We start from the raw sequence: 57,671 nt of genomic DNA, 5'->3' as shown, positions 1-57,671 counted from the left end.
CCAAGTGACGCCTTCATTTTCATCAGCAATGAGGGGCACACTGAGTTGAATGGCTTCTTCCATGGTTTGTTTAACAAGTTTTTTAATAGCAGCTAATTCTGACTTAGGCACTTCAAGAACAATTTCATCGTGTACTTGTAGAAGCATCTTAGTCTGATAACCACCGGCAACCAAGGCTTTATCCAGCTGAATCATAGCGATTTTGAGAATATCTGCAGCCGATCCTTGGATAGGTGAGTTGATGGCTGTACGTTCCGCAAAACCACGAATGTTAAAGTTGCGCGAATTGATATCTGGCAACTCACGACGACGTTTGAAGAGAGTCTCTACATAACCCTTATCACGCGCTTCACGCACCACTTCATCCATGTAGTTTTTAATACCTGGGAAGCGTTCAAAGTAAGTGTCGATGTATGCCTTAGCCTCTTTACGGCTGATACCTAGATTATTCGATAAACCAAAATCTGAAATTCCATAAACCACTCCAAAGTTGACAGCCTTGGCATTGCGACGGTCGTTTGGCGTCACATCCTCAGGACGTTCAATTCCAAAGACCCGCATGGCTGTCGAGGTATGGATATCTGCCCCTTCTTGGAAGGCCTTAATCAAGTGCTCATCCTTAGAGATATGCGCCAAAACGCGCAATTCAATCTGTGAGTAATCCGAGCTGAGAAGGACACTATCCTCCCACTCTGGTACAAAAGCCTTACGAATGAGGCGCCCTTGTTCCAATCGAACAGGGATATTTTGCAAGTTTGGATCTACACTAGACAGACGCCCTGTCTGAGTCAAATCTTGCACATAGCGCGTGTGAATCTTACCATCCGCTAAAATCCAGTCCTGTAAGCCAATCACATAAGTGGATTGAATCTTAGCAATCTGACGGTAATCGAGGATTTTTTTGACAATCGGCGCAATCGGAGCTAGACGCTCCAAGACATCTACTGCTGTCGAGTAACCGGTCTTAGTTTTCTTGGTGTATTCGAGAGGAAGCCCCAATTTTTCAAAGAGTAGTTCTCCTAATTGCTTAGGTGAGTTGATATTAAACTCCTCACCAGCCAACTCATAAATCTCTTGCGTCAGCTTTTCAATCACCAGCTCATTTTCAGCCTGCATCTCAAGAAGTGTTTCTTTTTTGACCTTGATCCCAGCTATTTCCATCTTAGCAAGGACAAAGGCTAGAGGTTGCTCCATGTCATAAAGAAGGTCAAGTTGTCCGTTTTCGCTTAATTTTTCAAGTAAGACAGGCTCTGTCTCAACCAATACAGCAACCTTACGAGCCAAGTATTCCAAGAGTTTCTCTCGCTCTGGGATAGCTTTTTTGACACCTTTACCGTAGAAGGTTTCATCATCGGCTAGGTAAGTTTGGCCATAGAGACTAGCAATGGTTGAAATTTCATTATTCTCGACTGTTGATAGGAGATATTTTGCTAAGCGGCTGTCAAAAGCAGGAGCCTGCAAGTCCAAACCAAAGCGATTTAAGAGGACTTTTGCTTTCTTAAAATCATACACTTTCAGAGCTGTTTTTTCTAGAAAATCCTTAAGAATAGGATCCTGCAGAAGTTCCAGCTTATCTGTAGCATAGAGCTTGTCTCCGCATGACCAGGCAAAACCAATCAAGTCATCTGTATGGTAATTTTCACCAAAAAGTTCTAAGTGGAAGATGGAGTCTTCACTCAGCATATCTTGACTGACTTGGTCAACCATAGTAAAGTCCAATCTCTCAGCCACATCAGCAGATGATACATTTAAAGCCTGCTTAAGCTGTTTGAAACCCATCTCATCGTAGAATTTCCCAAGGCTTTCCACATCTGGACCGCTATAAACCAAATCATCCAGTCCAATCTCAATCGGCGCTTTCGTGTCAATCGTCGCCAGTGTTTTAGATAGGAAGGCTTGCTCCTTATCATTGATGAGATTTTCCTTCATCTTCGATGCCTTCATCTCATCAATATTTTCATAAATACCTTCAAGCGAGCCATGTTCTAACAATAGCTTGATACCCGTCTTTTCACCAATCTTAGTTACACCAGGGATATTATCCGACTTATCTCCCATGAGGGCTTTAAGATCAATGAACTGAGCTGGTGTGATGCCCATCTTTTCCATGAGATATTCTGGTGTAAATGCTTCGAACTCAGCTACACCTTTCTTGGAAATCTCAACCACTGTATGTTCATCTGTCAACTGGATCAAGTCCTTGTCTCCACTGACGATAGTTACATCAAAAGCATCCTTCTCAGCCAAGCGACCTAGAGTACCGATTATGTCATCTGCCTCATACTGAGCTAACTCATAATGGCGAATTCCAAGATGGTCTAGCAACTCACGAATAAAAGGAAATTGCTCACGAAACTCATCCGGAGTCTTGGCACGACCACCCTTATAATCAGCATACATCTCTGTACGGAAAGTCGTTTTACCCGCATCAAAAGCAACCAAGATATGACTCGGTTGAACACGCTCCAACAGGTGATTTAGCATCAAATGAAAACCGTAGATTGCATTGGTATGTAGTCCATTGTCATTTTTAAAACGATCCAGTTGCTGGTAAAGTGCAAAGAATGCCCGAAAAGCAACTGAAGATCCGTCAATTAGTAATAATTTTTTCTTGTCCATACACCCATTATAAAGGAAAGCAGGGAAAAATACCATTAGGAAGAGCCCAAATACTGAATAACACTTATGATGCTGGATTTTCTACTCGTGCACCACTGCTATCAACTTGGAAACCATCGATAGTCGTATTGACTGCTAAAGCTCCCGATGCATTCACATAGTAATATTTCCCTGAAACCTGAAACCACTGGCTAGCCTTCATAGCACCTGAGCTTTCAAGATAGTACCATGTTCCATTATCCTTTAACCAGCCTGTCTGCATTGCACCAGACGAGTTCAAATAATACCAAGTAGATCCATCTTTTAACCAACCTGTCTGCATTTCGCCAGACGACTTCAAGTAATACCAAGTAGATCCATCTTTTAACCAGCCTGTCGTCATTGTACCATCAGCTTGCAAATGATACCAGTTCCCATTAATCTTCTTCCAACCAACTGCTTTCTGACCATTTTCATAATAATACCAAACAGTTCCTTCTTTTTCCCAACCATTTTTAGAGCTACTTGTTTTAGTCAAGGGAATATAGCGTCTGTTTCCACTTCGTGAAATATAACTAATCCATTTGTAGCCTTCTTTTTCAAGAGTCTGGTCATAATGAACACTCTCTCCAGGTTCATAGTAATCAATAATAGTAGCCGTGAGTGATGGCTGATCCATAATGGCTGCTTTTTCTGTAAAAATATGTGTCCCACTAGATACGAGTGATAACTGATAATTTCCTGAGCTAGCGTTCCCCACATCTTTAAAATGAATGAATCCAGTCATAGAACTCGCCTTTACCGTTCGTCGATTGTACCTTTCTCTGACTCCATAATTGTATTCTTCAATTTCAATCATATCACCAAAAACATTGGATACCCAAGCGACATGACCATACTGTCCACTCGTATCCCAAGCGATAGAACCAATTGCTGGGCGCTGATCTACGCGATAACCTTCTCGTTTAGCACGATATCCCCATTCATTAGCATTTCCATAAGCCGCCGGAATTTCAAAACCATTGACATTACTCAAACGAAAGGCTGCAAAAGAAGTACACTGACGAGAATACATGCGCCATTTATCAATCTCCTGACTCCCATTTTTATAATAATAGGGATAATCATCTCCACGCGCCTGTGATCCATTGTTTGCCTGGTTGGCATGAACAGTTCCTCCACTAAATAAAAAAATACCTGCTAAAACTAGTGAAGCTGAGCCTACAGCTGTCTTTCTGAGAAAAGTTCCCTTTTTATGTCCTGCTTTAGTAAATATCATGCATTCTCCTTCAAATAGTTAGATTTTTGAGGTTAACCTCATCTATATCATTCGAAAGAAAATGAAAAAAGTGAGAAATCTTCTCACTTTCACGATTATCCTTAATCCAAATAGTGAATTAAATTCTTTTCCGTTAAAATATCTGAATATGTGAAAGATTCAACATAGACATTAGCTTGCTTGTCTCCTTCAACATTTCCAAACTCAACGATGAAGAGCGAAGGATAAACCTCAATTAGTTTTCCTAAACGATTTTTTTGGCGTTTACGACCATTTTCTAATGTCATTTCCACCACTTGTCCCTCATGCGCCTTAATTTCTTCTTTGATCTTTTTCATTTTAGCCACATCTGTAAATGCGTCTGTCATCTTGGTTCCTCCATCTTCGAAATACTTGAAAATTTATTATATTCTTTTTGGAAAATCAATTCTACCGTTCCACGTGCACCGCTACGGTTTTTCTCGATAATCACTTCGACCTTATTATTTGGGATTCCTTCCTCTTCTTCACCACCGCGCTCATAATAGTCATCACGATAGAGAAAAGCTACGATATCAGCATCCTGCTCAATAGATCCAGATTCACGAATATCAGACAAAACTGGTCTCTTATCTTGGCGTTGCTCTACACCACGAGAAAGCTGACTAAGAGCTATAACTGGAACTTTGAGTTCTTTCGCTAAGATTTTCAACTGACGGGAAATCTCAGATACTTCTTGTTGACGATTTTCTCGACCAGTCCCTGTGATAAGTTGAAGATAGTCAATCAAAATCAAGCCTAGATTACCTGTTTCCTGAGCCAGTTTACGGGAACGAGAGCGAATTTCTGTGATCCGAATCCCTGGTGTATCATCAATGTAGATACTTGCATTAGCCAGATTACCCTGAGCAATCGTATACTTGCGCCATTCTTCCTCAGTCAATTGCCCTGTACGGATAGAATGCGACTCTACCAATCCTTCCGCAGCCAACATACGATCGACCAAACTTTCAGCACCCATTTCCAGAGAGAAAATAGCAACTGTCTTGTCTAGTTTGGTTCCGATATTTTGCGCAATATTCAAAGCAAAGGCTGTCTTACCAACCGCAGGACGAGCTGCCAAAATAATCAATTCTTCCTCATGCAGACCTGTCGTCATGTGATCTAAATCTCGATAACCTGTCGCAATACCCGTGATATCCGAAGTCTGTTGAGAACGAGCTTCTAAATTCCCAAAGTTGATATTCAATACATCGCGAATATTTTTAAAGCCATTTCGATTAGCATTCTCACTAACATCAATCAAACCTTTTTCTGCACGAGCAATAATTTCGTCAGCAGGCTGAGAAGCTTCATAGGCTAGGTTTACAGACTCTGTCAACTTAGCGATTAGGCGTCGAAGCATAGCCTTTTCTGCTACAATTTTAGCATAGTATTCCGCATTGGCAGAGGTCGGCACTGAATTGACAATCTCAACCAGATAAGACAAGCCTCCGATAGTTTGTAAATCACCCTGGCTATCTAGTATCGTCCGAACTGTGGTTGCGTCAATAGCATCTCCACGATCAGATAAGTCAACCATAGCTTGAAAAATCAAACGGTGAGCATACTTAAAGAAGTCCTGTGAATCGATATATTCTCGGACAAAAACGAGTTTAGTCTCATCAATAAAAATAGCTCCTAAAACAGATTGTTCTGCTAGAATATCTTGAGGCTGAACACGCAGTTCTTCAACTTCTGCCATCAGACTTTCCTTCCTTTTACAATATTGTCAACCAATCGTAAATTAAGCTTCCTTGACACGGAGATTGATTACACTTGTTACATCTTGATAAATCTTAACTGGAACATCAATCAAACCAACTGCTCGGATTGGTGATTGAACTTGAATGTGGCGTTTATCAATTTTAATACCAAATTGTTTTTGCAATTCTTCTGCAATTTTCTTGTTGGTAATAGATCCAAATGTACGTCCATCTGGACCAACTTTTTCAACAAACTCAACGATGGTTTCCTCTGCTTCCAGTTTCGCTTTAATTTCCTTAGCTTCTGCAAGCATCTCTGCATGTGCTTTTTCTTCTGATTTTTGCTTACCACGCAACTCACCAATAGCTTGAGCTGTCGCTTCCTTAGCAAGGTTTTTCTTAATTAAAAAGTTTTGTGCATATCCAGTTGGCACTTCTTTAATTTCACCTTTTTTTCCTTTACCTTTAACATCTGCTAAAAAGATTACTTTCATTCTTCTGACTCCTTTTCTTTTGTTTCATTAAAAATAACTGTTTTCAGTTTGTCTCCTGCTTCTTGCAGGCTCATATCTGTCAACCGCGCTGCAGCTAAGTTAAAGTGACCACCGCCACCTAACATTTCCATAATTCGCTGGACATTAATCTTACTTCTACTTCGGGCAGAAATAGAGATTGCTCCTTGACTATTCTTAGCAAGTACAAAGCTGGCTTCTATACCAGACATGGCAAGCATAGCATCAGCAGCTTTACTGATAACTACGGTATCGTACTCTTTATCCTCTAAAGCTTGAGCAACCAAAATTGATGGCTGTACCATTTGCCCTTGTAAAATTAACTCATTTACCAAACGATATTCTTCAAAATCCGTTGCCGCAACCTCCTGAATCACAATACTATCACTGCCTCTTGTTCTGAGATAGCTTGCTACATCAAAGGTACGACTTGTTACGCGAGAGGTGAAATTCTTTGTATCCAACATCATTCCACCCATAAGAATACTAGCCTGAATACGACTCAAACGTGTTTTCTTAGAATTTTGAAATTGAATCAACTCCGTCACCAGCTCACTGGCACTGCTAGCTCCACTTTCTATATAAGTAATGACTGCATTATCTGGAAAATCTTGGTCCCGACGGTGATGGTCAATGACGATTGTCTGTGTAAACAAGTCATAAAACTCTTTAGATAAGGTCAAAGCCGTCTTGGAATGGTCAACCATCACAAGCAAGGAACGTTTGGTAACCATTGTCATAGCCTGGCCTAAAGGAAGAAGTTTTGAAACACCCTCCTCTTCCAAATAGTTGATAGCTCGAGCGATGTCTGGAGACATCTGCGTAGGATCATAAACCACATAACTATCTTCCAGTACATTACTCGAAAACAACTGCATCCCAACCGCTGAGCCAAGAGCATCCATATCCAGATTCTTATGACCAACCACAAAAACTCGATCGACACTTTTAAGTTTGTCTGAGATAGCCGTCATCATGGCACGAGTTCGTGTCCGAGTACGTTTAACTGATGCTGCTGAACCGCCTCCAAAGTAGATTGGATTTTTGGTTTCATCATTCTCTTTTACAACTACTTGGTCACCACCACGAACTTCTGCTAAGTTGAGATTGAGAAGAGCAACCTTCCCAATCTGGTCATGATTCCCATCACCATAAGAGAAGCCCATACTCATTGTCAGAGGTAAATTCCGTTGCTTAGCTTCCTCACGAAAGGTATCAATCACAGAAAATTTATCCTGCATCAAGTGATCAAGTACGGTATAGTCCGTAAATAAATAGAAACGATCCATACTCACTCTACGCGAAAACATAGCATATTTCGTACTAAATTCTGAAACAAAATTTGCAACAAAACTATTGATATGACTAATATCTGATTCAGACGTTTCATTTTCCAAATCATCATAGTTATCAACTGAGATAATTCCAATTACAGGACGACTTGTTACCAATTCAGCAGTCGCCTCATACTCACCAGAAACATCAAAAAAGTATAAGACACCCGAATTTCTATCCAAATGCACTGCATAACGTTTCTCCCCAACAATGGCATAAGCCCCTGGAGTAGAAATCGAACTCTTTAAAATCTTTTGAAATTGAGGAAAATCAATTTCTCCATCCTCGGTTGTCAAAATTAACTCCGCATAGGGATTGAACCATTCAATCTCACTGCTGTTCATATTTAATTTAACAACCCCGACAGGCATTTGCTCTAGGAGGGCACTCAAACTATCCGTAGCCTGATGATTGACATACTGGATTTGCTCGATATCTGTTTTTTTGTAATATTTTTTCTGGAAATTAAATAGCAAAACATAGAATACAATAAATAAAAATAGACTTGCTATAGTGATAAGATTATCCTTTACTAACACAATCAAAATGGTCATAATCGTAAAGGTTACCATAGCAATCAGATACATAAAAAAGGGATTTATTTCATTTTTTTTCATTACAAACCTCTTGCGCATTATTATACCACAAATGTAGCCAAAAAGCGACTTTTAAAGAGGGAACCCTATATTCAGATAATCGTAAAATATCTAAATCATAACCACCCGTCTAACGGGTGGTTTGCACCAGGGCTATAAGCCCAAATTACCAGCCAGCGCCTAAAGACGCTGGCTTTCACGTTGTTCAAGCCTCATTGCTCTTGACTCGTCACTTGCCTCTTAAAGAGGCGTGAGTATTACTTACCACTATCCCTAAAGGGATTCTCATATTCTTTCACACTTAATTTATCAAGTGCTATATCATGCTTTTCCTGATCTTGTATGTATTTCCTTATCGTGGCTTCATTAAGCCCTACTGTACTCACATAATAACCTTCTGCCCAGAAATGCCGATTCCCAAACTTGTACTTGAGGTTGGCGTGTTTGTCAAACATCATGAGTGCACTTTTACCTTTTAAATAACCCATAAAACTCGAAACACTTATCCTTGGTGGAATACTTACTAACATATGTACATGGTCTGGCATTAAGTGACCCTCGATAATTTCAACACCGTTATAACTACACAAACGATGAAATATTTCACCTAAACTACTCCGATATTGATTATAGATGACTTTTCGTCTATACTTAGGGGTGAACACAATGTGATACTTACAGTGCCACTTTGTGTGTGATAAACTATGAGACTTTTGTGCCATGGTTTTCTCCTTTCGCTTTACAATTGGCTTGAACACCTTTATTGTATCGCGTTTGGAGTTTTTTTGGTATAACTTTTGATGCGCACCTAACGGAGCGAGACGGACTAATAGTCACATAACTAAAAAGTGGTTTACACTAGTGTAAACCACTTTTACAAACTAATTATTAAGATTATTTAACTTCTAGAAGACCGATATCTCCATCTTCACGACGATAGATAACATTTGTTGTTTCATCTTCAACATCTACATAGATAAAGAAGTCATGTCCCAATAAATCCATCTGTAAGATAGCTTCTTCCAAATCCATTGGTTTCAAATCAATTTGTTTTGAACGAACAACTTTTGGTTGTGCTACATCTAAGTCCTCAACTAAAGCATCTGTAAAGAGTTGACTTGTTGATACTTTATTTCTGTTCTTACGTTCAATTTTAGTTTTGTTTTTACGAATCTGACGTTCAATCTTATCTGTCACCAAATCAATAGAACCGTACATATCTTGAGAAATATCTTCTGCACGAAGAGTAATAGATCCAAGCGGAATGGTTACTTCTACTTTAGCAGTCTTTTCACGGTAAACTTTCAAGTTAACACGCGCATCCAATTCTTGGTCTGCTTGGAAGTATTTTTCGATCTTTTCGAGTTTAGAAACTACATAATCACGAATTGCTTCTGTTACTTCTAGGTTTTCACCACGGATACTATATTTAATCATATAAGTACCTTCTTTCTAAACATATTTGTTTTTCTAATTATATTATAACGCTTTCATATTTTTTTTGCAAACTTTTTCCTCATCTTGCGAGGGAAAAAGTTTTAATATTCTGACAACCAGCTGCTAAAAGCATACTTTTAAGACGATTCAAGGTAGTTCCAGTTGTATAAATATCATCAAAGAGTAAGATATTTTCTGGGGGCTTCACTCCACCTTTCAATAAAAATGGAAACTCTGCAAGTAAGCGATCCGATCGATTTTTTGAAGAACTAGCCTCAACTTCTTTTTTAACCAAAATATCCAGATATGCTAACCCAGTATCCTTTATCAAACCCTCAACTTGATTAAATCCTCTACTTGTAAAACGCTCGTCACTCAGAGGAACAATCACAATCTGATAGTCCTTATACTTCTTTAACTCTTTTTGCAATATCTCAGAAAATACCTTTCTAAGAAGATAATCACCATCAAATTTATAGTGACTAAAATATTCTTTCATGGCCTGATTATAGGAATAAAGAGCCACATGATCAACCTTTACACCTTTTTTACACCAAAATTGACAATCTTGACAGATGATTGACATTCCTTTTTTAAAACAACTAGGACAATGATTACCACCAATGCTCTCGAAAGACGAAATACAGGATTCACAAACTAGTTCCTCCTCCTTTTTAAAACAGAGGAGGTTAGTAAAAGTTATCTCTGTTTGCAAGCTTTTACCACACAATAAACACTTCATACTCCTGCCTCCTGATTCATTTGCTTAATCTCCTTTATGGCTTTCTTAATGGACAGATTGAGTCCGTCATGGAAAAATATCAGTTCTCCGGTAGGACGATCCATGCTTCTTCCAACTCGCCCACCAATTTGTACTAAACTTGACTTGGTAAAGAGTTGATGATTGGCTTCCACCACAAAAACATCTACACGAGGGAAGGTAACTCCACGCTCTAATATAGTTGTGCTTATTAATATCGTCAACTCTCCATCTCGAAAGGCCTGTACCTGCTCTAATCGGTCTTCCGTAATTGAGGATACAAAGCCTATTTTCTCATTCGGAAACTTCTCCTGCAAAATTTCTTTTAGTTTTTCTCCCTTTTTAATCTCAGAGGCAAAGATTAGTAAGGGATAGGCCGTCTTTCTCTGTTTCTCAATGTAAAGTTTTAATTTTGGAGGTAAGCCATTTTTTTCTAAATATCTATTAAAATGCGATAACCAGATTGGCTTGGGAACAATGAGAGGATTTCCATGAAAACGACGAGGTAAACTGAGACGCTTTAACTCCCCTTGTTTAACTTTTCTATCTAACTCATCAGTTGACGTTGCTGTTAAAAATATTCTCAATCCGGTCTCCTTTACACAATTATTGACAGCATGGTAAAGTACAGGATTATCAACATAAGGGAAGGCGTCTACTTCATCCACAATCAATAAATCAAAAGCTTGATAAAATTTTAATAGCTGGTGAGTGGTTGCTATAACCAAAGGAGTACGAAAATAGGGATCCGACTCCCCATGTAATAGCGCAATATCACATGCAAAATCATTTTGTAGTCGTTTATGGAGCTCTAGGCAAACATCAATTCGTGGACTGGCCAAACAAACAGCTCCACCTTGATCAATCACCTTGGCAACAACTTGGTAAATCATCTCTGTCTTACCAGCTCCTGTCACTGCATGTACCAAGGTAGCCTCCTTCTTATCTACCGCCTGAAGGAGTCCTTGTGATACCCGCTCTTGAAATGGAGTCAGTTGACCTGACCATTTTAGTACATCTTGCTGTGGAAACCTTTCTTGCGGAAAATAATAGAGATTTTGATCACTTCTTATTCGCTTCATAATCAAGCATTCTCGGCAATAAAAAGCACCAATAGGCAAATGCCATTCTTCTTCTATCTGACTACCACAACGCTGACAATATTGTTGACCCTTTTCTTTTTTCATGGATGGAATTTGTTTTGCTTGTTGTCTCTCCTCATGACTTAATTCTTGCTCGGTAAAAAGGCGACCGAGATAATTTGGATTTACTTTCATATTTCTTTATTCGTAAAATGTAGAACTTTACGCTATTTTTTAGTACAATAAAAATATGGAATACAGAACTATAAAAGAGGACGGACAAGTCCAAGAAGAAATCAAAAAATCACGCTTTATCTGTCATGCCAAACGTGTCTATAGTGAGGAAGAAGCTCGTGACTTTATCACAGCTATCAAAAAAGAACACTATAAAGCTACCCACAACTGCTCTGCTTTTATTGTCGGTGAGCGTAGTGAAATCAAGCGAACTAGTGATGATGGAGAACCTAGTGGGACTGCTGGCGTTCCTATGCTAGGAGTTCTGGAGAATCACAACCTTACTAATGTCTGTGTGGTAGTTACTCGTTATTTTGGTGGTATCAAACTAGGAGCTGGTGGTTTGATTCGCGCTTATGCTGGTAGCGTTGCTCTAGCAGTTAAGGAAATTGGCATTATTGAAATCAAAGAGCAAGCTGGCATCTCCATTCAAATGTCTTATGCCCAATATCAAGAATACGGTAATTTTCTTAAAGAGAATAATCTTATAGAATTAGAGACAAACTTTACAGACCAAGTTGACACAATGATTTTCGTTGACAAAGAAAGGAAAGACGATATCAAGGCTGATCTCATTGAATTTTTCAATGGAAAAGTTACTCTAACTGACAAAGGTTTACGTGAAGTTGAAGTACCTGTAAACCTATCGTAAAGAAAGGAAATATCATATGGCTTTTGGAAGATTAATTCAGGGACTCGCTGGAAACTTCAGTGAGCAAAGTAAAGAAACTCTTACCAAGGAGTTTGGACAATATTTATTAGAAAATGAAGAAATTCAAAGCGGATATAAACTCATTCGTGACTCAATTATCTTTACAAATATCCGAATCATCTTTACAGATAAACAAGGGGCAACCGGACGGAAGATGTCTATCAAATCAATTTTCCTCATGAACATTGTCAATGTTGAAATGGAAACTGCTGGACTTGGGATTGATGATAGTGAGATTACGATTACTTATTTAGAAAATGCCTTTTTAAAATCTCACAATGAGCATTTTAATTCTCACAAATTTGAATTTCCAAAGAAAACTGATATTGTACCTCTTTACACCTATCTATTTGACTTAGCTTATCATAATCGTTTGAATATGAATGGTTTGAATCATTGATATAAAAAAATCCTATCACTCCGATAGGATTTCTATATTTTACAAAAGTTAAAGTTAGCGTTATACTAGTAGCATCTTATATAAAGAGGTGCTAATATGGCAATTTATAACAATATCACAGAACTCATCGGTAGAACACCGATTGTTAAATTGAATAACATTGTACCAGAAGGTGCAGCAGATGTTTATGTAAAACTTGAAGCTTTTAACCCAGGATCGTCAGTTAAGGACCGTATCGCCCTAAGCATGATTGAAAAAGCAGAACAAGAAGGTAAATTGAAACCTGGTTCTACCATTGTAGAAGCAACTAGTGGGAACACTGGTATTGGTCTCTCATGGGTTGGTGCCGCTAAAGGTTACAAAGTTGTTATCGTTATGCCTGAAACAATGAGCGTGGAACGTCGTAAAATTATCCAAGCTTATGGAGCTGAACTAGTCCTCACTCCTGGTAGCGAAGGAATGAAAGGTGCGATTGCAAAAGCGCAGGAAATTGCTGCTGAGCGTGATGGTTTCCTACCATTACAGTTTAATAACCAAGCTAACCCAGAGGTTCACGAAAGAACAACAGGAGCTGAAATTCTAGCTGATTTCGGAGCTGATGGTTTAGACGCCTTTGTTGCCGGTGTTGGTACTGGAGGAACTATTTCTGGTGTTTCTCATGCTCTTAAAACTGCTAACTCAAACATTCAAGTTTTTGCTGTTGAGGCAGACGAGTCAGCTATCTTGTCTGGTGAAAAGCCAGGTCCTCACAAAATTCAAGGTATTTCTGCTGGATTCATTCCAGATACACTTGATACAAAAGCTTACGATGGTATCGTTCGTGTAACATCAGATAACGCTCTTGCACTTGGCCGTGAAATCGGTGGAAAAGAAGGATTCTTAGTCGGTATTTCTTCTGCAGCAGCTATCTATGCAGCAATTGAAGTCGCTAAAAAACTTGGAGCAGGTAAAAAAGTCCTTGCGCTTGCACCAGATAACGGAGAACGTTACCTATCTACAGCACTCTATGAATTCGAAGTATAGTCTCCTAAATACACTAAGCCCTTGTATAGGGCTTTTTGTTTACCGTTTAAAATAAAAAAAGGATTCCTATGAATCCCCTCTAACAAAAGAAAAGGAAGCAAATTAGCTTCCTTACTTTTTTATTAGTTATTCAAGGCTGCTGCCATTGTAGCTGCAACTTCTGCTTCAAAGTCGTTTGCAGCTTTTTCGATACCTTCACCAACTTCAAAGCGAGCGAACTCAACTACTGAAGCGTTAACTGATTCAAGGTAAGCTTCAACTGTCTTGCTGTCATCCATGATGTAAACTTGTGCAAGAAGTGTGTATGCTTGGTCAACTTTAGTGTTGTCAAGCAAGAAACGATCCATTTTACCTGGGATGATTTTATCCCAGATTTTTTCTGGTTTGCCTTCTGCAGCCAACTCAGCTTTAATATCAGCTTCAGCTTGAGCAATCACTTCATCAGTCAATTGAGCTTTTGATCCATATTTCAAGTGTGGAAGAGCTGGTTTACCAACCATAGCACGGCTTTCGTTATCTTGGTCGATAACGTGGTTCAATTGTGCCAACTCATCTTTAACAAATTGCTCATCCAATTCTTTGTATGAAAGAACTGTTGGTTTCATAGCAGCGATGTGCATTGAAATTTGTTTAGCAAGTGCTTCGTCTCCACCTTCGATTACAGAGATAACACCGATACGTCCACCGTTGTGTTGGTATGCTCCGAAGTGTTGTGCATCTGTTTTTTCAATCAAAGCAAAGCGACGGAATGAGATTTTTTCTCCGATAGTTGCTGTTGCAGACACATAAGCCGCTTCAAGAGTTTCACCTGAAGGCATTGTCAAAGCAAGAGCTTCTTCGTTGTTAGCTGGTTTTCCTTCTGCAATCGCTTTAGCTGTTGCGTTTACCAACTCAACAAATTGAGCGTTTTTCGCAACGAAGTCAGTTTCAGCATTTACTTCAACAACTGCTGCAACGTTACCGTCAACATAAACACCAGTCAAACCTTCTGCAGCAACACGGTCAGCTTTCTTAGCTGCTTTTGCCATACCTTTTTCGCGAAGCAATTCGATCGCTTTTTCGATATCGCCTTCAACTTCAACCAATGCTTTTTTAGCGTCCATAACACCAGCACCAGATTTTTCACGCAACTCTTTAACAAGTTTAGCTGTAATTTCTGCCATTTTGATTCTCCTATATTTTTTAAAAATAGGAGAGCCGGGCTAAGCCCCGCCCTCCTAGGTAATTACTATTTATTATGAATTAAGCGTTGTCGCCTTCTACAACTTCAACGATTTCTTCGATTGAGTCTGCTTGAGCTTCTGAAGCTGCAAATTCTGCTTCAACTGCTGCAACAGCATCTTCACCTTGGCGACCTTCGATGATAGCGTCTGCCAATTTAGCTGTGATCAACTTAACTGCGCGGATAGCGTCATCGTTAGCTGGGATGATTACATCGATATCGTCTGGATCAGTGTTTGTGTCAACCATCGCTACAACTGGGATTCCCAATTTTTTAGCTTCTTTAACAGCGATTTGCTCTTTATGTGGGTCAACTACGTACATTACATCTGGAATACGAGGCATATCTTCGATACCACCCAAGAATTTTTCAAGACGTGCACGTTGTTTGTTAAGAAGTGCAACTTCTTTCTTAGGAAGAACTTCAAAAGTTCCATCTTCTTCCATACGTTTGATTTCTTTCAAACGAGCGATACGTTTTTGGATTGTTCCCCAGTTAGTAAGAGTTCCACCCAACCAACGGTGGTTGATGAAATATTGACCTGAACGTACTGCTTCTTCAGCAACTGCGTCAGCAGCTTGTTTCTTAGTACCAACAAACAATACAACTGCATCATTAGCTGCAGCATCACGCATGAAGTCGTATGCTTGGTCAGCGTATTTTACAGTTTGTTGTAAGTCGATAACGTGGATTCCGTTACGCTCAGTGAAGATGTACTTAGCCATCTTAGGGTTCCAGCGACGAGTTTGGTGACCAAAGTGTACACCAGCCTCAAGAAGTTGTTTCATTGAAATTACTGCCATGAGTATTTCTCCTTTTTGTTTTTTTCCTCTTCTTGATTTCAGCTTGCAAAACGACCTGAAGGCAACAGCTTCACAATTCATCAAGAATGAGTATTATCGTTTACACGACAAGTTACATTGTATCATAGTTGAGCCTTTTTTTCAAGTAATTTTGCTAGTTTTTCAATGAAAACTCAAACGTCTCACACTAACTTCTACCATAGTGGAACTGACTCTGACACGGAATTCCACTGTTTTTTGCAATTTTTATCAGATTAACTTCCACTCGTACTAGCGGTGGAACTTAGTTTGGGTATTTAGCGAAAACTCAAACTTGGGATTTCACCATCTTATAAATAAGAAAAGAGACCCAATCTGAGTCTCAATTTTTTCATTAGTTTGGATAGATGTAAGTAACATAACCTTCAGAAGTTGTAGTTGGGTTGAACCATCCACGTTTGTTACCAATTGTACGATCTCCACCGTAGTTAGATTCAGATACCTGAATACTTGATGATGATGAAACAGCTGTAACAACCGCTACATGTCCATATCCTCCATCATTCCAACATGCAATCGCACCAACTTGTGGTTGAGAACCAGTACGGAATCCTGCTGCAGCTGCACTTGTTGCCCACTGCGCTCCGTTACCCCAGTAATCTCCAGCCCAAGGTGCCAATGTTTTAGCTCCCCAAGTACATTCACCAGTTGGATAACTTGAAGCATTTGTACTATATGTTGGACGTGATGTTGTACGAGTAGCTACAGGTGTGTAGCTTGAATCATCATCTGATGATGAAGAACTTGAAGTTGCTTGCACTTGTGCAGCAAAGCTTGTATTTGCTGATGCTGCAACTGATTGTTGTTGACTTGCTTGTCTAGCTTTATAAGCTGCTTCTGCCTCTGCTGCCGCTTTAGCTTCTGCCTCTGCTGCTGCTTTTTGCTCCAACAAGCTAGTTTTTTCATTTTCTGCTGTAGCTTTTTCAGCTGCAAGATTTAACTCAGCTACTTTCAATTCTGCTTGTTTTGTTGTCAAAGCTTGAGCATCGTCAGCAAGTGTTTGTTGGTTAGCAATGACTGTATTGATTGCTTCGTTGTTTGCAACTTGTTTTTCAGAGATAGCTTTCTTATCTTCTTTTTGTTGCTGCAACATTTTATTGTTTGCTGATACGATTTCACTCATAGCTGCTACACGAGAAATAGCTTCTGTGATTGAGTCAGAGTTAATAATCGTATTGATGTAGCTTGTAGCAGTTCCGTTCGTTTGTGCACTACGAGCTTGGTTTTCAAGCGATGCATTACGAGCTACAATATTTTTTGAAAGCTCTGCGATTTCACCTTCAAGTTTTTTAGATTCTTCTTGAAGTTTTTCGTTTTCAGATTGTAATTTTTCTTGCTCTGATTGAATAGCTGAAACTTTAGTTTGAATTTCGTCTACTTGTTTTTGAGCTTCTTTCTGTTGAGCTGTCAAGTTACTAATTTTACTATCTTGAGCAGCAATTTTTTCATCTGTTGTATTTGCTTTAACACTTGAAAGAACAGCTCCTTGTGAGACCAATACTGTACTTAACAAAAGTGATGCTAGGATTTTTTTCTTCATAAGTGTGAATACTCCTTCTTTTAAGACAATACTAGTATATCAAAAAAAGGCCTAATAAATATTACGCCTTTATTACAGTTTTGTTTCTTTCTTATAGATATATTTTTTCAAAAATAAACTGGAAAACTAACATCCATAGACAGTTTAATATCATTGATGGAACTAGACCATAAACGATAAAGACTGTTATACTTTCAGCAGTTAGGCCAATCATTTGCGCTAGAAGAAAACTACCAAACTCAAAAGAGAAAGTCATCATTAAAATAGCTAATAGTCTAGTCCATCTATTTGATAAAATGATCGCATTATTTTTATAAATGATTGCACCAATAATCACAAAAAGAAGACTAGCAATCCCTACTAAATGGAAAAAATAAATATCGTATATAAGACCAATAAATAAGCAATAAACTAAAAATAGATACTCCGATACTTCAATAGTCTCAAACAACAAGAAGATGAAGATAAAATGACTCACAATTTGAAAATGTGGAAAAAAACTATTTACAAATTGCCCTAAATGACTGTCTATTAAGACAACTATAGGCAAGAGTAAAAACATCCCTATCTGCTTCAACAGTCTCATGATGGGTTCCCCACTAACTCTACAACTTTAGTATTCATTGAATCAGACTGAAGTTTGACTAGCACCTCTCTTGTCAGATAGTCATTGCTATGCGTCACAGATTCGACCTCACCTACTGGAATGTCAGTAGCATTAAAATTACCAAGACCACCAGTTACTACCTTGTCTCCTTGACTGATATCACTACTACTATTTAACTGGCTTATTTTAAGCAAGTCTTTTTCTTTGTCGTACCCAATGATAATGCCATATATACTAGTAGAACCGTGTTGGATTTTAACGGATATTTTCTCTGTATTTTCTGCGTTGGTTAGTAAGTTGACCACAGTAGAGTTATCTTCAATCTTTCCCACGCTTCCAATCAGTCCTCCACCAGCAATCACAAGCATATTACTGGTCACACCTTGTTGAGAACCTGCATCAATTGTCAACTCTTGTTTCCAGGTTGCAGGAGTTCTCATGATGACGTCAGAAGCAATTAACTTGGTTGCATTCAATTTTGACTTCATATCCAATAACTGACGCAGTTGCTCATTTTCTTCCTTCAGACTGTCTGCTTCATTCATTTCCTTCTTCATCTGATAGAGTTCTTTTTTGAGAGTTTCATTCTCGTTATAGGTTCTGGTCAAACGACCTAAATCAGATTTTACGGAAGAAAGCCATTGAAAAGGCTTTTGCACTATTCTATCGACTAATGAAATGCCATCTCCAGCTTTTGTTACAACTGCACTTGATTGTGTTGTCACTAAAAAAACGGATACTACTAATACAACGACAAATAGAACAATGATATATTTTGATTTTTTAAAACGGTTCATACCTCTACCTTATATTACATTCTAAGATTTTAGCAAAAATAGAATTGCACCCAATACACAAACAAATAATAGCGCTATACTGTCTCTGTTCATCCAATTTAACTGTCGATACTGACTGCGTCCATTCCCACCTTGATACCCCCTAGCTTCCATGGCTGTAGCAAGAGAATCCGCTCTTTTCAAACTGGTAGCGAACAAAGGAATCAAAATAGGAATCATAGCCTTAACCTTTTGAATTACATTTCCTTCTCCAAAATCTACACCACGCGCCTTTTGAGCATTCATAATGCGAATCGTATCATCCATCAAGGTTGGTACAAATCGCAAACTCATAGACAACATGAGCCCAATCTCATGAACTGGAACCTTAAATCTTTTTAAAGGTCCAAGCAAGGATTCAACCGCTGTTGCCAAGCTCAATGGCATGGTTGTCAAAGTAAGCAAGGTTGAGAAAAAGATAATCAACACAAAACGACAAAAAATAATTCCTGCCTGCTCAATACCATAGCTTGTAATTTTTATAAATCCCATCTCGAACAAGACTTGACCACCAGAGATAAAGAACAGTTGAAAAAGGGTTGTAAAAGCAATCAGAAAAAACATAGATCGCAAACCTTTTATAAAAAAAGATAAGGGAACTTCTGATAAAATGACAAATATGCCTGTTGCAATGAAGAGTATGAGATTTGTAATTGGATTATTGGCCCAAAAAGTGATGATGATCAATAAAATCATTGCTACTAACTTACTACGAGGATCTAGACGATGAATAATCGAATTTCCTGGTATGTATCGACCTAAAATCATATTATCCATTGATAAACTCCTTAAACTCCTCTATCGTTATCGGCAATTGTTCGAAAGAAATTCCTCTGTCAACTAGCCTTTGAGCAAATCGTGTGATTTTAGGAACACCCAATTGGATTTTTTCCATAAATTCGACATTTTGAAAGACAAGACTTGGCTTCCCACCCTTAACTAGTTTCCCTTTTTCCATCACATAAACTTGGTCAGCAAATTCGGCCACATCATCCATAAGGTGGGTTACTAGAACAATTGTTATGCCATCTTGATGAAGCTTTTTAAACAAGGCCATCAACTCTTTCCGACCAATTGGATCTAAACCAGCTGTTGGCTCGTCTAAGACCAAAATGCTAGGCTCCATCGCCAAAATTCCAGCAATAGCAACCCGTCTCATTTGTCCCCCTGAAAGTTCAAATGGACTTCGTTCAAAGAGTGATTCATCGATTCCTACTAAAGCTAGTTTTTCACGCGCAATAGCTTCTGCCTCTTCTACAGAAACTCCAAAATTTTGAGGGCCAAAAGCCACATCTTTTAAGACAGTCTCCTCAAAAATTTGATTCTCTGCAAACTGAAATACCAACCCAACTTGTTTACGAATTTGACGAATTTGCTTATTGACGGATGTTGATGTAATCAATGTATCAAAGACACGAACACTTCCCTTTGTAGGAACCAACAAACCATTCAAGAGTTGAAGGATTGTAGACTTTCCGCTTCCTGTATGCCCAATAATCGCAGTATAAGAGCCATCCTCTATTGACAAACTGACATCTGACAAGGCAGCTGAAGCAAAGGGTGTTCCTTCCTGATACGTATAACTAACATTGTCTAGAATAATTCCCATAAAGCCTCCTCAAGCTCCTCCTCGGTCAGATAGTGCTCTGGTAATTTTAAGCCATTATCACGCAGTGATTGTTTTAATTGGTTGACAAAGGGTTGATCTAAGCCAATTTGATCTAAATCTGACCTAGAAAATAATTCTCTAGGAGTGCTTGTTGACTCGACTTTCCCTTTTTTCATTACTAAAACACGGTCACTCATAGCAAGCTCATCTAAATCATGCGTAATGGAGATAACTGTTATCTGGTGGTCTTGGCGAATTTTCTGGACTATCTTAATCAATTCTAATCGTCCCTCAGGGTCCAACATACTTGTAGCCTCATCCAAGATTAAAATATCTGGTCGCAGAGCAACAACTCCTGCAATAGCTACCCTCTGCTTCTGACCTCCTGACAAGCGAGCTGGTTCCTTTTTAGCAAATTCAGCCATCCCAACCAATGATAAAGCCTCAGAAACACGTTTCTTCATCTCTTCAAGTGGGATTCCTTGATTTTCCAGTCCAAAAGCAACGTCGTCTTCAACAGTTGCTCCTACGAATTGGTTATCAGGATTTTGAAAGACCATACCAATCTTACGTCTTTTTTCCCAGACATTTTCTGGAGTTAGGCAATCACCGTCTATCCAAATTTCTCCAGATTCAGCCTCGAGCAAACCATCAATCAAGCGAACTGTCGTTGATTTTCCACTACCATTATGACCAACGATTGACAACCATTCTCCACGTTTCACGTGAAACGAAATGTTATGAACATCATAATGTTCTTGATCTGCCTGATATCGAAAAGACAGGTCTTTTATCTCAATAATCGATTCCATATCTAACGAAAGGTTCCTTTAAACAAATATGCGCTTCCCTTGAAATAATCATAACCAGAATAAACTGTGAAGAACAAGGCAATATAAAGAGTTATCTGACCAAGCACATTCCAGTGAAGTAGCAAGAATATAATCGCAAACATCTGACTAAATGTCTTGATTTTTCCAGGCATAGCAGCAGCTAGAACAGTACCTCCTGTTTCAACTAAGAGCAAGCGTAAACCGGTGACAGCAAGTTCACGACAAATAATTATTGCTACCACCCAAGCTGGTGCCATCTTTAGACCAACCAACATGATAAAGGCTGACATGACCAATAATTTATCAGCCATTGGATCTGCAAACTTTCCGAAATTACTAACCACTTGCCATTTTCTAGCTAAATAACCATCTAGATAGTCAGTGATACTGGCAATAGCAAAAATAACTGCTGCTATTTTATGTAACACAGGAGATGGTCCAACTGATAGAAGAATAATAAAAATCGGAATAAATAAAATTCTACCAATCGTAAGCATATTAGGAATATTCTCTTTTTTCATGTTATCCTTCCTTTAGTTTGAACTTAATGTTAGAGTAATCCAACCAGTTTGACCAGTTAATTTTGAAGTGTAAATTTCCTTATTATCAATTTTCACTGACACTCCTTTAACAACACCTAATGTGATAGTTACTGGAGAACCTTTAGAAATCGTTGTTTTAGCTGTTTTATTATTAGGTTCGAGAGTCACTCCACCAGCCAAATCCGTATCCGAAACACTAATCCAGCTTGTTGTATCTGTTACAGATAATTGAAGATCCGCAGAATCTTTAGATGTCTTATATTCCACTGACAAAGTATCTCCCTGACCTGAAACAGTCAAAGTAGTTGCCTCACTCGAACTTGATGAACTAGTAGCTTGACTACTACTTGATGCTACACTACTAGAGCTACTTGTTGAACTCACAACACTATAAGTTGCCGCAGAAGACGCAGTTGGTTGGGTTTGAATATAATTCCACACATAGTAGGTTACAAAAATTAAAATTGATAAAGAAAAAAGAACAAAGTAAAAAAGCGGGAGAAATGAATTCTTTTTGCGATTTGAACGTCTACGTCCTGAAAGCTCAATCTCATCAACATCTACCTCTTCATAAGTAATCATACTACCCGAATCATAGGCATCTAGAACAATATGTTCATCTAATTCAACAGCCCAAGCATACTTTCTCAAAAATGAACGAGCATAAAAAGTACTCGGTAGTTTGTCAAAATCATCTGACTCCATTGCCTCCAACAAATCCAGCTGAATATCTGTCTTTCTGTGCAATTCCTCTAAGCTCAGTCCTTGGTTAATTCTTGCAAGACGTAAGACCTCACCAATTGTTTTTTTTCTCATACTTAACATTCCTTCTTTCTAGTGTATTTTCTAGCGATTATATCAGGAAAATTGTACAATCAACCATATCGCTATTATCTATCAAATCATGTCCAGCCTCTAGAACATCTTCTAAAGTAATTTCCTGCAAAAGTTTAGGAAGGTCAAACAGGGTAGGTCCTGTATCGGTTGGATGATACTGAGTGGCAATGTATTCTAGGGAATCCATACTATGAAGAAATTCTCCATACATCTCAGTTTTTACAATATCCAAGTGATCCTCAGTTACATCCTCATCTTTCATAAAATTGCGAATAGCTTTACGAAATTGATGAGAAAGTGCCACAGGTTCCTTTGTATCCATTGTTAATATCACAAAATGGAAACGAGGATCAACTTCTATTTCTAAAGACAGGGAAGCATCCAGTTTACCTGTCTCATATAATTTTTGAAATCTTTGTGAAGTCCAACCAAACATCATTGTAAACAACAATTTCAATAAAAGATGATAACGATACTGATCTCGATTTCCGATATCTTCATTTCCTCTAATACCGATCGCTAATTTTGGAGAAGCCACGTCCATCCGTAAACTTTCAGTAGTCTTTACAGGATGTAAAGGTATTTGTTCTCTCTTAAACTCATGTTTTTTTTCTTGAGGATGAGATTTCTTAGCAAAATAATCTTCAAGCAGTTCAAAATCAAAATTCCCCACTAAAAAGATATTACTATTGACAGGTCTGTAAAACTCTTTAAAGTTCTTTTTCAAATCCTCCAGACAAATAGCATCAATAGAGTTTTCACTACCAACAATATCTGAAGCTAAAGGACTTTCTGGATAGAGATTTGCCAAAGTCTTGAAAAATAGACAAGAATCCGGATCATCCTGATACATTTCTCTTTCCTGTTGAATGATATTCTTTTCTCGTTCCACAGATTCTTCCGTTACATTGAAGGTAGTGACAAGTTCCTCTAGCAAATCTAAACACTCTAGAACATTTTCAGAAGTCGAGAAAAGATAGCTAGTGTTCGTAAAGCCCGTAAAGGCATTACTTTCAGCACCCAACTCTGTAAAAGCTGCCATAACATCTCCAGAATCTTCTCTTTCAAAAAGCTTATGTTCTAAGAAATGAGCGATTCCTTGTGGATATTGTTGTAAGTCCTTATCATCTACTGTAAACCTTGTGTCAACAGAACCGACTTGGACACTTACAACGCCATAAACCTCGTTAAAGTCCTTTTTAGGTAGTAAAGTAACTGTCAAACCATTTTCTAATCTAGTTTGATACAAAGTTTCTTTTACAGCAGGATAATATTTCTTTTGAAAAGTAGGTCTGGTCATTCTGCTCCTTCCATAAAATAAATAGCCTGCAACTTAAAACTGTTTGCTGCTTCACAAATTGCTTCTCTATCAACTTGTTCAAGCTTATCGATTAAAATTTTTGTGTCAAGATTCGCCTTCCCAAAAAAAGTTGAGAGATAATATTTATCGACAATAGAATCTTGATTATCCTGAGCTAGTAGTAAGGATCGACGAATCATTTGTTTGGTCTGATCAATCTCCTTATCTGTAAACTTGCCATTTTTTATGTCAAGCAACTGATGATTCATCAATTTTCTTACTTTGTTTCGATTTTGCCGATCAATTCCAGCAAACAATCGTAAAAATCCACTAAAGAGATCCAAATGACTTGATACCGTATAGGCCAGTCCTTCTTTTTCTCGCACTTGGGTAAATAGTTTCGAATGAGGAAAGGCTCCTAACAGACCATTGACAAGAAGCACTGCCATCTGTTCTTCATCACCATATACTACTGAACTATGGTAGCCCATCTCTAAAACAGACTGTCCTAATCTCTTTCTAACAATACCTTCTCTAAGAACATTAGAATAGGGTTGCTGATATTGAATGTTTACAGCTAATTTACGACCTGTTAAAGGAAATTTATGTAAAAACTCTAAAACTTCAATTTCATTAAAATCCCCTAAGAAGAAAATATCTATTTGGTCTTCTTTTAGCATTTTTTGATAGCTTGAAAAACATGTTTCTGGAGTCTCTTCTGAAATTCTAGAAATCAAATCTTTAGGAACTAGCTGCATTGATTCTTCTTGGAAAAACAATTGATCTAACTCTTTATGTGCAAAGAAGAATGGGTCTTCCAATTCTGATTCTAGCCTTGATAAGATCTGTTTTTTCTCGATGTCAAAAGCATTTTTCTCAAATTCATCCTCATCTGACAATGGTGTAAAAAGAACCTGGTGCAGTAATTCTAAAATTTGAGAAGTTAATACATTTTTCTTACTTAAAAATTCATCACGCACATAGGAAATACTCAAATCCACAAGATGACTTTGTCCTCTTCGATAGGCGTGCGCTGACAAATCAGTTCCATACAAGGTTGCTAAACGTTTTCGAAACAGTTGTGCAGTTGGATAACTTTGGTTGGCAGTTTCAAGCATACTGGCACTTAACATGCGACTTGAAATTGAATCCAAAGACAATGGAGCTGTGAAACGCACAGTAATTTTATTAGTTTTAAATTTTTTTGATTGGATAAAATGCACTGCAATTCCAGGTACTAACTCCATCGCTTACCTCCTTCTACATAGAGTTCTATTATACCATGAAAAGAGAAATTTTTCTTGTTCTCTTTACCCCTTTTAGAATTAAAATCGCTTTCATTTCTAACGAATTTACCTCTGCCATTTCAAGGTAAAATATGGTATAATACCAAAGATTGAGGTGAACTATGGAATACAAATTATTTGAAGAATTTATCACTCTCCAAGCTCTCTTGAAAGAACTTGGTATTATACACAGTGGCGGAGCTATTAAATCCTTTTTAGCTGAGCATCATGTCTACTTTAATGGGGAATTAGAAAATCGTCGTGGGAAAAAAGTAAGAATCGGAGACTCTATCGACATTCCTGACATGAAAATCCAAATCATTCTGACGCAACCGAGCTTAGAAGAACAGGAAGAATATGTCAAAGAAAAACTTGAGAAAGAACGTGTGGCTAAACTTGTTAAAGAAATGAATAAGACGGCCAAAAAAAATCCAACAAAAAAGACCCAGAAAGCTGAAACAAAAACTGCACCACGTTTCCCAGGTAGATAAGTATGTGGCTAAAAAACTTATCCATCAAGCAATTTAGAAACTATCAGGATACTGAGATTGAATTTAATCCTAAATTGAATGTATTTGTTGGTCGAAATGCACAAGGAAAAACCAATCTTCTGGAAAGTATTTACTTTTTAGCTTTAACTAGAAGTCATCGGACAAAGACAGACAAGAATTTAATTCAATTTGAAAAAGAACAACTTCAAGTTTCTGGAATTCTTCAAAAACGAACGGCTACTGTTCCACTTGAGATTGACTTAACACCAAAAGGTCGGATTACTAAAGTCAATCACTTAAAGCAAGCTCGGCTATCTGACTATATTGGACACATGAATGTTGTCCTATTTGCACCCGAAGATTTACAACTTGTCAAAGGAGCACCAGCTATCCGACGTAAGTTTATAGATATGGAACTGGGACAGATTAAACCAATTTACTTGTCAGACTTGTCAAGCTACAATCATGTGCTTAAACAAAGAAATACCTACTTAAAGTCAGCAAATCATATCGACGAGACATTTTTATCTGTTCTCGATGAACAGCTGGTCGACTACGGTTGTCGAGTGATGATTCACAGAGCAGAATTTATCAAAAAAATGGAGTCTTTTGGTCGTAAAAAGCACTTTGATATCTCAGACCAATTGGAAGAGTTGTCAATACGTTATCAACCATCTGTAAACTTTACTGACAAGGAACACCTAGCAGAATCTTTCTATGCAGCTCTTCAAAAAAGTAGAGCAAGAGATTTATCTAAAAAGAATACTGGAGTTGGTCCTCATCGAGATGATATGATTTTCTTAATCAACGGTATAGAAGCAAGTTTTGGCAGTCAAGGACAGCATCGTAGTCTTGTCCTCTCTATCAAACTAGCTGAAATTGAGTTGATGGAGAGTATTACCAAGGAAGCGCCTATTCTTTTACTTGACGATGTTATGAGTGAACTTGACAATAATCGTCAACTAAAATTATTAGAGACTATATCTCAAAACATTCAAACCTTTATTACTACAACTAGTTTAGAGCATCTTCAGAACTTACCTGATAATCTCAGTGTATTTACAGTAAAAGATGGTCAATTGTCTGTAAACTAAGATTTACAATATTGTAAACAAAAAAATCTCCTGTCAAACAGGAGATTTTTTATTACATTGAGTAGTTTGGTGCTTCATTTGTGATTTGCACATCGTGTGGATGGCTTTCTTTTAGACCAGCACCAGACATTTCGATAAATTGAGCATTGTCATGCAATTCTTTAAGGTTAGCAGCACCACAGTAACCCATACCAGAACGGATACCACCAATCATTTGGAAGACAATATCAGCTGCTGCTCCTTTATAAGCAACACGCCCTTCAATTCCTTCTGGAACAAGTTTATTTGCTTCATTGACAGAACCTTGGAAGTAACGGTCGCTTGAACCTTTTTTCATCGCAGCGATTGAACCCATACCACGGTAAGTCTTGAACTTACGTCCTTGGAAGATTTCAGTTTCACCTGGAGCTTCATCTGTTCCCGCGAACATTGAACCAAGCATTACTGCATTTCCACCAGCAGCAAGAGCTTTAACAATATCTCCAGAATACTTGATTCCACCGTCGGCAATGATTGTTTTGCCATATTCACGAGCAACTGCCGCTGCATCATAGATAGCTGTAACTTGTGGAACTCCGACACCTGCGATAACACGAGTTGTACAGATTGAACCTGGCCCAATACCAACTTTAACAACGTCAACTCCTGCGTCATAAAGGGCACGCGCACCTTCAGCAGTAGCGATATTTCCGGCAATCAGTGTACGGTCTGGGAAATGCGCACGGATTTCAGCGATTTTACGAAGAACACCCGCTGAGTGTCCGTGTGCTGTATCGATGACAATGGCATCAGCCCCTGCTTCAAAGAGTGCTTCTGCACGTTCAAATGTATCAGAAGTAACACCTACCGCACCAGCAACAAGAAGGCGACCAAATTCATCTTTTGCAGCATTTGGAAATTCAATTACTTTTTCAATATCTTTGATTGTGATCAAGCCAGAAAGACGACCTTTTTCATCAACCAGTGGAAGTTTTTCAATACGGTGTTCTTGAAGAATGCTCTCAGCAGTTTTTAAGTCTGTACCAACTGGAGCAGTAACCAAGTTTTCACTGGTCATGTGTTTTGAAATTGGTTGGTTGTAGTCAGAAATAAAGCGAAGATCTCGATTGGTCAATATACCAATTAACTTACGATTTTCAAGAGTTTCAACCACTGGAACACCACTGATACGGTAACGTCCCATGAGTTCATCTGCTTCTGCAATTGTATGCTCTGGAGTCAAGAAGAATGGATCAATGATAACACCATTTTCAGAACGTTTTACCTTACGAACTTCATCTGCCTGCTGTTCAATAGACATATTTTTATGGATAACACCAAGACCACCTGCACGCGCAATAGCAATAGCCATTTGGCTTTCTGTTACAGTATCCATGGCTGCTGTAATAATTGGGATATTTAAAGTCAAATTATCTGCCAATTTTGTTGTTAAATCCGCATCATTAGGCAATACATGACTCTCTGCTGGAATAAGCAATACATCATCAAAGGTAAAACCTTTTTTCAAAAATTTAGTGTCCCAATTAGACATTGAAGTTTCCTCTTTTCTTTCTTTTTGAGCTTGACGCTTTTTGTATTGTATCTATCATACCATTCTATGAAAATTTGTCAATTATATTGATAATAGATAATATAAAAAAACTATCCCTTTAATTTTAAAGAAGAGATAGTTTTAGAGTTCGTATTTTATCGATTAATGAAAGTAATTTAGCCCCATTGCTGATTTTACTTCTGATAGCGTTTGACCAGCAACTTCTCGAGCTTTTTCACTACCTTTTTGAAGCATATTATACACTTCACCCATATCTTTAGCATATTCTAGGCGACGTTCACGGATTGGACCAAGTTCACGGTCTAGGATTTCAAGTAGATACCGTTTTGTCTTAACATCACCTAGACCTCCACGTTGATAATGCTCTTTCATGTCAGCAATTTCTTGAGCATCTTCAGGACGTCCGAATACGTCTAAGTAATGGAAAACCATATTTCCTTCAATCTTACCTGGATCCTCAACACGAATGTGATCTGGATCTGTATACATACTCATTACTTTCTTACGCAAAGTATCTGCATCATCTGACAAGTAGATACCATTATTAAGCGATTTAGACATTTTGGCATTTCCATCAAGACCAGGTAAGCGACCTGCTCCTTCATTTTCAGGATAGATCCCTTCTGGCTCTACTAAAACATCACAGTTATAGGCATGGTTGAAAGAACGCACAATTTCACGTGTTTGTTCAATCATCGGCTTTTGATCATTCCCTACTGGAACCAAGTTAGCCTTAAATGCTGTAATATCTGCTGCTTGCGCAACTGGATAAACTAAAAATCCAGTTGGTATACTTTCTCCAAAGCCTTTCTGAGCAATTTCTGTCTTGACTGTTGGATTTCGTTCCAAACGAGCCAAAGACACTAGATTCATGTAATACATAGACAACTCTGCCAACTCTGGAATCTGACTTTGGATGAAAATCGTTGATTTGTTAGGATCCAATCCCACTGCAAGATAGTCCAAAGCAACATTCCCAATAGACTCTACAATAGTTTGTGGATCTTTTGCATGGTCAGTTAAAGCTTGCTGGTCAGCCAAAAAAACAAACATGTCATATTTATCTTCTTGCTGTAATAAGACACGATTTTTTAAGCTACCAACGTAGTGCCCAATATGTAATTTCCCCGTTGGACGATCTCCTGTTAAAATAATGGGTTTATTCATCTTATTCTCCTTTGATATGGTCCTTTCAATTATAGCATTTTTTTGATAAAAAGACAGGTAATTTTTTTATCAAATAATTACGATTTCAACTCCTCAACTGTAAACTATCTGTAAACTTAATTTACAAATAATTGACAGATAAAAATTTGAATATTTGCTGATTTTCTAGTAGAATTAGAGTATTACATATAATAGGAGAAAAAAATTGCTAACAGTATCTGATGTTTCACTACGTTTTAGTGATCGCAAACTTTTTGATGAGGTCAACATCAAATTTACAGAAGGAAACACATATGGTTTAATTGGTGCTAACGGTGCAGGTAAATCAACATTTTTAAAAATCTTAGCTGGGGATATTGAACCTACAACTGGTCATGTTTCTCTTGGACCTGATGAACGTCTTTCTGTGCTTCGTCAAAATCACTTTGACTATGAGGATGAACGTGTTATTGATGTTGTTATCATGGGTAATGAAAAACTATACAACATCATGAAAGAAAAAGATGCTATCTATATGAAAGCAGACTTTACTGATGAAGATGGAGTTCGTGCAGCTGAGCTTGAAGGAGAATTTGCTGAACTAGGTGGTTGGGAAGCTGAGAGTGAAGCTTCACAACTCTTGCAAAACTTGAATATCCCTGAAGATCTTCATTACCAAAATATGAGTGAACTCGCAAATGGAGACAAAGTGAAAGTACTCCTTGCTAAAGCTCTATTTGGTAAACCAGATGTACTTCTTCTAGACGAGCCGACCAACGGTCTTGATATCCAATCTATTACTTGGTTAGAAGATTTCTTGATTGACTTTGATAACACCGTTATTGTCGTATCCCATGACCGTCACTTCTTGAACAAAGTATGTACTCACATGGCCGACCTTGACTTTGGAAAAATCAAACTCTATGTCGGAAACTACGACTTCTGGAAAGAATCTTCTGAGCTTGCTGCTAAATTGCTAGCAGACCGTAATGCTAAAGCAGAAGAAAAAATTAAGCAATTACAAGAATTCGTTGCTCGTTTCTCTGCTAATGCTTCTAAATCAAGACAAGCAACATCACGTAAGAAAATGCTTGATAAGATTGAACTTGAAGAAATTGTGCCATCTAGTCGTAAATATCCATTTATCAACTTTAAAGCTGAACGTGAAATCGGAAACGATCTCTTGACAGTAGAAAATCTATCTGTCAAGATTGATGGTGAAACTATTCTTGACAACATCAGCTTTATCTTGCGTCCAGGTGACAAGACAGCTCTTATCGGACAAAACGATATCCAAACAACTGCATTGATTCGTGCGATCATGGGTGATATCGACTATGAAGGAACTGTCAAGTGGGGAGTTACAACTAGTCGCTCTTACTTACCAAAAGACAATTCAGCTGATTTTGCTGGGAGTGAATCTATCCTTGACTGGCTCCGTCAATTTGCAAGTAAAGAAGAAGATGACAATACCTTCTTGCGTGGTTTCCTTGGTCGTATGCTCTTCTCTGGAGATGAGGTTAACAAACCTGTAAACGTCTTGTCAGGAGGAGAAAAGGTGCGCGTGATGCTATCGAAACTCATGCTTTTGAAATCAAATGTTCTAGTACTTGACGATCCTACTAATCACTTAGATTTGGAATCTATTTCAAGTTTGAACGATGGATTGAAAAACTTCAAAGAATCTATCATTTTCGCCAGTCATGACCATGAATTCATTCAAACATTGGCTAACCACATTATTGTCCTATCTAAAAACGGTGTAATCGACCGTATCGATGAAACCTATGATGAATTCTTAGAAAATGCTGAAGTACAAGCAAAAGTCAAAGAACTTTGGAAAGACTAAATAATACTTTAAAACTCAGTTGGATTAACCAACTGAGTTTTCTAACATTCTATGAGGTAACATGAAAACATTTTTCAGAAACTATTGGACCTATCTTATTTCTTTCATTATTCCCCTAGTAATTATATTCGGAGTCTATCTTTCTCAAGGTATCTACTGGAATAGTGATACTTCACCTTTATTGGGGGATGGATTTCATCAATATGTTATTTTTGATCTAAATCTTCGTAATATTTTACATGGGAGTGATAGCCTATTTTATACTTTTACCAGCGGTCTAGGTCTCAATTTTTATGCCTTGTCCAGTTATTACCTTGGTAGTTTTCTATCTCCTCTTGTTTATTTTTTTGATGTATCAAGCATGCCAGATGCAGTTTATTTGTCAACCTTGTTGAAATTTGGCTTGATAGGTCTGTCAACCTTTTTTAGCTTGAGTAAAATATTCAAAAATATATCTGCCCTACTTCGATTAGCTCTATCTACCTCATATGCATTAATGAGCTTTACAGTTAGTCAAGTAGAGATTAAGACCTGGTTGGATGTTTTTATTTTAATCCCCTTAATTTTAACTGGTTTACATCTACTCATAACGGAAAAAAAACGTATTCTATACTTTACAAGCTTGTCAATCTTATTTATCCAAAACTACTATTTTGGTTATATGACTGCCCTGTTTTTGGTAGTTTGGTATTTTTGCCAACTTTCCTGGGATTTTAAAAGTCGCAAGTATTCTTTCCTTGATTTTTTCCTAACATCCTTACTCGCTGGTTTAATAAGTTTCATCATGACACTCCCAACCTTGTTTGATTTAAGAACTCATGGTGAAAAACTAACCGCTATTACAAAAATAAAAACAGATGCCAGTTGGTATCTAGATCTATTCGCTAAACAATTTATTGGTGCTTTCGATACAACTAAATATGGTTCTATCCCAATGATTTTTGTAGGCCTCCTTCCTTTTATCTTAACAATTGTATTCTTTACATTAAAATCAATTAAGTTTCACGTGAAACTATGCTATGCAACTCTACTCATTCTCATCATTGCTAGTTTTTATCTAGAAGCCTTAGATTTATTTTGGCAAGGAATGCACGCACCAAATATGTTTCTTCATCGCTATGCTTGGATTTTCTCTACTCTCTTGATTTATATTTCAGCAGAAGTTTTAAATAGATTTAAGGATATTAAATTATGGAATATTTTATTCTCAATGACCTTCCTTTTATTTGGCTATCTGGCAACCATTTATTTTAAAAATCATTATTCATTTCTAACTAAATTAAATATACTCTTAACGCTTGAATTCTTAGTGGTATACTTACTGTTACTATTGGCACTTATTAAAAAAATGATTTCTCTAAAAATCTTTTCAATTCTTATTTTGATCTTTACAATAAGTGAAATTAGTTTTAATGCTTCATCTCAACTAAATGGAATTACGAAAGAATGGGGATTTGCTTCTCGTAGTACTTATGATAAAGATATTCCAAGTATGGAAGCTATTTTGGAGTATACCAAACAGCAACCAGATACATTTACACGAACTGAAAAGTTACAAACTCAAACTGGAAACGATAGCATGAAATTTAACTACAATGGCATCTCACAATTTTCATCTGTTCGTAATCGTTCTGCAAGTACAACGTTAGATAAGTTGGGTTTTAAATCTTCAGGTACCAACCTTAATCTTCGTTATGCAAATAATACTATCATTGCAGATAGTTTATTTGGAATCAGCTACAATATTTCTGAAACCTATCCAGATAAATATGGTTTTCATCCAAGCTATCAAAAAGATAATCTAACCCTTTATAAAAATCAATTCGCTCTCCCAATTGCTTTTGCTACACAGTCTCTTTACAAAGATGTCACTTTTAATGACCATACTCTTGATAACCAAACTCAATTTTTAAATCAAATTGCTGGCTTAAATGAAGAGTACTTTTATCCGATAAATCATCATACAGACTCTGGTGACAACGTGGTCAATCTAAACGGAACTGATACTGAAGATGCAACTATCAGCTACAGCATTGAAGTACCAGATAATAGTCAGGTTTACCTTTCCATGACCAAGATAAATTTTTCAAACGATAAGAAAAAGCAAGTTGACATCATTGTCAATGGTGAAAAAAAATCCTTTACCACAGATAATGTTTTTACATTTTTTAATCTTGGATATGCAGAACATAAACAAACTTTTGATATCCAAGTTAAGTTTCCAGGAAATGCTCAAGTATCATTTGAATCTCCAACTTTCTATCGCTTAGATACTAAGAAATATACGGAGGCTATACACAAAATAAAAGAAAATCCAGTAGAGGTGAGCTCTTATAAAAATAAGGTCACTGTAAATTATAAGGTAAAGAATGATACATCAATCTTTTTCACAATTCCATACGATCAAGGATGGTCTGCTTATCAAAATGGTAAAAAATTACAAATTGAACAGGCACAAACTGGATTTATGAAAATTGATGTTCCTGAAGGTGAAGGAACTATTACCCTTTCCTTTATTCCAAAAGGATTTGTTGCTGGTGCAAGTTGTTCTCTTATAGCCATTATTGTCTTTATTTTTTATGATATTCAAAGAAAAAAATATTCTAGATAAAAAAACTATCGACCAAATCGGTCGATAGTTTTTAGTCTTCTTCAACTTTTTTAGGTTGGTAGGCAAGCATTCCTAAAGCAACAAAAATCATTACTGTAAAGATAAGGAAAATAATCTGACTATGAATATTGCCTGTCATAGAAATGGTTTGTCGTAAACCTGAAACTGAATAACTCATAGGTAACCATGGATTAATAGTTTTAAAGAATTGATTCGTTAAAGCTAAAGGATAAGTTCCTGCACTTGATGCTAATTGAAGGAGTAATAAAATTAAGGAGAAGAAGGCGCCTAGGCGAGAATTCCAGGTTGTCAATGCTGTTACCATCGCCATGAAAGCAAGACTAGTTAAAATAATCAAAGCAAAGGTTTTGAATTCGTGAACTGCAGTAAGTCCAATTAAATGTACTCCACCATAAACTAATACTCCTGCCAAACCAGCAATGATACCGTTAATTTCAAAGCGAGACTTAAACCAAGCCCAGCGACTTTCTGGATGGCGCCCAGAAGGCAATTTAGCAAAAATCATATTAGTTGAAATAGCAGCAACAAAAAGAGCAACTGATATCATATACGGAGCCATGGCAATCCCATTAACAGCAACTTGATCCGTATCAGTTTTTGAAAGACTTAAAGGATCAGCCAGTAAGTCTGCATTTTTTGGTTCAGTTGAAGCCTTATTCAATTGTTTATCAGCATCTGTCAACCCTTGATTTAATTGACTTGAACCATCACTTAATTTTCCGAGTCCTGATTGTAAAATTTCAGATCCTTGAGCAAGTTTATCTGCTCCACTAGCTATTTTTTCAGAACCATTAGCTAGTTGATTTGCTCCTGAAACTAGCTGGTCTGATTTATCAGCTAATTGTTGAGAACCCACTTGTAATTGATTAAATCCAGCAGTTAAATCTGATGTTTTATTGTTTACTTGGTTGACACCTGATGCAAGTTTATCAATTCCTGTTGCTAATTCTGGCCCATTCGCTGCTAACTTAGCAGTAGCACCTGTCAATGTAGAAGATTTTTCTGTCAACTGACTAGAGCCTTGTAGCAACTTATTGAAACTTCCTGTCAAGTTCGAATTTTTCGAACTCAACTGACTTGCTCCTAAAGCTACTTGGTCTACAGATTTTGTATAGCTGGCAATACCAGATAGAGTTTGACTAGCTGGCAATAACTGACCATCAATTGCTGTTTGAATCTGTGTTAATCCACTTGACAAACTTGTCAATGTTGAAGAAGCAGTTGGTAATAATTTACTTGACTGATTCTTTAATTGAGTTAAACTATTTGTTTGAGTGGTTACATTTTCTAAAGAAGATTGTAACGTTTGAACTGTATTTAAAATTGTTCGTGCTGACTCACTAGCAGAAGATGATGGATTAGAAACCACAGAAGTTATCTCTGCCTGTTGTTCAGGAGTTAAGCTTTGATAAGCACTCGTAGATTGAATAGCTGATAAAGTAGTTTCTTTTTCAGATTGATTTGAAGTAACGATGCTTTGTGCTGAATTTGCAATCGTTGATAAACTACTAGAAAGCTGGTTTGTTACTTGTGTTATCTCTCCACTATCTGCTGTTTGAATATTTTGAATATCTTGATTAAATTGCTCTAAACTAGTTGCTAATTGTTTAATCTGATCTTTTTGTTGGGTTGTCCCATCTAATTGAGTAGAAAGTTTTTGAATACCTTGATTAAGTTGCGTTAGTCCTGTACGTAGAGTCTCTGATTTTGTAGAAATCTGATTTGTACCTGATGATAGACTTTGAACTCTATTTGTATAAGTATCAATACCAAGTGAAAATTGATTTAATCCTGAATTGAGTTGAGAAACACCACCTGTATAGGCTTGTGTGCCTGCATCAAGTTGATTCAATCCTGATACCAGTGCCGGTGTCTTTGAGTTCAGTTGGTTTAATCCATTATCAATTTGTGAAATAGCGCTGGTATATTGATTTAAACCAGTATTAAAATTACCAAGACCAAGATTTAACTGATTTACACCAGCTGTATAGGTTCCTAATCCTGTAGATAATTGATCAGCACCGTTAGAAAATGTGAGACTCGATTGAGCTAAGGTTTGAAGATTGGTTGATAAGGTTTGACTCCCATCAGAAAGCTTATTCGAACCATCAGCCAACTGTAAACTTGCATTTGCCGCTTGAGATAAACCAAGTTTTAAATCCCCCATCTTATCAAATAAAGCTTTGGTATAAGATTGAGTAACTTTAGTAGCCACAGTCTGTTTGATTTGTGTCATGGCAGAATCACTCATCTTGCTTGCAATAAAACTATGACCACTTGATGTCTGATAGTCAATCGTCATCTGTTCAGGATGATTTGTAAGGATAGAAGAAGCTTTCTCAGAAAGATTACTTGGCAATGTTACAACCATGTAATAATCCCCATCTCGTAGTCCTCTTTCTCCCTCACCTTCATCTACAAAATGAAAATCCAGACTATCACTATCTTTCAAATTAGACACCATGTCTTCACCAATAGTGAGTTTTTCATCATTATAAGTAGCAGCTTGGTCCTTATTAACAATTGCTACAGGTAACTCCGAAAGTTTACCGTATGGATCCCACATTGATGATAAGAAAATGATATTGTAAAGAGCTGGAATTAAGGAAATTCCTATCATGACAATAATAAATGTCGGTTTTTTAAAGATTGCTTTCCATTCTTTAAACATATTGTCTCCTTTTTTTAAACTACTTGTCTAAATTTCTGATATAATAGATTATACATAAAAAAATTAAAAAGACAAGATAAAAAAATCTATTTTTAAACACATTGTCTAAAATTGTTCATCTGGAGGGAACATGCAAGAAAGTAATAAACGATTAAAAACCAAGCGCATTATCGAAAATGCTATGGTAGAATTATTGATGGAACAACCATTCGATCAGATTACAACTGTTAAATTAGCGCAAAAAGCTGGAATTAGCCGCTCCAGTTTCTATACTCATTACAAAGATAAATACGACATGATTGAACATTACCAAAGTAAACTATTTCATACCTTCGAATATATCTTTCAAAAACATGCTAATCACAAACGAGATGCTATTCTAGAAGTATTTGAATACTTGGAATCAGAACCGCTTCTAGCAGCTCTTTTATCTGAAAATGGAACCAAGGAAATTCAAAATTTCCTGAGAAATAAGCTTCACATCCTACTGAGCACGGACCTTCAAAAACGTTTTATGCAACTCAAACTAAATGAAGTAGAATTAGAATATAGTAGCGTCTACCTAACAAATGCTCTCTTTGGAGTCTGTCAAACCTGGATTGCCCATGGAAAAAAAGAAAGTCCACAAGAAATCACGAACTTTTTAATGAAAATGTTAGGAGATACAAATTAACAAAAAAGCTCTATAATATTTAGGCTCTATAATTTCTGTAGTGGGTAAAACCACCATAGGAATGATGGAGCCTATTTTGTTGTTCTTATTAGGCTAATACTAATGCAATACAATTTCCTTAGTTTTATTTTCGGACACAAATCATTATCTCTCCGTATGTTAGGTATGCCTCCCCTCATTACATCGGACAAAGAATCAAAAAAAGGAACACCAAATTAGTGTTCCTTTCATCTGACTCCGCCAGTAGGACTCGAACCTACGACATCATGATTAACAGTCATGCGCTACTACCAACTGAGCTATGGCGGATTAAATAGTCCGTACGGAATTCGAACCCGTATTACCGCTATGAAAAGACGATTTCTTAACCACGGACCCTCTACCTGTAGCAGATATAACCATTATATCAATTTATCAAAAATTGTCAATTACTTTTTTTGGTTTTTAGCCATTAGTTCTCTCAATTTTTTAGTTTTTAGGCGAGAGATAGGACAACGATGATCTTCATAAAATACAACTTCCATTTTTTTACGATCAATTTCTCTCACATTACCGATATTGACTAAAAATGACTTGTGAGCTAGATAAAAACGTTGGGTTTCCTTATCCTTTTCTTGAATATCTGTCATTGTTCCATAGAATTCTTTGGCAAAATTCTTACCTACAATTCGTAATTTATGAGAAGTTCCCGTTGTTTCAATGTAGAGAATATCATGATAAGGAATACAAAGATCATTTCCTTTATAACTATAATCAAAATAATCAACGACTGATTGGTTTTCAAGTAAAGTAGTCTTAGTGTAAAGCACACAGTCGGCAACTCTATTTTTAAAAACTTGATCACTGGTTTCTTTATCAATGAAATCCAATGCTGAAACTTTGTATTTATAAGTCAAAGTAGCAAATTCAGATCGACTTGTAATAAAAACAATAATCGCATAAGGATTGCGATGGCGAATAAATTGAGCAACCTCAAATCCTTTTCTCTCAATCCCATTGATATCAATATCTAGAAAATAAAGCTGATTGACTTCATCATGCTCTACATATTCCATAAACTCTCTCACTTTTCCTGTTGTTTTATAGGAGATAGGAATATTTGTTTCCTTAGAAATTTTATTTAGAGTTGTTTCCAACCTTACTTGGTGTTCTATAATATCTTCTAAAATCAATACTTTCATATCAGTTCCCTCTTAAATCTAATTACTTGTTTAAATACATCATTATCAATTTCTGTTTCTAAAATAACATTGTCATATTTTCCTAAAATTTCTTTAACATTATTAAGTCCAAGTCCTCTATGTCTTCCTTTAGTTGAAAATCCTAATTCAAATAAATCTTCGGATTTTACCTTTCTTTTTTTACAAGAGTTTTGGATGACAACTAGGGTTTCAAGATCCAACTTGATGATAGCTACCTCTAGTTGTTTTTGATAGCTTTCAACTGCCCCTTCAACAGCATTATTGAGCAGAACGCTCATCACGCGCACCAAATCTAACAATTCCATAGATAAAGGTGTAATAATATCTTTTACCTCTAATGTGTACTCTACATCATTAGTTTTCGCATTGACAATAGATTGGGCAATCAAACTTCGAAGCGCTGAGTCCTCAATATTGTTCAAATCGAAATAGGTATACTTATCTGAACGTAATTTTTGATTTGCTTTGACAAGAACTTCACTGTAAACTCTGTCAATCTCTTGTAAATCTTTACTTTCAATCGCCATTCTTAAGCTGACAAGCATGCCTGTATAGTCATGACGAAAACCACGAATTTCATTATATAAGGAAACAATCTCATCCGTGTAAGTTTGTAAATGTTTTTGCTCAAACTTCTTTTGTTCCAATTCAATCTCTTTTTCTATCTGAACTTTATGAGAATTCATGGAGAAAAAAGTCAAAAGTAAGCCAACAAAAACAATGGATGATAAAATACTTCCAAAACCATTTAAGTGACGAATCGTACTCACAATATCTGAAGTGAAAGAGACAACGTGTAGAAAAACAAATGCAAAGAGCACTTTCTTCAGAAAAGGATATAGATAGTCTTTATCAAAATATTTAAATTCGAGATGGAAATAAGAAACAACAACTTTAATAACCAAATAAGTTAAGATCAGGATAAATAGAGAAAAATAATTGTTATACTTCAATGCAAACTCATCTCCTGTAATAGATGATAAGGTTACAGATAAAAAGTTATTAGTAGTATGATATAAGAGAGAAAATAACAGACTGATAAAAATTCCCTTAGACTTCTCATACTTCTTAAATCCAATAAAGTAAGTAAATAGGAGGAAAGGAAATAAAAATTTAGACAATCCAAAACTACTAGCAGATACCAAATAAGTACCTTCTTCCACTGTCAATTGTAGTAGAAAGATATAAATACTAAAAATACATTGTTCTTTTCTAGTTGCTTTACAAATCCATTTATAAATTTTACTAATAATAAAAACATAAAAAATAGCTATTACCACACCAAATAAATCCATTATGTTCTCCCTATCTTTTAATAAACTACTTCTTCGGAAATATTTTATTTAAAAACTTAAAACTCCTAATATCCCCACCTCTAATTTCCTGCAGTTCTTTTTCGTTCAATTCTTGGAAATCTTTCATTTGAGCAAAATCTGTATTCTTTTTCATAATATAAACTCCTATAATGTTTTTCTTGTAAATTAACTTACAAAAATATTATATAAAATCTACGATACCTATAGAGAATTATCTCTCAAATGCTCAAATTTTCTTCTGAAATGTCAACTTTTTACAAAAAAAGCTGGGATTTTTCCCAGCTTACGATTTAACTGATCCCAGCAGGATTCGAACCTGCGACCGTTCGCTTAGAAGGCGAATGCTCTATCCAGCTGAGCTATGAGACCTTACTAATCTATCTTATCAAAAAAATCTAGCTTAGTCAATCATCTATTTATGATAGGGAGAGCCCTGTTGAATCGAAAACGCTCTATAAATTTGTTCTACTAAGACTAATCTCATTAGTTGATGAGGAAGCGTCAATCTCCCAAAACTAACAGAGAGATTGGCTCTTTTTTTCACCTCTGGAGATAGTCCTAAACTCCCACCAATGATAAAAATGATTGTCGAAAATCCATTGATAGAAGCCCTTTCAAGCTGCTTACTGAACTCTTCAGAAGAAAAAGTTGTTCCTTCAATAGCTAAAACAACTACAAAATCACGTTCCCCTACTTTAGCAAGAATGCGGTTCCCTTCCAACTCCAAAATCTTTTGATTTTCAGATTCGCTGGCCCGATCTGGTGTTTTTTCATCAGCCAACTCAATCATTTCTAGATTAGCAAATCGTGAAATTCTCTTGGAGTATTCTGCTATGCCATCTTTGAGATATTTTTCTTTCAGTTTTCCAACTGTTACCACTTTAATTTTCATTCTTCTATTCTAACATATTCACACTCAATTTCACATCTTATTCACAGATAAGATTTTGAAAAACTTTAATAAATTCACAGGTTTTTGAAAGTTATCCACAAGTTGTGAAAAACTTTTTGTTTTTAAGCTTGGATTAAGCTAGCTATTTTATACTTTCATTGATTAAAAAACATGGAGGCTTCTATGAAAAACTTAAAAACTAGTTCCAAAAAATGGGGACAACTTTTAGTAGTCATTCTCATTAGCTTTTTTAGTGGTGTTTTAGGTACTTTTACGACATTGCAGCTAAGTCAAAAACAAAACACTAATCCAACAAATACCACCACTGTCAGCAAAACAGCTGTAAAAAATGAAAACTCAACCACACAGGCAGTCGATAAAGTTAAAGATGCTGTAGTATCTGTCATTACTTACTCCGCAAACTCCCAAAATAGTTTATTTGGATCTACAGAGACTGATACAGATACAAATACTGAGCAAGTATCTAGTGAAGGTTCTGGAGTTATTTATAAAAAAGAAGGTAACTTTGCTTACCTCGTAACCAATACTCACGTTATTAATGGCGCTAAAAAAGTTGATATTCGTTTAGCAGATGGGACTAAAGTTCCAGGTGAAATTGTTGGTTCTGATACTTATTCTGACATTGCAGTTGTAAAAATTACTGCAGATAAGGTGACTACAGTAGCCGAATTTGGAGATTCTGATCAACTAACAGTTGGAGAAACAGCTATTGCAATCGGAAGCCCTCTAGGTTCTGAATATGCCAATACCGTGACACAAGGCATCGTGTCAAGTTTGAATAGAAATGTTTCTTTAAAATCTGAAGATGGACAAGCTATCTCTACAAAGGCTATCCAAACAGATACAGCCATCAACCCTGGAAACTCTGGCGGTCCCTTAATCAATATTCAGGGACAAGTAATCGGAATTACATCTAGTAAAATCGCCACAAACGGTGGAACGTCTGTGGAAGGACTTGGTTTTGCCATTCCTTCAAACGATGCCATCAATATTATCAATCAATTGGAAAAGAATGGAAAAGTCACTCGACCAGCCTTGGGCATTCAAATGGTCAACCTTTCAAATCTTAGTAGCACTGATTTACAAAGATTGAATGTACCATCAAGTGTCACTGCAGGAGTAGTTGTTCGTTCTGTTATAACTAGTATGCCTGCCAATGGACATCTACAACAATATGACGTCATTACAAAAGTGGATGATAAAGCTATTTCTTCAACTACTGAATTACAAAGTGCTCTATATAGCCATTCTATCGGAGATAGCATGACCATTACATACTACCGTAATGGCAAGGAAGAAACAACTACCATTAAATTAGATAAGAGTACTAGTGATTTGGAACAATAGTTTACAGATATGTAAAGTTGCTTTACAGAATATCTAAGTTGTGTTAATGTAGAATTATGGAAGAATTTAAAATTGTTCAAATAAAAGATATTCAAAAAAATCCCTATCAACCTCGGAAGGAATTTTCAGAAGAAAAAATACAAGAACTGGCCCATTCTATTAAGGAAAACGGCTTGATTCAGCCAATCATCGTTAGAAAATCTCCAGTACTTGGATATGAAATTCTAGCTGGAGAAAGACGGTATCGCGCTTCAATAGCTGCTGGACTTTCAGAAGTTCCAGTCATTGTTAAGCAACTTTCTGATCAAGATATGATGCTTCATTCTATCATTGAGAATCTCCAACGAGAAAATTTAAATCCTATCGAGGAAGCTAAAGCATATCAATCCTTAATTGATAAAGGTTTTACCCACACAGAAATTGCTGAAAAAATGGGAAAATCTCGACCTTATATTACAAACCTAGTTCGATTATTAGGACTACCTAAACATATCCTGATAGAGGTTGAAAGTGGTAGACTTTCTCAAGCTCATGCTAGACTCCTCATTCAATTATCAAGTGATAAACAAGACAAACTCTTGAATCGTATTCAAACTGAAAATCTCTCTGTTCGACAAGTTGAACAAATACTACAAAAAACGAAGAAGAGCAGCAAAAAAGAAAAAGACCACTTTGTCAAAGACGAAGAGCAAAAATTGAAAAAAATACTCGGATTAGATGTTCAGATTAAGCTACAAAAAAAAGATAGTGGTAAAATTTCAATTTCCTTCCATAACCAAGATGAATACCAACAATTTATTAACAGCCTGAAATAAGGCTGTTATTTTAGTATTCTTAACGAACATAGTTATCCACTGCATTTTAGTTTTTAAAAGCCCAGTATTTCAGAATTTTTCTTAGTTATCCACATTTTGTGGATAACATTTAAAAACATTGTTAATTGTTTTCCACAACTTGTGGAAAAATAATCTTATCTATGGTAAAATGATTCTATCAATAAACCTTTTAAATTCTATAGTAAAGGAGGAGAAAATCATTGAAGGAAAAACAATTTTGGAATCGTCTTTTAGAACTTGCACATGATAAATTAACTCAGTCAGTTTATGATTTCTATATTTTAGACGCAAAACTGGTTAAAGTTGAAGAAAATACTGTAACGATTTTCTTACCCCGCGATGAAATGCAGATATTCTGGGAACGAAATATCAATGGGATGCTTTTAGCAGCAGGTTTTGAAATCTATGATACTGAAATAAAAGCTCATTATATCTTCACGAAAGTTGAAGAAGCGAGCTCACAAGTAGCTTTCGAGTCTGAACCTGGCAACGATTATCAACCAAGTCAATCCACTATTCCATATTCTGAAACTGGACTCAAGGAAAAGTATACTTTCGATAATTTTGTTCAAGGGGATGGTAATGTTTGGGCTAAGTCTGCTGCTTTGGCTGTTTCTGAAGATCCAGGATTAACTTACAATCCTCTATTTATCTACGGAGGGCCTGGACTTGGAAAAACTCACCTGTTAAATGCCCTTGGAAATGAAATTCTAAAAAAGAGCCCAAATGCGCGTGTAAAATACATACCTGCTGAAAGTTTTATTAATGAATTTCTAGAGCATTTGAGACTTAATGATATGGAAAAATTCAAGAAAACTTACCGTAGTTTAGACCTCCTACTCATTGATGATATTCAATCACTTAGTGGAAAGAAAGTACAAACTCAGGAAGAGTTTTTCAATACATTTAACGCCCTTCACAATAATAATAAACAGATTGTTTTAACGAGTGACCGTAGACCTGAACATTTAGAGAGTCTACCTGAACGTCTGGTCACGCGCTTCTCGTGGGGATTAACGACAGATATCACACCACCTGATTTTGAAACACGTATTGCGATTTTACAGAGTAAGACTGAACATCTCAACTATCATTTTCAGAATGATACACTCGAATATTTGGCTGGACAATTTGACTCTAACGTGCGAGAACTCGAAGGAGCACTCAACGATATCAGCCTAATGGCCAAAGTCAAAAAAATTAACGATATCACAGTTGACATTGCAGCTGAAGCTATTCGTGCTCGTAAACAAGACGTTAGCAAAATGATCGTGATTCCAATTGATAAAATCCAGACAGAAGTTGGAAACTTCTATGGTGTTAGTGTCAAGGAAATGAAAGGAACTAGACGTGTTCAAAATATCGTTTTAGCCCGTCAAGTTGCCATGTATCTAGCCAGAGAAATGACTGATAATAGCCTTCCTAAGATTGGAAAAGAGTTTGGTGGTAAAGACCACACAACGGTCATTCACGCTCATGGAAAAATCAAATCCATGCTTGAAACAGATGATAATTTACGTATAGAAATTGAAAACATCAAAAAGAAAATTAAATAACTTGTGGATAACTTTTTAAAAAATCTCTTATTTATCCACATCTTTTAAACAAGGCTCTGTCCTTGAGTTTTCTTGATTACAAGTGTTTTTCCACAGATTTCACACGCTCTATTATTACTATTATCCTTCTAATAATAAAAAGAATAAAGGAGAATCCATGATTCATTTTTCAATTAATAAAAACTTATTTTTACAAGCCTTAAATACAACAAAGAGAGCTATTAGCTCAAAGAATGCAATTCCTATTTTATCGACTGTAAAAATTGATGTTACCAATGAAGGAATTACCTTGATTGGATCAAATGGTCAAATCTCAATCGAAAATTTTATCTCGCAAAAAAATGAAAATGCAGGTCTCTTGATTAACTCTTTAGGTTCAGTTCTACTGGAAGCTTCTTTCTTTATCAATGTTGTTTCAAGCCTTCCAGATGTAACACTTGATTTTAAAGAGATTGAACAAAAGCAAATTGTCTTAACTAGTGGAAAATCAGAGATTACTCTTAAAGGAAAAGATAGTGAGCAATATCCACGTATTCAGGAAATTTCTGCAAGCAATCCTTTACTTCTTGAAACAAAACTTCTTAAAAAGATTATCAATGAAACAGCTTTTGCAGCTAGTACCCAAGAAAGCCGTCCTATTTTGACAGGTGTCCACTTTGTTTTAAGCAACCACAAAGAATTAAAAACAGTTGCGACAGACTCTCACCGTCTTAGTCAGAAAAAGTTGACTCTTGAAAAAAATAGCGATGATTTTGATGTTGTCATCCCAAGTCGTTCGCTACGCGAATTTTCAGCTGTTTTTACGGATGATATCGAAACAGTGGAGATTTTCTTCGCCAATAATCAAATTCTCTTTAGAAGTGAAAATATTAGCTTCTACACACGTCTCTTAGAAGGAAATTATCCAGATACCGATCGATTGATTCCAACAGATTTCAATACAACAGTGACTTTTGATGTTTCTAAACTACGCCAGTCTATGGAACGTGCTCGCCTCTTATCAAGTGCGACACAAAATGGTACTGTTAAATTAGAAATCAAAGAAGGAGTTGTAAGTGCTCATGTTCATTCTCCAGAAGTAGGGAAAGTAAACGAAGAAATTGATACTGAAAATGTAAGTGGTGCTGATTTGACAATTAGTTTCAACCCAACTTATTTGATTGAGGCATTAAAAGCTTTGAATAGCGAAAAAGTTACAATCAGCTTTATTTCAGCAGTTCGTCCATTTACTCTGGTTCCAGCTGATACAGATGAAGACTTCATGCAGCTCATCACGCCAGTTCGTACAAATTAATGGAAAGAGGTTGAGCCTAGCTCGCCTCTTTTATGATATAATCGAAAAAGAAAAAGGAGACTAACTATGTATAAAGTTGGAAATTTTGTTGAAATGAAAAAACCACACGCTTGTACAATCAAGTCAACTGGTAAAAAAGCAAATCGCTGGGAAATTACCCGTGTTGGAGCAGACATCAAGATAAAATGTAGTAATTGTGATCATGTGGTCATGATGAGTCGCTATGACTTTGAAAGAAAAATGAGTAAAATCATCGACTAACCCACCATCATAAGAGAGTTAGCAAGTTTTCCCTTTTTGTGTTATAATATTGAAGATTGAAATGTGAACGGAGAATGAGAAACTATGGCTTTAACAGCAGGTATTGTAGGTTTACCAAACGTTGGTAAATCAACCCTATTTAATGCAATTACAAAAGCAGGAGCAGAGGCTGCAAACTATCCTTTTGCGACCATTGATCCAAACGTTGGAATGGTAGAAGTTCCAGATGAACGCCTCCAAAAATTGACGGAAATGATTACTCCTAAAAAGACAGTTCCAACAACCTTTGAATTTACAGATATTGCAGGGATTGTAAAAGGAGCATCAAGAGGAGAAGGTCTTGGGAATAAATTCTTGGCCAACATCCGTGAAGTTGATGCGATTGTTCATGTGGTTCGTGCCTTTGATGATGAAAATGTCATGCGTGAACAAGGTCGTGAAGATGCCTTTGTGGATCCACTAGCAGATATTGATACCATTAACCTAGAGTTGATTCTTGCTGACTTAGAATCAGTCAATAAACGCTATGCGCGTGTAGAAAAAATGGCGCGTACGCAAAAAGATAAGGAATCAGTTGCAGAATTTAACGTTCTCCAAAAGATTAAACCTGTTCTTGAAGATGGAAAATCAGCTCGCACCATCGAATTTACAGATGAAGAACAAAAAGTTGTCAAAGGTCTCTTCCTTTTGACAACTAAACCAGTTCTTTATGTTGCCAATGTAGATGAGGATGTGGTTTCAGAACCTGACTCTATCGACTATGTCAAACAAATTCGCGAATTTGCAGCGACAGAAAATGCTGAAGTAGTAGTTATTTCTGCGCGTGCTGAGGAAGAAATTTCTGAGTTAGACGATGAAGACAAGCAAGAGTTTCTTGAAGCACTTGGGTTAACAGAATCAGGCGTTGACAAGTTGACTCGTGCAGCATATCACTTGCTTGGGCTTGGAACTTACTTCACAGCTGGTGAAAAAGAGGTTCGCGCTTGGACCTTTAAACGTGGTATGAAGGCTCCTCAAGCAGCTGGTATTATCCACTCAGACTTTGAAAAAGGCTTTATTCGTGCAGTTACCATGTCATATGAGGATCTAGTGAAATACGGTTCTGAAAAGGCTGTAAAAGAAGCTGGACGCTTGCGTGAAGAAGGAAAAGAATATGTCGTGCAAGATGGCGATATCATGGAATTCCGCTTTAACGTTTAATAACATTTAATAAATAGTGTCAATTAGGTTGGAAAAAAATTCCAACCCTTTTGGCTTTTGAAAGGAAAAATAAATGACCAAATTACTTGTAGGATTGGGAAATCCAGGGGATAAATATTTTGAAACCAAACACAATGTTGGATTTATGCTGATTGACCAACTAGCAAAAAAACAGAATGTTACCTTTACACACGATAAGATATTCCAAGCTGAACTAGCTTCATTTTTCCTTAATGGGGAAAAAATTTATCTGGTGAAACCGACGACTTTTATGAATGAAAGTGGAAAAGCTGTTCATGCATTGTTAACCTACTATGGTTTAGATATTGAAGATTTACTGATTATTTACGATGATCTTGACATGGAAGTCGGAAAAATTCGTCTTCGTGCTAAAGGATCAGCTGGTGGTCATAATGGAATTAAGTCGATTATTCAACATATTGGTACACAGGTTTTCAATCGTGTAAAGATTGGCATTGGAAGACCTAAAAAAGGAATGTCAGTAGTTCATCATGTTTTGAGTAAGTTTGATCAAGAAGATTATATTGGTATTTTACAGTCAATTGACAAGGTTGACGATGCTGTAAATTATTATTTACAAGAAAAAAACTTTGAAAAGACGATGCAGAAATATAATGGGTAAGGAAATGGCATTAATCGATTTCTTTTTAGAGAATAAACAAATTCTATCTTGGCATGAGAACTTACCACAGAAACAAAGACAATTATTGCTAGGTCTTTCTGGCTCAGCAAAATCTTTAGCGATTGCTAGTAGTCTGAAGAGTCAGGATAAGGTTTTAGTGATGACTTCCACATATGGAGAGGCTGAGCGTCTGATTAATGATTTAATCTCCATATTAGGTTCGGATCTAGTTTATCCATTTCTAGTAGATGATTCACCGATGGTCGAATTTTTGGTATCATCTCAGGAAAAGTTTTTTTCTCGGGTTGAAGCTTTGCGGTTTCTAAGAAATGAGTCTCAAAGAGGGATTTTAGTTTGTAACGTCGCAGCTAGTCGAGTATTCTTGCCGAATCCTCAAGTTTTTGATGATAGTATCTTAGAACTTCAAGTGGGGCAAGAATGCGAACAAAGAGAATTAAAGAATCACTTGATTTCTCTTGGTTATAAGAAAGTTACACAAGTTCAAAGTCAGGGAGAATTTAGCCTTCGTGGAGATATTCTAGATATATTTGAAACCTCTCAAATTTGTCCTTATCGGATTGAATTTTTCGGTGATGAGATTGATGGCATTAGAGAATTTGATACTGAAACTCAATTATCAAAAGATAGTAAAACTCAAGTACTAATCTATCCAGCTAGTGATATTTTGTTAACAAATGAAGATTATCATCGTGGTCAGAAATTTTTAGAACATGAGATTGATAAGGCACTATCTCCAACTTTAAAGTCTTACCTAGAAGAAGTTTTTAGTTGTACGAAAGAGCAAGTTCTTCATGCGGATATTCGCAAGTTTTTGTCTGTATTTTATAAAAAACAGTGGACCTTGATAGACTATTTGAATCAAGTTCCTGTTATATTTGATGATTTTCAAAAAATCATGAACCAGTACGATGCTTTTGATAAGGAAACAGCTAGCTACTTTACAGAAGATTTACATAATAGTAAAGCAGTATCAAGTTTACAATATTTTGCTGATGTAGAAAGTCAGTTTAAAAAATATGTACCAGCGAGTTTCTTTTCAAATTTTCAAAAAGGGCTTGGAAATTTGAAATTTAATAATCTCTACCAGTTCAATCAATATCCTATGCAAGAGTTCTTTAATCAGTTTTCTTTTCTGAAAGAAGAAATTGAACGTTACAAAAAATTAAAGTATACGATTGTTCTTCAATCAAGTAGTAAAACTGAACTAAAGAAACTGTCAACGATTCTTGATGAATACGATATTAAAGTTGATAATAGTAATGAAAGTGAAATCTGTAAAGGAACTGTCAATCTTGTAGAAGGAAATCTTCGTCATGGGTTTCATTTTGTAGATGAGAATCTTGTATTTATTACTGAATATGAAATTTTTAAAAAGAAGATTAAACGCAAGTATCGAAGACAAAATATCAGTAACGCTGAACGATTAAAGGATTATAATGAACTCCAAAAAGGAGACTATGTTGTTCATCAAATCCATGGTATTGGTCAATATTTAGGGATTGAAACGATTGAAATCAAAGGAATTCATCGAGACTACGTAAGTGTCCTATATCAAAATGGTGATCGTATTTCTATTCCTGTAGAACAAATTCAAACCTTATCTAAATATGTTTCAAGTGATGGAAAAGCTCCAAAGTTAAACAAATTAAACGATGGACGTTTTAAAAAAGCGAAGCAAAAAGTAAAGAGTCAAGTTGAAGATATTGCAGATGACTTAATTAAGTTATATGCAGAGAGAAGTCAACTTAAAGGTTTTGAATTTTCAAAAGATGATGAAGAACAAAACGCTTTTGACGAAGCATTCCCATATGTAGAGACTGAGGACCAACTTCGAAGTATCGAAGAGATTAAGAAAGATATGCAGGCTTCTCAACCGATGGACCGACTTTTAGTTGGAGATGTTGGTTTTGGTAAGACAGAAGTAGCTATGCGAGCTGCATTTAAGGCTGTCAATGATCATAAACAGGTTGTCGTTTTAGTGCCAACAACCGTTCTTGCTCAGCAACATTACAGTAATTTCAAGGAAAGATTTGAACAATTTGCTGTCAACGTAGATGTTTTGAGTCGCTTCAGAAGTAAAAAAGAACAGACTGAAACACTTGAGAAGTTAAAAAAAGGTCAAGTAGACATCTTGATAGGGACCCATCGAGTCTTGTCTAAAGATGTTGAGTTTGCTGATTTGGGGTTGATGATTATTGATGAAGAGCAACGTTTTGGTGTTAAGCATAAGGAAGCTTTGAAGGAATTAAAAAAGAAGGTTGATGTCTTAACCTTGACAGCGACACCAATTCCTCGAACTCTTCATATGTCTATGCTAGGTATCCGAGATTTATCAGTCATCGAAACTCCTCCAACCAATCGATATCCTGTACAAACCTATGTCCTTGAACAGAATGATCGTGTCATTCGTGATGCTGTATTGAGAGAAATGGATCGTGGTGGTCAAGTTTACTATCTTTACAACAAAGTTGACACGATTGAAAAGAAGGTTTCAGAGTTACAAGAACTGATTCCAGAAGCTTCTATTGGATTTGTCCATGGTCAAATGAGTGAAATTCGCTTAGAAAATACACTTCTTGATTTCATTGAAGGACAATATGATATTTTAGTAACTACAACAATCATCGAGACAGGAGTAGATATTCCAAATGCTAATACCTTGTTTATAGAAAATGCAGATCATATGGGATTGTCAACCTTGTATCAATTAAGAGGTCGTGTTGGTCGTAGTAATCGAATTGCTTATGCTTATCTCATGTATCGTCCAGATAAAACTTTGACAGAAGTTTCTGAGAAGAGATTAGAAGCTATCAAAGGTTTTACTGAACTGGGTTCTGGTTTCAAAATTGCTATGCGTGATTTATCCATTCGTGGAGCTGGAAATCTTTTAGGAAGCTCTCAGTCTGGATTTATCGATTCTGTTGGTTTTGAGTTGTATTCTCAGTTGTTAGAAGAAGCAATAGCTAAGAAAAATGGAACTGACAAAAAACGTGAAAAAGGAAATGCTGAGTTACTCCTACAAATCGATGCCTATCTCCCAGATGATTATATATCGGATGAAAGACATAAAATTGAGATTTACAAGAGAATTCGTCAGATTGACAATCGTGTCAACTATGAAGAATTACAAGATGAGTTGATCGATCGTTTTGGAGAATATCCAGATGTGGTTGCTTATCTTTTAGAAATTGGATTAGCCAAAGCATATCTTGACAAAGTATTTGTCAATCGTGTAGAAAGAAAGAATAATAAGCTTGTCATTCAGTTTGAAAAAATATCGCAACAACTATTTTTAACACAAGATTATTTCCAGGCTCTTTCTCAGACAAATTTGAAGGCCAATATTTCAGAAAATCAAGGTTTAATCGAAGTTGTTTTTGATATTCGTAATAAAAAGGATTATGAGATTTTAGAAGGTCTTTTAACTTTTGGAGAATCATTAGCAAACATAAAAGATTCAAAAGAGTCAAATTAGGTATGACATTTTTCTTCTATAAAATGGATAAAAATGGTACAATAATAATTTGAGGTAATAAAAATGAGATTAGATAAATATTTAAAAGTATCAAGAATTATTAAGCGTCGTACAGTGGCTAAAGAAGTTGCAGATAAGGGACGTATCAAGGTAAATGGTATTCTTGCAAAGAGCTCTACAGATTTAAAAATCAATGACCAAGTTGAAATTCGTTTTGGAAATAAATTGTTGCTCGTAAAAGTGTTAGAAATGAAAGATAGCACTAAAAAAGAAGATGCTGCAGGTATGTATGAAATTATCAGCGAAACAAGGGTAGAAAACGATGTATAAAAAAATTGTACAAATGAATAATTCTTTTATTCAAAATGAACACCAACGTCGTAAATACTTGATGGAAGAACGACAAAGACGAAATCGTTTTATGGGCTGGGTTTTGATTTTGATTATGTTGTTGTTCATCCTACCAACCTATAATTTGACTCAAAGTTATCAGCAACTACTCGAACGTCGCCAACAGTTAGCCGATCTGAAAAAACAGTATCAAGAATTGAGCGATGAAAAAGATAAAGAATCAAATCTTGCAACCAAATTAAAGGACGAAACTTACGCAGCTAAATATTTGCGTGCTAAATATTATTATTCAAAATCATGGGAGGAAGTATACACCATTCCGGACTTGCTTCCTAGGTAATAGAATATGGAAAATTTATTAGATATTGTTGAACAATTTTTAAGTCAATCAGATGAAAAATTAGAAGAGTTAGCTCAAAAAAATCATCTGTTACGACTTCAGGAAGAAGAGGAAAAGAAGAATGCGTAAATTTTTAGTGATATTACTACTTCCTATTTTCTTTAAAAGTGTCCAAGTAGTAAGCACTGAGAATCCAGTTATCATTCCAAATCAAGAAGTTTATTCCTTAACTCATGCTCCGTATCATTTTTATTATCAAGATACTATAGAATCTCCAAAATTTTATGGTGAAACGTCCATTTATGCTTCAGATGATTTGATAAAAGAGTCAGGGAAAGTCAATGCAGAGACAATATTATCCGTGATAGAATGGCGGTTAAATGGACAAGGTCAGCCTGTCTTTAAATTATCTAATAATCAGTTTGTTGCTGCAGACAAAAGACTTCTATATGATGCATCAAAAATAAATTCTCTATCCCAAAAAGTATGGTTAGAACCTGGATTTTTCATTTACAATAGTCCCTATGATCAAATAGAAAAAACAACTACTTTAGCTCCTTATCAAGAGGTTGAAGTGGATATGTCAGTGTTTGCTGAGGGACGGGAATTTTTACATATCAATCAAATTGGTTGGGTTTCGACGGATTACATTTCCAACGATGACAATCGTATCCAGAAAGTACAAGAGTTGTTATCTGCGAATTATCAAAATGAACAGTTTTCTATTTATGTTAAACAATTGAGCACGGGTAAGGAAGCTGGGATTAACGAAGATCAAAAAATGTACTCTGCTAGTGTTATGAAATTGCCTTATCTTTATTATGTTCAAGAAAAAATCAATCAAGGTGATTACCAACTTGACACGAAATTGAAGTACGTTTCTGAAGTAAATGATTTCCCTGGTTCTTATAAACCCGAAGGAAGTGGAAGCCTCCCTAAAACAGCGGACAATAAAGACTACACTCTCAAAGATTTAATTACAAAGACAGCGAAAGAATCTGACAATGTAGCTCATAATATTCTTGCTTATTATATTACGAATAAATCAGATGAAGCCTTTAAAAAAGAAATGGCTACTATCGCAAGTGAAGAGTGGAACGTAACAGAGAAGTTAGCTTCAGCTAAAATGGCTGGTCAAGTTATGGAATCTATTTATAATCAGAATGGTTTTGTTTTAGAATCTCTATCGCAAACAGCTTTTGATAATCAGAGGATTGCTAAGAATATTTCTGCTAAGGTAGCCCATAAAATTGGGGATGCAGATGAATTTAAACACGATGTAGGAATAGTCTATACAGATTCTCCTTTCATTATTTCAATTTTTACCAAAAATTCTGATTACGATACCATTTCTAAAATTGCTAAGGATGTCTATGAGGTCCTAAAATGAGAGACCAAGATTTTTTAAATCATTTTCTAGAAAAAGGTTATTTTAAAGATCATTTACGAGTTGTACTAGCCTTGTCTGGTGGATTGGATTCGATGTTTCTTTTTCATCTCCTTTCAACTTACCAAGAAGAACTTGGGATTGAATTATTTTTAGCTCATGTAAACCATAAACAACGATTAGAATCGGATCATGAAGAATATGAATTAATAAAACTAGCTGAACAAGTTGGATTTCCGATTTATGTAGCTAACTTCTCTGGAGTTTTTACAGAATCGAGAGCTCGTCAATTTCGCTATGAATTTTTTAGAGATGTGATGAGAGAAACATCCTCTAGTGCTCTTGTAACGGCTCATCATGCAGACGACCAGGTCGAGACGATTTTCATGCGATTGATAAGAGGGGGTAGATTACACCATTTATCAGCTATTAAAGAAAGACAAGAGTTTGATAAAGGAGAATTGATTCGTCCCTTGCTCTCCTTTTATAAGAAGGAATTTCCTGAAGTTGAGCATTTTGAAGATAGGACGAATAAAGAAAATCATTATTTTCGCAATCGAGTTCGTAATATTTACTTACCACAACTGGAAAAAGAAAATATTCAGCTAAAGAGAGCGTTTTTAGAGTTTGGAAAAGAAGTATCTGACTATCAAATTGCTCTGACTGAATTATCTCAAACAGTCAATGTGGGAGATTTAACTCAGTTTTTATCTTTTAGTGAAGCAACGCAACGAGTTTTACTACAACAATACCTTAGTCGTTTTGCTGATTTAAATATTACAAAAGAACAATTCCAACAGGTCCATCATATTTTAAAAACCAAGAGTCAATATCGTCATCGTTTAAAAAATGGTTATGAACTTGTAAAAGAATATCAACACTTTAAAATTTGTAAAATCAGACCAAAGTCTGATGAAAAAAGTAGTGAGTGTGTGTTAAACTATCAAAATCAAGTTCATTATGAAGGTTATTTATTTTCATTTGGAATCCCTCTAAAAGGGGAAAATGTTCAAAAGATGAATGTTTCTCGTGAAACATCGTTGATTTTACGGCATCGACAGCCTGGTGATTATTTGATAAAAAATGGTCATCGTAAAAAACTAAGACGACTTTTTATTGATTTAAAAATTCCTAAAGAAAAACGAGAAAAAGCTATTATCATTGAGCAATTTGGAAAAATTTGTTCAGTTTTAGGAATTAAAATCAGTGATTTGAGTAAAAAAATGAAAAATGATATAATGAACACTGTACTTTATATAGAAAAAATAGATAGGTAAAATCATGTTAGAAAAAGATATCAAGAAAATTTTGATTTCACAAGATGAAATTACAGAAGCAGCTAAAAAATTGGGTGCTCAGTTGACAAAAGATTATGAGGGTAAAAATCCGATTTTAGTTGGAATTCTAAAAGGATCTATTCCTTTTATGGCAGAATTAGTGAAATATATTGATACACATCTTGAAATGGACTTTATGATGGTCTCTAGCTATCATGGTGGGACTGTAAGTAGTGGTGTCATTAATATTAAACAAGACGTAACTCAAGATATTAAAGGTCGACATGTTGTCTTTGTAGAAGATATTATTGATACTGGTCAAACCTTGAAGAGTTTGAGAGATATGTTTACTGCAAGAGAAGTAGCTTCTGTTAAGATTGTCACAATGCTTGATAAACCAGAAGGTCGTACAGTAGAAATCGAAGCAGATTATACATGTTTTACAATTCCAAATGAATTTGTTGTAGGCTACGGTTTAGACTATAATGAAAACTATCGTAACCTTCCTTATGTAGGTGTATTGAAAGAGGAAGTTTACTCAAAATAGAAGGGTAAGTGTTTGAATGCAAAAACAAAATAATGGTTTCATAAAAAATCCATTTCTTTATTTGTTGATGATTTTCTTGCTAGTGACAGGATTCCAGTACTTTTTTGCTGGCAGATCTGCTGGTCATAGTCAACAAATTAAGTACTCAGAATTGGTTCAGGAAATCACTAACGACAATGTAAAAGAAATGACCTACCAACCAAGTGGTAGTGTTATTGAAGTGTATGGTGTCTACAAAACTGCTAAGACAGAGAAACAGGAAACGGGAATTCAATTTTTTACACCCTCTGCTACAAAAGTAGAGAAATTTACAAGTATTGTCCTCCCATCAGATACAACTGTAGCGGATTTGCAAAAGTTAGCAAGTGAACATCAAACAGAAATTGAAGTGAAACACGAAAGCTCAAGTGGTATGTGGATTAACATCCTGGTTTCAGTAGTACCATTTGCTATCTTATTCTTCTTCCTCTTCTCTATGATGGGAAATATGGGCGGAAATAGCGGACGTAATCCAATGAGTTTTGGACGTAGTAAAGCTAAGGCTGCTAATAAAGAAGATATCAAAGTTCGCTTCTCAGATGTCGCAGGCGCAGAGGAAGAAAAACAAGAACTTGTTGAAGTTGTTGAATTCTTAAAAGATCCAAAACGATTTACAAAATTAGGTGCTCGGATTCCAGCTGGTGTTCTCTTAGAAGGACCTCCGGGAACTGGTAAAACATTACTTGCCAAAGCAGTCGCAGGAGAAGCTGGTGTACCATTCTTTAGTATTTCAGGTTCTGACTTTGTAGAAATGTTCGTCGGTGTCGGTGCGAGCCGTGTACGTTCTCTCTTTGAGGACGCAAAAAAAGCAGCACCAGCTATTATCTTCATTGATGAAATTGATGCCGTTGGTCGCCAACGTGGTGTTGGTTTAGGTGGAGGTAATGATGAACGAGAACAAACCTTAAACCAACTCTTGATTGAAATGGATGGTTTTGAAGGAAATGAAGGAATTATTGTCATTGCGGCAACAAACCGTTCAGATGTTCTTGATCCGGCTCTACTTCGTCCAGGCCGTTTTGATAGAAAAGTATTAGTTGGTCGTCCAGATGTTAAGGGACGCGAAGCAATTTTGAAAGTCCATGCTAGAAATAAACCTTTAGCTGAAGATGTAGATTTGAAATTGGTAGCACAACAAACTCCAGGTTTTGTTGGTGCTGATTTGGAAAATGTATTGAATGAAGCAGCTTTAGTTGCAGCTCGTCGTAATAAATCAGTGATTGATGCTTCTGATATTGATGAAGCTGAAGATCGTGTTATCGCTGGACCATCTAAGAAAGACAAGACAGTTTCACAAAAAGAACGTGAATTGGTTGCCTACCATGAGGCAGGACACACCATTGTCGGTCTAGTATTGTCAAATGCCCGTGTTGTTCATAAAGTTACCATAGTACCACGTGGACGTGCAGGCGGATATATGATTGCACTTCCTAAAGAAGACCAAATGCTTCTATCTAAAGAAGATATGAAAGAACAATTAGCTGGCTTAATGGGTGGGCGTGTAGCTGAAGAGATTATCTTTAACGTCCAAACTACTGGAGCATCTAATGACTTCGAACAAGCGACTCAGATGGCGCGTGCAATGGTTACAGAGTATGGTATGAGTGAAAAACTTGGTCCAGTACAATATGAAGGAAGTCATGCCATGTTTGGTGCACAAAGCCCTCAAAAATCAATTTCAGAACAAACAGCTTATGAAATTGACGAAGAAGTTCGTTCATTATTGAATGAAGCACGAAACAAAGCTGCTGAAATTATCCAGTCAAATCGTGAAACTCACAAGCTGATTGCAGAAGCATTATTGAAATACGAAACATTGGATAGTACACAAATTAAATCTCTATACGAAACAGGAAAGATGCCTGAAACAGTAGAAGAGGAATCACATGCACTATCTTATGATGAAGTAAAATCAAAAATGAGTGAAGAAAATTAATTATCTTAAATACTATAAACAGAGGAGGCACAAGTTTTCTCTGTTTTTTTAAAAAAAGTTGAGGGAACTCGAATTTAAATCAAAGATTTTGATATATAGAAAACAAAATACAAGTTCACCTATGTCAATGCTCTCCTAAAGGAAATGATTCAAATTTTCTGAAAATAAGAATGCAACAGTTACTTGAGTAATATGAAAAAATGTTTCAAAAAATGATATGTGCTTCATAAAAAAACAATTATTGTAAGAAAAAAATTAACCGAAACTCTGGGCAGACGAACGATTTAAAGGCCGCAAAGCCCTTCTCAGAGAGCTGAAGGAAGTAATTCAGGAGAAATGAAAAAAATTAAAAAAAGGTGTTGACAAAGTAAGAAAAGTCGGTATAATAGTAAGAGTTGAAAATAACAACTCCGGTCCGTTGGTCAAGGGGTTAAGACACCGCCTTTTCACGGCGGTAACACGGGTTCGAATCCCGT

The 57,671-nt window shown here is 36.3% G+C and carries 52 protein-coding genes and 2 tRNA genes (1 of these 54 running past the window's edge); 23 read left to right on the top strand and 31 right to left on the bottom strand.

Translation table 11 applies throughout. The annotated features are described in order from the left end of the window. The 10 genes from polA to GEZ89_RS00930 form a co-directional block, all read right to left on the bottom strand. A protein-coding gene (gene polA, locus GEZ89_RS00975; protein WP_153224659.1) for a DNA polymerase I crosses the window boundary here: on the bottom strand, positions 1–2,619 show its 5' portion. The gene continues 15 nt to the left of window position 1, outside the view; 2,619 of the gene's 2,634 nt are visible here — the first part of the coding sequence; its start codon is at positions 2,617–2,619; the stop codon falls past the left edge of the window. A gap of 64 nt (positions 2,620–2,683) precedes the next feature. Further along, positions 2,684–3,877: an SH3 domain-containing protein gene (locus GEZ89_RS00970; protein WP_153224658.1), complete on the bottom strand. Its 1,194-nt coding sequence runs from the start codon at positions 3,875–3,877 to the stop codon at positions 2,684–2,686. A 101-nt stretch (positions 3,878–3,978) separates the two neighbouring features. Beyond that, positions 3,979–4,245, bottom strand: a complete 267-nt coding sequence (locus GEZ89_RS00965) for a Veg family protein (RefSeq protein ID WP_000128621.1) — start codon at positions 4,243–4,245, stop codon at positions 3,979–3,981. Further along, entirely contained in the window at positions 4,242–5,600 is a 1,359-nt protein-coding gene (gene dnaB / locus GEZ89_RS00960) for a replicative DNA helicase (RefSeq protein WP_000852500.1), read from the bottom strand. The genes GEZ89_RS00965 and dnaB overlap by 4 nt, the downstream gene beginning before the upstream one ends. Positions 5,601–5,642: 42 nt before the next feature. Then, positions 5,643–6,095, bottom strand: coding sequence for a 50S ribosomal protein L9 (gene rplI, locus GEZ89_RS00955; protein WP_000864204.1), 453 nt, complete (start codon positions 6,093–6,095; stop codon positions 5,643–5,645). Then, positions 6,092–8,065, bottom strand: coding sequence for a DHH family phosphoesterase (locus tag GEZ89_RS00950; RefSeq protein WP_153224657.1), 1,974 nt, complete (start codon positions 8,063–8,065; stop codon positions 6,092–6,094). The genes rplI and GEZ89_RS00950 overlap by 4 nt, the downstream gene beginning before the upstream one ends. Before the next feature lie 236 nt (positions 8,066–8,301). Next, positions 8,302–8,766, bottom strand: coding sequence for an IS200/IS605 family transposase (tnpA, locus tag GEZ89_RS00945; RefSeq protein WP_153224656.1), 465 nt, complete (start codon positions 8,764–8,766; stop codon positions 8,302–8,304). A 172-nt stretch (positions 8,767–8,938) separates the two neighbouring features. Next, on the bottom strand, positions 8,939–9,481 hold the full coding sequence (gene hpf / locus GEZ89_RS00940; protein ID WP_045762429.1) for a ribosome hibernation-promoting factor, HPF/YfiA family: 543 nt from the start codon (positions 9,479–9,481) through the stop codon (positions 8,939–8,941). 79 nt (positions 9,482–9,560) lie between these two features. After that, on the bottom strand, positions 9,561–10,223 hold the full coding sequence (locus tag GEZ89_RS00935; RefSeq protein ID WP_153224655.1) for a ComF family protein: 663 nt from the start codon (positions 10,221–10,223) through the stop codon (positions 9,561–9,563). After that, positions 10,220–11,518 (bottom strand): DEAD/DEAH box helicase, encoded by a 1,299-nt coding sequence (locus GEZ89_RS00930; protein ID WP_153224654.1) that lies wholly within the window; start codon positions 11,516–11,518, stop codon positions 10,220–10,222. The genes GEZ89_RS00935 and GEZ89_RS00930 overlap by 4 nt, the downstream gene beginning before the upstream one ends. A 55-nt stretch (positions 11,519–11,573) precedes the next feature. On the opposite strand from GEZ89_RS00930, the gene GEZ89_RS00925 reads away from it, so the two are divergent. From GEZ89_RS00925 to cysK, 3 genes are all read left to right on the top strand, one after another. Further along, positions 11,574–12,209: a YigZ family protein gene (locus tag GEZ89_RS00925; protein WP_153224653.1), complete on the top strand. Its 636-nt coding sequence runs from the start codon at positions 11,574–11,576 to the stop codon at positions 12,207–12,209. A 16-nt stretch (positions 12,210–12,225) separates the two neighbouring features. Next, on the top strand, positions 12,226–12,669 hold the full coding sequence (locus GEZ89_RS00920; RefSeq protein ID WP_153224652.1) for a PH domain-containing protein: 444 nt from the start codon (positions 12,226–12,228) through the stop codon (positions 12,667–12,669). A gap of 96 nt (positions 12,670–12,765) precedes the next feature. Further along, positions 12,766–13,692 carry a cysteine synthase A gene (cysK, locus tag GEZ89_RS00915; protein ID WP_153224651.1) on the top strand — a complete coding sequence of 309 codons (927 nt, stop codon included), beginning with the start codon at positions 12,766–12,768 and terminating at the stop codon, positions 13,690–13,692. 122 nt (positions 13,693–13,814) lie between these two features. Here the strand turns inward: cysK and tsf are convergent, their stop codons facing one another. From tsf to yfmF, 12 genes are all read right to left on the bottom strand, one after another. After that, a complete protein-coding gene (tsf, locus tag GEZ89_RS00910; RefSeq protein ID WP_000808094.1) occupies positions 13,815–14,855 on the bottom strand; it encodes a translation elongation factor Ts in 1,041 nt (346 codons plus the stop codon). A gap of 79 nt (positions 14,856–14,934) precedes the next feature. Then, entirely contained in the window at positions 14,935–15,717 is a 783-nt protein-coding gene (rpsB, locus tag GEZ89_RS00905) for a 30S ribosomal protein S2 (RefSeq protein ID WP_000268462.1), read from the bottom strand. A 373-nt stretch (positions 15,718–16,090) separates the two neighbouring features. After that, positions 16,091–17,296 (bottom strand): peptidoglycan hydrolase PcsB, encoded by a 1,206-nt coding sequence (gene pcsB / locus GEZ89_RS00900; protein WP_153224650.1) that lies wholly within the window; start codon positions 17,294–17,296, stop codon positions 16,091–16,093. A gap of 91 nt (positions 17,297–17,387) precedes the next feature. Further along, positions 17,388–17,882, bottom strand: a complete 495-nt coding sequence (gene mreD / locus GEZ89_RS00895) for a rod shape-determining protein MreD (RefSeq protein WP_153224649.1) — start codon at positions 17,880–17,882, stop codon at positions 17,388–17,390. Continuing rightward, complete coding sequence (gene mreC / locus GEZ89_RS00890) at positions 17,879–18,700, bottom strand: rod shape-determining protein MreC (RefSeq protein ID WP_153224648.1); 822 nt, start codon at positions 18,698–18,700, stop codon at positions 17,879–17,881. Before mreC ends, mreD begins: the two co-directional genes overlap by 4 nt. Before the next feature lie 21 nt (positions 18,701–18,721). Next, positions 18,722–19,516 carry an energy-coupling factor transporter transmembrane component T family protein gene (locus GEZ89_RS00885; RefSeq protein ID WP_153224647.1) on the bottom strand — a complete coding sequence of 265 codons (795 nt, stop codon included), beginning with the start codon at positions 19,514–19,516 and terminating at the stop codon, positions 18,722–18,724. Next, positions 19,509–20,348: an energy-coupling factor transporter ATPase gene (locus GEZ89_RS00880; RefSeq protein ID WP_153224646.1), complete on the bottom strand. Its 840-nt coding sequence runs from the start codon at positions 20,346–20,348 to the stop codon at positions 19,509–19,511. Before GEZ89_RS00880 ends, GEZ89_RS00885 begins: the two co-directional genes overlap by 8 nt. Next, positions 20,333–21,160, bottom strand: coding sequence for an energy-coupling factor ABC transporter ATP-binding protein (locus tag GEZ89_RS00875; protein ID WP_153224645.1), 828 nt, complete (start codon positions 21,158–21,160; stop codon positions 20,333–20,335). Before GEZ89_RS00875 ends, GEZ89_RS00880 begins: the two co-directional genes overlap by 16 nt. 2 nt (positions 21,161–21,162) lie before the next feature. After that, positions 21,163–21,702 (bottom strand): CDP-diacylglycerol--glycerol-3-phosphate 3-phosphatidyltransferase, encoded by a 540-nt coding sequence (pgsA, locus tag GEZ89_RS00870; RefSeq protein ID WP_153224644.1) that lies wholly within the window; start codon positions 21,700–21,702, stop codon positions 21,163–21,165. A gap of 12 nt (positions 21,703–21,714) precedes the next feature. Then, positions 21,715–22,539 (bottom strand): cytoskeleton protein RodZ, encoded by an 825-nt coding sequence (rodZ, locus tag GEZ89_RS00865; RefSeq protein WP_153224643.1) that lies wholly within the window; start codon positions 22,537–22,539, stop codon positions 21,715–21,717. 37 nt (positions 22,540–22,576) lie between these two features. Continuing rightward, the gene (yfmH, locus tag GEZ89_RS00860; protein ID WP_153224642.1) at positions 22,577–23,860 is read right to left on the bottom strand and encodes an EF-P 5-aminopentanol modification-associated protein YfmH; all 1,284 of its coding nucleotides are present in this window, start codon (positions 23,858–23,860) and stop codon (positions 22,577–22,579) included. Beyond that, entirely contained in the window at positions 23,857–25,107 is a 1,251-nt protein-coding gene (yfmF, locus tag GEZ89_RS00855; RefSeq protein WP_153224641.1) for an EF-P 5-aminopentanol modification-associated protein YfmF, read from the bottom strand. The genes yfmH and yfmF overlap by 4 nt, the downstream gene beginning before the upstream one ends. 161 nt (positions 25,108–25,268) lie before the next feature. Between yfmF and yaaA the strand changes: the two genes are divergently transcribed. Next, entirely contained in the window at positions 25,269–25,637 is a 369-nt protein-coding gene (gene yaaA, locus GEZ89_RS00850) for a S4 domain-containing protein YaaA (RefSeq protein ID WP_153224640.1), read from the top strand. A 2-nt stretch (positions 25,638–25,639) separates the two neighbouring features. After that, positions 25,640–26,731 carry a DNA replication/repair protein RecF gene (gene recF / locus GEZ89_RS00845; RefSeq protein WP_153224639.1) on the top strand — a complete coding sequence of 364 codons (1,092 nt, stop codon included), beginning with the start codon at positions 25,640–25,642 and terminating at the stop codon, positions 26,729–26,731. 52 nt (positions 26,732–26,783) lie between these two features. On the opposite strand, the gene guaB is transcribed toward recF, so the two are convergent. Then, positions 26,784–28,262, bottom strand: coding sequence for an IMP dehydrogenase (guaB, locus tag GEZ89_RS00840; protein WP_153224638.1), 1,479 nt, complete (start codon positions 28,260–28,262; stop codon positions 26,784–26,786). Positions 28,263–28,424: 162 nt separating this feature from the next. Continuing rightward, positions 28,425–29,450 carry a tryptophan--tRNA ligase gene (gene trpS / locus GEZ89_RS00835; protein ID WP_153224637.1) on the bottom strand — a complete coding sequence of 342 codons (1,026 nt, stop codon included), beginning with the start codon at positions 29,448–29,450 and terminating at the stop codon, positions 28,425–28,427. Positions 29,451–29,655: 205 nt separating this feature from the next. On the opposite strand from trpS, the gene GEZ89_RS00830 reads away from it, so the two are divergent. Both GEZ89_RS00830 and GEZ89_RS00825 read left to right on the top strand, forming a co-directional pair. Next, positions 29,656–31,278 carry an ATP-binding cassette domain-containing protein gene (locus GEZ89_RS00830; RefSeq protein ID WP_000958799.1) on the top strand — a complete coding sequence of 541 codons (1,623 nt, stop codon included), beginning with the start codon at positions 29,656–29,658 and terminating at the stop codon, positions 31,276–31,278. A 61-nt stretch (positions 31,279–31,339) separates the two neighbouring features. Continuing rightward, a complete protein-coding gene (locus GEZ89_RS00825; protein WP_153224636.1) occupies positions 31,340–33,889 on the top strand; it encodes a YfhO family protein in 2,550 nt (849 codons plus the stop codon). A gap of 31 nt (positions 33,890–33,920) precedes the next feature. Here GEZ89_RS00825 and GEZ89_RS00820 read toward each other — a convergent pair whose 3' ends face one another. Further along, complete coding sequence (locus GEZ89_RS00820; protein WP_153224635.1) at positions 33,921–36,581, bottom strand: YhgE/Pip domain-containing protein; 2,661 nt, start codon at positions 36,579–36,581, stop codon at positions 33,921–33,923. A gap of 130 nt (positions 36,582–36,711) precedes the next feature. On the opposite strand from GEZ89_RS00820, the gene GEZ89_RS00815 reads away from it, so the two are divergent. After that, on the top strand, positions 36,712–37,254 hold the full coding sequence (locus GEZ89_RS00815) for a TetR/AcrR family transcriptional regulator (protein ID WP_061863863.1): 543 nt from the start codon (positions 36,712–36,714) through the stop codon (positions 37,252–37,254). 235 nt (positions 37,255–37,489) lie between these two features. Here the strand turns inward: GEZ89_RS00815 and GEZ89_RS00810 are convergent. From GEZ89_RS00810 to rlmH, 6 genes are all read right to left on the bottom strand, one after another. Continuing rightward, positions 37,490–37,563: transfer RNA gene (locus GEZ89_RS00810), tRNA-Asn, on the bottom strand. Between the two features lie 119 nt (positions 37,564–37,682). Continuing rightward, positions 37,683–38,435, bottom strand: a complete 753-nt coding sequence (comE, locus tag GEZ89_RS00805) for a competence system response regulator transcription factor ComE (protein ID WP_049530388.1) — start codon at positions 38,433–38,435, stop codon at positions 37,683–37,685. Continuing rightward, entirely contained in the window at positions 38,432–39,751 is a 1,320-nt protein-coding gene (gene comD / locus GEZ89_RS00800) for a competence system sensor histidine kinase ComD (RefSeq protein WP_153224634.1), read from the bottom strand. Before comD ends, comE begins: the two co-directional genes overlap by 4 nt. A gap of 25 nt (positions 39,752–39,776) precedes the next feature. Further along, entirely contained in the window at positions 39,777–39,905 is a 129-nt protein-coding gene (locus GEZ89_RS00795) for a ComC/BlpC family leader-containing pheromone/bacteriocin (protein WP_080980046.1), read from the bottom strand. A gap of 162 nt (positions 39,906–40,067) precedes the next feature. Next, positions 40,068–40,141: transfer RNA gene (locus GEZ89_RS00790), tRNA-Arg, on the bottom strand. A gap of 43 nt (positions 40,142–40,184) precedes the next feature. Continuing rightward, the gene (gene rlmH / locus GEZ89_RS00785) at positions 40,185–40,664 is read right to left on the bottom strand and encodes a 23S rRNA (pseudouridine(1915)-N(3))-methyltransferase RlmH (RefSeq protein ID WP_153224633.1); all 480 of its coding nucleotides are present in this window, start codon (positions 40,662–40,664) and stop codon (positions 40,185–40,187) included. A 183-nt stretch (positions 40,665–40,847) separates the two neighbouring features. Here rlmH and GEZ89_RS00780 point away from each other — a divergent pair, with 183 nt between their 5' ends. From GEZ89_RS00780 to ftsH, 15 genes are all read left to right on the top strand, one after another. Further along, positions 40,848–42,032 (top strand): S1C family serine protease, encoded by a 1,185-nt coding sequence (locus GEZ89_RS00780; protein ID WP_153224632.1) that lies wholly within the window; start codon positions 40,848–40,850, stop codon positions 42,030–42,032. Between the two features lie 56 nt (positions 42,033–42,088). Then, entirely contained in the window at positions 42,089–42,847 is a 759-nt protein-coding gene (locus GEZ89_RS00775; protein ID WP_153224631.1) for a ParB/RepB/Spo0J family partition protein, read from the top strand. 221 nt (positions 42,848–43,068) lie between these two features. Further along, positions 43,069–44,424 (top strand): chromosomal replication initiator protein DnaA, encoded by a 1,356-nt coding sequence (dnaA, locus tag GEZ89_RS00770; RefSeq protein ID WP_153224630.1) that lies wholly within the window; start codon positions 43,069–43,071, stop codon positions 44,422–44,424. A gap of 157 nt (positions 44,425–44,581) precedes the next feature. Then, a complete protein-coding gene (dnaN, locus tag GEZ89_RS00765) occupies positions 44,582–45,718 on the top strand; it encodes a DNA polymerase III subunit beta (protein WP_153224629.1) in 1,137 nt (378 codons plus the stop codon). A 66-nt stretch (positions 45,719–45,784) separates the two neighbouring features. After that, positions 45,785–45,979, top strand: a complete 195-nt coding sequence (locus GEZ89_RS00760) for a DUF951 domain-containing protein (protein ID WP_153224628.1) — start codon at positions 45,785–45,787, stop codon at positions 45,977–45,979. A gap of 84 nt (positions 45,980–46,063) precedes the next feature. Continuing rightward, on the top strand, positions 46,064–47,179 hold the full coding sequence (gene ychF, locus GEZ89_RS00755) for a redox-regulated ATPase YchF (protein ID WP_153224627.1): 1,116 nt from the start codon (positions 46,064–46,066) through the stop codon (positions 47,177–47,179). A gap of 73 nt (positions 47,180–47,252) precedes the next feature. Next, positions 47,253–47,822, top strand: coding sequence for an aminoacyl-tRNA hydrolase (gene pth / locus GEZ89_RS00750; RefSeq protein ID WP_045613244.1), 570 nt, complete (start codon positions 47,253–47,255; stop codon positions 47,820–47,822). Then, a complete protein-coding gene (mfd, locus tag GEZ89_RS00745) occupies positions 47,815–51,318 on the top strand; it encodes a transcription-repair coupling factor (RefSeq protein ID WP_194251810.1) in 3,504 nt (1,167 codons plus the stop codon). Before pth ends, mfd begins: the two co-directional genes overlap by 8 nt. Positions 51,319–51,381: 63 nt before the next feature. Continuing rightward, positions 51,382–51,648, top strand: a complete 267-nt coding sequence (locus GEZ89_RS00740; protein WP_001234970.1) for an RNA-binding S4 domain-containing protein — start codon at positions 51,382–51,384, stop codon at positions 51,646–51,648. Further along, positions 51,641–52,009 carry a septum formation initiator family protein gene (locus GEZ89_RS00735; protein WP_000277028.1) on the top strand — a complete coding sequence of 123 codons (369 nt, stop codon included), beginning with the start codon at positions 51,641–51,643 and terminating at the stop codon, positions 52,007–52,009. The genes GEZ89_RS00740 and GEZ89_RS00735 overlap by 8 nt, the downstream gene beginning before the upstream one ends. A 6-nt stretch (positions 52,010–52,015) precedes the next feature. After that, positions 52,016–52,138: an SP_0009 family protein gene (locus tag GEZ89_RS09765; protein ID WP_261676148.1), complete on the top strand. Its 123-nt coding sequence runs from the start codon at positions 52,016–52,018 to the stop codon at positions 52,136–52,138. Beyond that, positions 52,131–53,399: a serine hydrolase gene (locus GEZ89_RS00730; RefSeq protein ID WP_153224625.1), complete on the top strand. Its 1,269-nt coding sequence runs from the start codon at positions 52,131–52,133 to the stop codon at positions 53,397–53,399. The genes GEZ89_RS09765 and GEZ89_RS00730 overlap by 8 nt, the downstream gene beginning before the upstream one ends. Then, positions 53,396–54,673, top strand: a complete 1,278-nt coding sequence (gene tilS / locus GEZ89_RS00725) for a tRNA lysidine(34) synthetase TilS (protein ID WP_153224624.1) — start codon at positions 53,396–53,398, stop codon at positions 54,671–54,673. Before GEZ89_RS00730 ends, tilS begins: the two co-directional genes overlap by 4 nt. A 4-nt stretch (positions 54,674–54,677) precedes the next feature. Next, positions 54,678–55,220: a hypoxanthine phosphoribosyltransferase gene (hpt, locus tag GEZ89_RS00720; protein ID WP_153224623.1), complete on the top strand. Its 543-nt coding sequence runs from the start codon at positions 54,678–54,680 to the stop codon at positions 55,218–55,220. A 16-nt stretch (positions 55,221–55,236) separates the two neighbouring features. Next, complete coding sequence (gene ftsH, locus GEZ89_RS00715; RefSeq protein WP_153224622.1) at positions 55,237–57,195, top strand: ATP-dependent zinc metalloprotease FtsH; 1,959 nt, start codon at positions 55,237–55,239, stop codon at positions 57,193–57,195. Positions 57,196–57,671: the final 476 nt, after the last annotated feature.

The sequence above is a fragment of the Streptococcus mitis genome (genome assembly GCF_009496285.1).
GTDB classification, from domain to species: domain Bacteria; phylum Bacillota; class Bacilli; order Lactobacillales; family Streptococcaceae; genus Streptococcus; species Streptococcus mitis_BP.
The sequence above is the reverse complement of the archived record's forward strand: the minus strand, read 5'-3'. Positions and strand labels throughout refer to the sequence as shown.

Excerpts from the sequence above, each read along its gene's own strand:
- GEZ89_RS00970 (WP_153224658.1), bottom strand. The coding sequence starts at position 3,877 with ATGATATTTACTAAAGCAGGACATAAAAAGGGAACTTTTCTCAGAAAG.
- GEZ89_RS00965 (WP_000128621.1), bottom strand. The coding sequence starts at position 4,245 with ATGACAGACGCATTTACAGATGTGGCTAAAATGAAAAAGATCAAAGAA.
- dnaB (WP_000852500.1), bottom strand. The coding sequence starts at position 5,600 with ATGGCAGAAGTTGAAGAACTGCGTGTTCAGCCTCAAGATATTCTAGCA.
- rplI (WP_000864204.1), bottom strand. The coding sequence starts at position 6,095 with ATGAAAGTAATCTTTTTAGCAGATGTTAAAGGTAAAGGAAAAAAAGGT.
- GEZ89_RS00950 (WP_153224657.1), bottom strand. The coding sequence starts at position 8,065 with ATGAAAAAAAATGAAATAAATCCCTTTTTTATGTATCTGATTGCTATG.
- tnpA (WP_153224656.1), bottom strand. The coding sequence starts at position 8,766 with ATGGCACAAAAGTCTCATAGTTTATCACACACAAAGTGGCACTGTAAG.
- hpf (WP_045762429.1), bottom strand. The coding sequence starts at position 9,481 with ATGATTAAATATAGTATCCGTGGTGAAAACCTAGAAGTAACAGAAGCA.
- GEZ89_RS00935 (WP_153224655.1), bottom strand. The coding sequence starts at position 10,223 with ATGAAGTGTTTATTGTGTGGTAAAAGCTTGCAAACAGAGATAACTTTT.
- GEZ89_RS00930 (WP_153224654.1), bottom strand. The coding sequence starts at position 11,518 with ATGAAAGTAAATCCAAATTATCTCGGTCGCCTTTTTACCGAGCAAGAA.
- GEZ89_RS00925 (WP_153224653.1), top strand. The coding sequence starts at position 11,574 with ATGGAATACAGAACTATAAAAGAGGACGGACAAGTCCAAGAAGAAATC.
- GEZ89_RS00920 (WP_153224652.1), top strand. The coding sequence starts at position 12,226 with ATGGCTTTTGGAAGATTAATTCAGGGACTCGCTGGAAACTTCAGTGAG.
- cysK (WP_153224651.1), top strand. The coding sequence starts at position 12,766 with ATGGCAATTTATAACAATATCACAGAACTCATCGGTAGAACACCGATT.
- tsf (WP_000808094.1), bottom strand. The coding sequence starts at position 14,855 with ATGGCAGAAATTACAGCTAAACTTGTTAAAGAGTTGCGTGAAAAATCT.
- rpsB (WP_000268462.1), bottom strand. The coding sequence starts at position 15,717 with ATGGCAGTAATTTCAATGAAACAACTTCTTGAGGCTGGTGTACACTTT.
- pcsB (WP_153224650.1), bottom strand. The coding sequence starts at position 17,296 with ATGAAGAAAAAAATCCTAGCATCACTTTTGTTAAGTACAGTATTGGTC.
- mreD (WP_153224649.1), bottom strand. The coding sequence starts at position 17,882 with ATGAGACTGTTGAAGCAGATAGGGATGTTTTTACTCTTGCCTATAGTT.
- mreC (WP_153224648.1), bottom strand. The coding sequence starts at position 18,700 with ATGAACCGTTTTAAAAAATCAAAATATATCATTGTTCTATTTGTCGTT.
- GEZ89_RS00885 (WP_153224647.1), bottom strand. The coding sequence starts at position 19,516 with ATGGATAATATGATTTTAGGTCGATACATACCAGGAAATTCGATTATT.
- GEZ89_RS00880 (WP_153224646.1), bottom strand. The coding sequence starts at position 20,348 with ATGGGAATTATTCTAGACAATGTTAGTTATACGTATCAGGAAGGAACA.
- GEZ89_RS00875 (WP_153224645.1), bottom strand. The coding sequence starts at position 21,160 with ATGGAATCGATTATTGAGATAAAAGACCTGTCTTTTCGATATCAGGCA.
- pgsA (WP_153224644.1), bottom strand. The coding sequence starts at position 21,702 with ATGAAAAAAGAGAATATTCCTAATATGCTTACGATTGGTAGAATTTTA.
- rodZ (WP_153224643.1), bottom strand. The coding sequence starts at position 22,539 with ATGAGAAAAAAAACAATTGGTGAGGTCTTACGTCTTGCAAGAATTAAC.
- yfmH (WP_153224642.1), bottom strand. The coding sequence starts at position 23,860 with ATGACCAGACCTACTTTTCAAAAGAAATATTATCCTGCTGTAAAAGAA.
- yfmF (WP_153224641.1), bottom strand. The coding sequence starts at position 25,107 with ATGGAGTTAGTACCTGGAATTGCAGTGCATTTTATCCAATCAAAAAAA.
- yaaA (WP_153224640.1), top strand. The coding sequence starts at position 25,269 with ATGGAATACAAATTATTTGAAGAATTTATCACTCTCCAAGCTCTCTTG.
- recF (WP_153224639.1), top strand. The coding sequence starts at position 25,640 with ATGTGGCTAAAAAACTTATCCATCAAGCAATTTAGAAACTATCAGGAT.
- guaB (WP_153224638.1), bottom strand. The coding sequence starts at position 28,262 with ATGTCTAATTGGGACACTAAATTTTTGAAAAAAGGTTTTACCTTTGAT.
- trpS (WP_153224637.1), bottom strand. The coding sequence starts at position 29,450 with ATGAATAAACCCATTATTTTAACAGGAGATCGTCCAACGGGGAAATTA.
- GEZ89_RS00825 (WP_153224636.1), top strand. The coding sequence starts at position 31,340 with ATGAAAACATTTTTCAGAAACTATTGGACCTATCTTATTTCTTTCATT.
- GEZ89_RS00820 (WP_153224635.1), bottom strand. The coding sequence starts at position 36,581 with ATGTTTAAAGAATGGAAAGCAATCTTTAAAAAACCGACATTTATTATT.
- GEZ89_RS00815 (WP_061863863.1), top strand. The coding sequence starts at position 36,712 with ATGCAAGAAAGTAATAAACGATTAAAAACCAAGCGCATTATCGAAAAT.
- comE (WP_049530388.1), bottom strand. The coding sequence starts at position 38,435 with ATGAAAGTATTGATTTTAGAAGATATTATAGAACACCAAGTAAGGTTG.
- comD (WP_153224634.1), bottom strand. The coding sequence starts at position 39,751 with ATGGATTTATTTGGTGTGGTAATAGCTATTTTTTATGTTTTTATTATT.
- GEZ89_RS00795 (WP_080980046.1), bottom strand. The coding sequence starts at position 39,905 with ATGAAAAAGAATACAGATTTTGCTCAAATGAAAGATTTCCAAGAATTG.
- rlmH (WP_153224633.1), bottom strand. The coding sequence starts at position 40,664 with ATGAAAATTAAAGTGGTAACAGTTGGAAAACTGAAAGAAAAATATCTC.
- GEZ89_RS00780 (WP_153224632.1), top strand. The coding sequence starts at position 40,848 with ATGAAAAACTTAAAAACTAGTTCCAAAAAATGGGGACAACTTTTAGTA.
- GEZ89_RS00775 (WP_153224631.1), top strand. The coding sequence starts at position 42,089 with ATGGAAGAATTTAAAATTGTTCAAATAAAAGATATTCAAAAAAATCCC.
- dnaN (WP_153224629.1), top strand. The coding sequence starts at position 44,582 with ATGATTCATTTTTCAATTAATAAAAACTTATTTTTACAAGCCTTAAAT.
- GEZ89_RS00760 (WP_153224628.1), top strand. The coding sequence starts at position 45,785 with ATGTATAAAGTTGGAAATTTTGTTGAAATGAAAAAACCACACGCTTGT.
- ychF (WP_153224627.1), top strand. The coding sequence starts at position 46,064 with ATGGCTTTAACAGCAGGTATTGTAGGTTTACCAAACGTTGGTAAATCA.
- pth (WP_045613244.1), top strand. The coding sequence starts at position 47,253 with ATGACCAAATTACTTGTAGGATTGGGAAATCCAGGGGATAAATATTTT.
- mfd (WP_194251810.1), top strand. The coding sequence starts at position 47,815 with ATGGGTAAGGAAATGGCATTAATCGATTTCTTTTTAGAGAATAAACAA.
- GEZ89_RS00740 (WP_001234970.1), top strand. The coding sequence starts at position 51,382 with ATGAGATTAGATAAATATTTAAAAGTATCAAGAATTATTAAGCGTCGT.
- GEZ89_RS00735 (WP_000277028.1), top strand. The coding sequence starts at position 51,641 with ATGTATAAAAAAATTGTACAAATGAATAATTCTTTTATTCAAAATGAA.
- GEZ89_RS09765 (WP_261676148.1), top strand. The coding sequence starts at position 52,016 with ATGGAAAATTTATTAGATATTGTTGAACAATTTTTAAGTCAATCAGAT.
- GEZ89_RS00730 (WP_153224625.1), top strand. The coding sequence starts at position 52,131 with ATGCGTAAATTTTTAGTGATATTACTACTTCCTATTTTCTTTAAAAGT.
- tilS (WP_153224624.1), top strand. The coding sequence starts at position 53,396 with ATGAGAGACCAAGATTTTTTAAATCATTTTCTAGAAAAAGGTTATTTT.
- hpt (WP_153224623.1), top strand. The coding sequence starts at position 54,678 with ATGTTAGAAAAAGATATCAAGAAAATTTTGATTTCACAAGATGAAATT.
- ftsH (WP_153224622.1), top strand. The coding sequence starts at position 55,237 with ATGCAAAAACAAAATAATGGTTTCATAAAAAATCCATTTCTTTATTTG.